The sequence below is a fragment of the Serratia sp. CY47280 genome (genome assembly GCF_052168655.1).
In the GTDB taxonomy this organism is placed as follows: Bacteria; Pseudomonadota; Gammaproteobacteria; order Enterobacterales; family Enterobacteriaceae; genus Serratia; species Serratia bockelmannii.
Map to the genome: position 1 here is coordinate 1 of NZ_JBJNMG010000010.1, position 55,795 is coordinate 55,795.

Here is a 55,795-nt window from a genome sequence, read left to right on the forward strand (position 1 = left end):
AAACGCCGTAGCGCCGATGGTAGTGTGGGGTCTCCCCATGCGAGAGTAGGACACTGCCAGGCATCAAATAAAGCCGAAAGCCCTGAACTGACGTTCAGGGCTTTTTGCTATGCGTAAAACGTAAAAAAGCGCAGCTACGCTGCGCCTTTCAACCACTCGACAATAAAATCGGCGATGCTTTCCGGCTGATTGAGATCCAACGGCTTAGCCGTGATGGATAGCGGTCGGTCGCTGGCTACCGCCACGACAAACTGATCCAGCATGTCTTCTAGCGGCCTACCGATCTCGGCCCGATAAAGCAGGATCTTGCTGACCGGCTCATGTTTGAACCCTTCCACCAGAATCAAGTCGACCTTATCGGCATCAAAACGCTCTGCCAGGTAGCGTAGATCCAAAGGTTGTTGCTCCGGCGTTTCGGTCATCAATGCCCAGCGGCGATCGCTGGCGACCAACGTTTGGTCGGCACCCGCTTTGCGCAGCTCATAGCTGTCTTTACCCGGTGTATCCACATCCATATCGTGGTGCGTATGCTTTATCAGCCCAACCCGCACCTGGCGCTGTTTCAGCAGCGGGATCAGCTGTTTGAGCAAGGTGGTTTTTCCCGTTCCGCTATAGGCACCGATGGCCAGCAAAGGGGGCAATGAACGATTCATTACTTTAGCTCTCGTGCTTGCTGCCAATTCCGGCAGTCTTCCGGCGTATTCAGGTTATGAAATGCCGCTTGTTGTCCGCAGAACGCCACGCGTTGTGCCCCAATTTGATGCAGGAACAGCATCAGCTTGCGTTCACCTCGGGCCAGATAGTCAGCCAGCTGCGGTGCTATTTGGCTATGCAATAACGCCAGCGTAGGGTGATCTCGTTCACCATCGCTGGCAAAGGCCGCCTGCGCCGCGCCTTTTTGCCGCCAGAGTTGTGCGACTAAGTCGGCGGGAAAGTCGGGGACATCACAGGGGACAAAGACCACCCATTCGCTGTGAGCCTGTGTGAGCCCGGCGAGCATCCCGGCCAACGGTCCGGCGAAGTCGGGCGTCAGATCGCCAATCACCGGCAAACCGCTCGCCTGGTAACGTGCCTGATTGCGATTGGCGCTGATGGCGACGGAGGCCACCTGCGGGCGTAACCGAGCCAATACGTGTTGATAGAGTGCGATCCCGCCAATCGACACTAGGCCTTTGTCTTCACCGCCCATGCGCGTGGCCCGTCCGCCGGCCAAAATGACGCCGCTGATTTCTTTATGCATCTCGTTTATCCCGCCTTGTCGATGCGCTGATTGTAGCGCTAAAGCCCGTGCGACATCAGGATTTACCTTTATTGACAAGCCGGTTCTTTCACTGCGTGGGTAAGCCTGTTACTTTGTGAGTTTATTCATGCTATTGGACGATATTGAGATGAAAACGCATCGCGTAAACGAGTTGATCGAGCTGTTGCACCCGGCCTGGCAGGAAGATCCCGATCTCAATTTGATGCAGTTTTTGCAAAAGCTGGCGAAGGAAGCGGGCTTCCAGGGCGAGTTGTCCGAATTGAGCGATGATATTCTTATTTACCACCTGAAAATGCGCGGTAGCGCCGGCACGGATCAGATCCCGGGTCTGAAGAAAGATTACGAAGAAGATTTTAAAACGGCGCTGTTGCGCGCTCGCGGCGTTATCAAGGACTGATCCTCGTGCGGTGCGAGAAAGCATAGCGCGTGAAATGCGCCATTAATGCTACTATTTCTCATTCCCGGCACCATGCTGTCAGCGATCAAACGAACGTTATGAATAACTCTGCTTTTAATTTCGACACCCTGTCGCCCGATTTGATTATGGACGCGCTAGAAGGGATTGGCCTGCGCGTTGATTCCGGCCTGACGGCGCTGAACAGCTATGAGAACCGCGTCTATCAGTTTATGGACGAAGATCGCCGACGCTACGTGGTGAAGTTTTACCGTCCGGAGCGCTGGAGTGCCGCACAAATCGGTGAGGAACATCAGTTCGCTCTGGATCTGGCCGGCGCGGAGATCCCGGCGGTGGCGCCGCTGGCGCTGCAAGGCACTACGCTGCATATGCACGGCGGTTTTTTCTTTACGCTGTTCCCCAGCGTGGGGGGCCGGCAATATGAGATAGACAATCTGGATCAGTTGGAATGGGTAGGCCGTTTTCTGGGGCGTATCCATCAGGTCGGCGGTGAGCGTTTGTTTGCTGAGCGGCCGACCATGGGGATTGAAGAGTATCTTATTGCCCCGCGTCAGGCGCTGGCCGATTGCGAGCTGTTGCCGGCAGCGCAGCGTGAAGCGTTCCTGCAGGCGACGGATAACCTGATTGCGGCGATCAAGCCGCACTGGCATCTGAACTGGCAGCCGCGTCGTTTGCACGGCGATTGCCATCCGGGCAATATTCTGTGGCGCGACGGCCCGCTGTTTGTCGATCTTGATGACGCGCGCAACGGCCCGGCGGTGCAGGATTTGTGGATGCTGCTGCACGGTGAACGTCGCGATCAACTGATGCAGCTGGATGTCTTGCTGGAGGCGTACGGCGAATTTGCCGAGTTCGATCAGCGCGAGCTGGCGTTGATTGAACCCCTGCGGGCGATGCGCATGGTGTATTACCTGGCCTGGGTCGCTCGCCGTTGGCAGGATCCGGCCTTCCCTAAGAGTTTTCCGTGGATGGCGGAGTCTGATTTCTGGTTGTCTCAGACTGCGGCCTTCACCGAACAGGTTAAGCTGTTGCAGGAGCCTCCTCTGCAGCTGACGCCAATGTATTGAAGCTTTAACACAATGGAGAGTTTAGTCTTATGAAAAAAATATGGTTGGCGCTCGTTGGCATGGTGATGGCATTCAGTGCCTCGGCGGCACAGTTTAGCGATGGCACTCAGTATGTGACCTTGGACAAGCCGGTGACCGGCGAGCCGCAGGTACTGGAGTTCTTCTCCTTCTACTGCCCGCACTGCTACCAATTTGAGCAGGTCTATCACGTGTCCGAAAACGTGAAAAAGGCGCTGCCTGCCGGCACCAAAATGACCAAGTACCACGTGGAGTTCCTGGGGCCACTGGGCAAACAGCTGACTCAGGCGTGGGCGGTGGCGATGGCGCTGGGCGTGGAAGATAAAGTAAGCCCGCTGATGTTTGAAGCGGTGCAGAAAACCCAGACCGTGCAAACGCCGGACGATATCCGTAACGTCTTCGTAAAAGCGGGCGTGACCGCCGCAGATTATGACGCAGCTTGGAACAGCTTCGTGGTGAAATCTCTGGTGGTTCAACAGGAGAAAGCCGCGGAAGATCTGCAGCTGCGCGGCGTGCCGGCGGTATTTGTGAACGGCAAATACATGGTTAAAAACGATGGCCTGGATACCAGCTCGATGGACGCTTACGTGAAGCAGTTCGCCGACGTGGTTAAATTCCTCAGCCAGCAGAAATAAGCCTGATTCAACATGAAAAACGCCGGCATTGCCGGCGTTTTTTTTATCCATATTGCCGCTTCAATTTATCCAGTAACCGGTCTTTTTCCTGCCACAGCGTATTCAGCCATAGCTGGAAGCGCCGCTTGAACAGCTTGTCGTTGAAGTAGTCCCCGTGCAGGGTTTCATCGATCGGCAACGTCTCAATTCTTACCACTATACGCGTCAGACGACCGCACAGCATGTCCAGAAAAGGCCGTTGGTTATTTTCCGGATAGAGCAGGGTAACGTTCAACACTTTGTCGAACTGATTGCCCAGCGCGCTAAGGGTAAACGCGATGCCGGCGGCTTTGGGCGCCAGCAAATTGCGGTAGGGTGAATTGCTTTTAATTTTCTTGGCTTCGGTGAAGCGCGAACCTTCGACGAAATTGACGATGGTGGTTGGGCGCTGGCGGAATTTTTCGCAGGAACGGCGCGTCGTTTCGATATCCTTGCCGCGTTTCTCCGGGTGCTTGAGCAAATAGGCACGGGAGTAACGTTTCATGAATGGCATATCCAGCGCCCAGCAGGCCAGGCCGACGAAAGGTACCCAGGCGAGCTGTTGCTTGAGGAAATACTTATTCATTGGAATATGATTTCTGAACAGCACGCACAACACGACAATGTCTGACCAACTTTCGTGATTGCTGATCAGCAGATACCAGTTTTTACGATCCAGCCCTTCCAGCCCTTCAATATCCCAACGCAATTGCCCGTTAATACGCAATAACAGCGCCAGCCCCTGACACCAACACCACATCATGAAATCGGCGAAAGCCGAGATATATCGCCAGACGGCGGGAATGGGCACCAGGAGTTTCACGATGCCGGCCAACGTGATGGGGATGGAACACAACACCGTCACCAGAATGGTGAGTATGACGGAAATGATAAAGATAACAGGCGTTAACAATCTTGGCATGGTTATGGGCTGACGGTTGTTGGGAACATCGTTGCATGCCAAAGCGCATGAACAAAAGCCTATTTTAACAGAGATCGTCGGGGTAAAGCGCCGCTAAAAATCACTGTTTTTCGTCTCATCGGATAACCATTTGCTGAGTTTTCGTGCAACTTTCCCAGCTTGTGCTAGGGTAATTGAGGCGCCGAATTTGATTAATAGTGCGATTAAAATCCGGCGAAAGTTATATCCACAAATTCAATAAAAGCCAGTAATAAAGCGTCGCCGGAATTCGTTCTTTTAACGCGGTGATTTAAATAGGAATTTTATTCGCCGTTATAACGATAATCACAGCGTTATAATTCGGTCTCTTTTCTATGCACAAAGTTATCCACAGGTAAGATCTTGCGGATCCTCGCGCACCATCACATCATTTTCGTCCGCAATGCACGCTAAGGTTCGTCTCCGGCGGCCAGCTATGGCATGCTTACCCCTATGTCCGATCACGATAAAGAAACGCTATGGCCCAGATTGCAGAAAATCCACTAATCCTGGTTGACGGTTCCTCCTACCTCTACCGCGCTTATCACGCCTTCCCGCCGCTGACCAACTCGGCGGGCGAGCCAACCGGCGCGATGTATGGCGTGCTGAATATGCTGCGCAGCCTGCTGCTGCAGTATCAACCGAGCCACGTTGCCGTGGTGTTTGATGCTAAAGGGAAGACCTTCCGCGACGATCTGTTCGCTGAATACAAGTCACACCGGCCACCGATGCCGGACGATTTGCGTGCGCAGATCGAGCCGCTGCACAGCATGGTCAAGGCGATGGGCCTGCCGCTGCTGGTGACGCCCGGCGTTGAGGCGGACGACGTCATCGGTACGCTGGCGCTGGAGGCCGAAAAGGCCGGCCACGCGGTGCTGATCAGCACCGGCGACAAAGACATGGCGCAGTTGGTGACGCCGAACGTCACCCTGATCAATACCATGAACAACACGATCCTCGGCCCGCAGGAAGTGTGCGATAAATATGGTATTCCGCCGGAGCTGATCATCGACTTCCTGGCGTTGATGGGCGATTCATCGGACAACATTCCCGGCGTGCCGGGCGTGGGCGAGAAAACCGCCCAGGCGTTGCTGCAGGGGATCGGTGGGCTGGATGCGCTGTACGGCAATCTGGAGAATATCGCCACGCTGAGCTTCCGCGGCGCCAAAACCATGGCGGCCAAGCTGGAACAGAACAAAGAGGTCGCGTATCTCTCCTATAAGCTGGCGACGATCAAAACCGACGTCGAGTTGGATCTGACCTGTGCGGACCTGACGGTCTCCGCGCCGGATGTCGACACGTTGCAACAGCTGTTCAAACAGTACGAGTTCAAACGCTGGCTGGCGGACGTGGAGGCCGGCGTCTGGCTGGAAAACAAGAAAGGCGCGGGCGCGAAAGCTGCCGGCGCCGCCAAATCGGCCATCGCTGCGGAAACGCCGAAAGCGCTGGCGGAGGCCAAGCTGTCTCAGGACGGTTATGTCACCATCCTGGACGAAACGACCTTTACCGACTGGCTGGCGCGGCTGAAAAAGGCCGACGTATTTGCCTTCGATACCGAAACCGATGGCCTGGATACGCTGACCGCCAACCTGATCGGCCTGTCCTTCGCGATCGCGCCGGGTGAAGCGGCTTATTTGCCGGTGGCACACGATTATCTGGATGCACCGCCACAGCTGGATCGCACCTACGTGCTGGAAGCGCTCAAGCCGCTGCTGGAGGACGAGAAGGCGCTCAAGGTCGGGCAAAACCTGAAGTTCGACATGAGCCTGCTGGCGCGCTACGGCATCGAGATGCGCGGTATCGCCTATGACACCATGTTGGAGTCCTATGTGCTGGACAGCGTCGGTGGCCGTCATGATATGGACAGCCTGGCCGATCGTTATCTGGGCCACAAAACCATCACCTTCGAAGAGATCGCCGGCAAGGGTAAAAACCAGCTGACGTTCAACCAGATCGCGCTGGAGCAGGCGGCGCCTTACGCCGCCGAAGACGCGGATGTCACGCTGCAGCTGCACCTGGCGATGTGGCCGCAGCTGAAACAGAGCGCGGAGCTGCTGACGGTATTCAATGAGATTGAAATGCCGCTGCTGCCGGTGCTGTCGCATATCGAACGCACCGGGGTGCTGATCGATCCGGCCATTTTGTCGGCCCACTCTCAGGAGCTGGCCAAGCGTTTGGCGGAACTGGAGGTGCAGGCCCATGAGCTGGCGGAAGAGCCGTTCAACCTGGCGTCGACCAAGCAGCTGCAGGCTATCTTGTACGAAAAACAAAAGCTGCCGGTGCTGAAGAAAACCCCGGGCGGGGCGCCGTCCACCAACGAAGAGGTGCTGGCCGAGCTGGCGCTCGACTACCCGCTGCCGAAGGTGATCCTGGAATACCGCGGCCTGGCGAAGCTGAAGACCACCTATACCGACAAGCTGCCGCTGATGATCAATCCGGTCAGCGGCCGGGTGCATACCTCGTACCATCAGGCGGTGACCGCTACCGGCCGTCTCTCCTCGAGCGATCCGAACCTGCAGAACATCCCGGTGCGCAACGATGAAGGGCGACGCATTCGCCAGGCCTTTATCGCGCCGGAAGGCTACCGCATCGTCGCGGCCGACTACTCGCAAATCGAGCTGCGCATCATGGCGCATTTGTCACAGGATGAAGGGCTGCTGAAGGCCTTCGCCGAAGGGAAAGACATTCACCGCGCCACGGCGTCGGAAGTTTTCGGCGTGCCGTTGGATAAAGTGACCGGCGAGCAGCGCCGCAGCGCCAAGGCGATTAACTTCGGCCTGATTTACGGCATGAGCGCCTTCGGCCTGGCGCGTCAGCTGGGGATCCCGCGTGGGGAAGCTCAGCGCTATATGGATCTCTACTTCGAGCGTTACCCAGGCGTGCTGGACTACATGGAGCGTACCCGCCAGCAGGCCTCAGAACAGGGCTATGTCAGCACGTTGGATGGTCGCCGTCTGTACCTGCCGGACGTCCGCTCCAGCAATGGCATGCGCCGCAAGGCGGCCGAGCGCGCCGCTATCAACGCCCCGATGCAGGGCACGGCAGCTGATATCATCAAGCGTGCGATGATTGAGGTCGACGCCTGGCTGCAAGGGCAGGAGAAGCCGTTGGTGCGCGCAATCATGCAGGTGCACGATGAATTGGTGTTTGAGGTGCACGAGTCGGTGCTCGAAGAAGCCAGCCAACGTATCCGCCAATTGATGGAAGGCAGCATGACCCTGGCGGTGCCGCTGAAGGTTGACGTGGGCGTCGGTATGAACTGGGATGAGGCGCACTGATCGTCGGGTTATCGCCGGATGCGCTAACTGGCGATAACCTAAGCACTTTTCGTAATTAAGCTACAAGATTCGGCGATAGTTTCCCCAACTTCGCCGTTCTTGCGCCGCAAATTGTGTAAGTAAACTACAAAAAATTCTTTTGCCCTGCGAAAAAATGATGTAGAGTTACAGGCGTAGGGTACAGAGGTAAGATGTTCTATCTTTCAGACCTTTTACTTCACGTAATCGGATTTGGCTGAATATTTAGCCGCCCCAGTCAGTATTGACTGGGGCGTTTTTTATTGTAAAAACAGCAGCAAACCATACGTTTTTCCTATCGCTCCGCACCGCTTTTCGTTCCTGCTTCCATCCTTTCGACTCGCGTAATCCGGCGAGATAAGCCAGCCCTGGCGATAAGTTTTTATGATGGCTTTATTTCAAAACTGTAATTAGATAACAAAAAATTTCGTCTGCGGCCGTTCGACGGGGATAAAAAAGCCGATGCGGTGAGGCATCGGCTCTGGCGTTAGGCCTGGGCTTATTCGCCGGCTTCGTCTTCCGGCAGCACTTCCGGCGGGATCTCGTTAAACCAGGTGTCCAGCTTCTGGCGCAGTTTGTCGACGCCGATCTTTTTCAGCGATGAGAAGGCTTCGACCTGGATATCCCCCATAAACGGCAGCACCGCTTCACGCACCATGTTGAGCTGCGCCTTGCGTGCGCCGGAGGCCAGCTTGTCGGCCTTGGTCAGCAGCACCAGCACCGGCGTGCCGACGTCGACCGCCCACTGGATCATCTGCTGGTCGAGATCTTTCAGCGGATGGCGAATATCCATCAGCACCACCAGGCCTTTCAGGCTGTTGCGCATCTGCAGATATTCGCCCAGCGCGCGCTGCCATTTGCGCTTCATCTCTTCCGGCACTTCGGCGTAGCCATAGCCCGGCAGGTCGACCAGGCGGATGCCGTCTTCCACTTCGAACAGGTTGATCAGCTGGGTGCGCCCCGGCGTTTTACTGGTGCGCGCCAGGCTTTTTTGGTTGGTCAGCGTATTCAGCGCGCTGGATTTACCGGCGTTGGAACGGCCGGCAAAGGCGACTTCAATTCCTGCATCCCCCGGCAGATGGCGAATATCGGGTGCGCTGGTGACGAAATGGGTCACATGATAGTTGTAGTTCTTGCTGGTCAAAATTTTTCGTCTCCGTGAGGATGGCTAACTGGTTGGCGATTATAACTGCATCAGCGGTAAAAATGGCGTGTTTCTCCGTTTTTAAGCGGCGGGACGCGATAAAACGGCAGTTATGCCGCGTGTGCGTTGTGAGACATTTGCCATTCGAATCGCGGGTAATGTCGCTTTATTCGAAAGTGATATTTTTGTTTTTGTTTTAAAAACAAAGCGTTGTTTTTTCGTTGTAGGGAAATGTCGTTCAAATTGGCGTCAGGTGCCTTGAGCCTTCGCAACAATAACGTAAAGTAGTCGTTAACGCAGGGTTGCGCAGGATTAGGGAACATCCGGGAAGGATGACAAATCTCAGGGAATGCACAGGGCGTGCAATGAGTGCCAGGATGAACGCAAAAGGAAGTGACCCTTTCGCACCGGAACAGGCGGCAGGCACATCGGATGGTGAAGTATCGGCAGTTTGGATGCCCGCAGGAAGCGCGCTCGGGAAGAGCGGATGCGAATGGATTGCGCCATGGACGATTTTCCTTTCAGGATGAAGGACGTAGTGGCAGGGAATGCGGTTATAGCAGAAGGAAAAACCGGGATGTTGCATGTACGCAAGGAGCGCGTAACAGGAATACCCTTCGCAAGAAGGTGCGAAATAGGCGGCAGGTTTAACCTGCCGCCTTTTTTCTTTGTCCGCTTTCTGCTAGATTCCGCCGCAATTCTATACTGAATCTACATACCTAAGAGCACACGCTATGAACCAGCCATCAAAAGCACCTCGCGGCAGCGCGGCGAAGTCAAAAACGAAAAAGAAAAGCCGTATGGAGCTCGATCAGGAAGCGCGTGAGCGCAAACGCTTGAAAAAGCGCCGCGGCCTCGCTTCCGGTTCGCGCACCCAGGTCGAGTCCGGCAGTCAGAAGAACAAATCGGCGGCAGAAGCCAAAGATCCACGTATCGGCAGTAAAGTGCCGGTTGCGCTGGTGGTCGACGAAACTAAAGTGAAGGCCAAACCGCAGCCGAAGCCGAAGGCCGAAGCGAAACCACGCCTGTCGCCGGAAGAAGAGTTGGCGAAGCTGGAAAATGACGAGCGCCTGAACGCGCTGCTGGATCGCATCGACGACGGCGAAACGCTGAACGCGGAAGAGCAGACCTATGTCGACAAAACGCTGGATCGCATCGATGTGCTGATGGACGTGTTGGGTATCGAACTGGGTGAAGACGACGACGAAGAAGAAGAGAAGCAGGAAGATATTCTGAAGCTGCTGAAAGGCGGCAATCCGAAAGACGCCTTTTAACGCGCCATGTGGCTAATCCCGATAATAGCCCTACTCTTGATGTGTTATCTGCTGTGGTTATTCGGTAAACTATGGCGGCTGTCTAAGCGCAAAGCGCGTTTTCGCAGTGCTTCCGTGGCCAGACAGCGCAGACAACCGCCTCTCTCCCGGCCCGGTAGAAAAAGATATCGGAAGGAGTGAGCATGTCAGAGCAGACGATTGTCTGGGATTTGGCCCTGATCCAAAAATATAACTACTCAGGGCCGCGTTATACCTCATACCCCACGGCGCTGGAGTTTAACCAGTGCTACGACGAAGCGGCGTTTCAACGCGCCGCTGCGCGCTATCCTGAGCGACCGCTGTCGCTGTACGTGCATATCCCCTTCTGCCATAAGCTGTGCTACTTCTGCGGCTGCAACAAGCTGGTGACGCGCCAGACGCACAAGGCCGACGAATACCTGAACGTTTTGGCGCAAGAGATCGCCAGCCGTGCGCCGCTGTTCGCCGGCCGTAAAGTCGGCCAGATGCACTGGGGCGGCGGTACGCCGACCTACCTGGATAAAGCGCAAATCAGCCGGCTGGTGGCGTTGCTGCGCGAACACTTTGATTTCCTGCCCGATGCGGAGATGTCGATCGAGGTCGATCCGCGCGAGATAGAGCTGGATGTGCTCGATCATTTACGTGCAGAAGGCTTTAACCGTCTGAGCATGGGGGTGCAGGATTTCAACAAGCAGGTGCAGCAGCTGGTCAATCGCGAGCAGGACGAAGCCTTTATTTTCGCCCTGATTGAGCGGGCCAAAGCGCTGGGCTTCCGCTCGACCAATATCGATCTGATCTACGGCCTGCCGAAACAGACGCCGGAAAGCTTCGCTTTCACGCTGCAGCGGGTGGCTGAACTGAATCCCGATCGCCTCAGCGTGTTCAACTACGCGCATATGCCGAACTTGTTCGCCGCCCAGCGCAAAATCAAAGACGCCGATCTGCCGGGCGCGCAGCAGAAGCTGGATATCCTCCAGCAGAGCATCGCGTTCCTGACCGACGCCGGCTATCAGTTCATCGGCATGGATCACTTTGCCCGCCCGGACGACGAGCTGGCGATCGCGCAGCGCGAAGGCAAGCTGCACCGCAATTTCCAGGGCTACACCACTCAGGGCGACAGCGATCTGCTGGGGCTGGGCGTGTCGGCCATCAGCATGCTCGGCGACAGCTATGCGCAGAACCAGAAAGAGCTGAAGCGTTACTATGACAGCGTGCAGGCGCAGGGCAACGCGCTGTGGCGCGGGCTGGCGCTGACGGACGACGATTGCCTGCGGCGCGATCTGATCAAAACGCTGATCTGTAACTTCCGATTGGCGTATCAGCCGCTTGAACGGCAATACGGCATCGATTTCACCGCTTACTTCGCCGAAGACCTGCAGCTGCTGGCGCCGTTTGAACGCGATGGGCTGGTGGAGCGCGACGAGCAAGGCATTCGCGTCACGCCGCGCGGGCGCTTGCTGATCCGCAATATCTGCATGTGCTTCGACCGCTATCTGCGGCAACAGGCGCGCAGCCAGCAGTTCTCTCGGGTGATCTGAGGATGAAAAAACAGCCGCTGATGCGGCTGTTTTTTTAACTGAAGAAGTTAATCAGCGCGGCGCACAACACCGCGGCGACCGCCGCCTGCGGGGTGTGGCTGGCGGCGGAGCCCAGCTCCGCGCCCTGAGAAATGAACACGATGAATGAGTCCAGCATCGTCAACCTCCAGAGTGTGCGACACGATCATACTGCGCCCGCTCCGGCTGTAAAGCCTGAGGTTGGCGTTTTTTTGTGCGCCGGACTGCGTTTTTCATCATCCACCCACGCTCCTATTCCATGCCCAGCTCTTTGAGCTTGCGGGTCAGGGTATTGCGCCCCCAGCCCAGCAGGCGTGCGGCTTCCTGTTTGTGCCCCTGGGTGTGGCGTAGGGCGGTGGTGAGCAGCGTACGCTCCATCTCCGGCTGCGCTTCCGACAGCAGGTTTTGATGACCGGAACGCAGCGCGCGATCGGCCCACTGAGCCAGCAGCGTGGCCCAGCTGTCCGGCAGGCTGTGGCTGGGGCTCTCCGGCGCGGCGGTTTCGAACAGTTCGCTCGGCAGATCCTGAATCAGCACCTCTTGCCCGGCGGCCATCACCGTCAGCCAGCGGCAGGTATTCTCCAGCTGGCGCACGTTGCCCGGCCAGGGCAGGCGGGTCAGCGCGGTTTCGGTTTCCGGATGCAGGTTCTTGGCCTCGACGCCTAACTCTTTGGCGGCGATCTGCAGGAAGTGGCGCGCCAGCCGCGGGATGTCTTCCCGGCGCTCGCGCAGCGGCGGCAGGTGTACGCGGATCACGTTCAGGCGATGGAACAGGTCTTCGCGGAACTTGCCTTCCTGTACCCGCAGCTCCAGGTTTTGGTGCGTGGCGGCGATGATGCGCACGTCGACCTTCACCGGCGCATAGCCGCCGACCCGGTAGAACTGGCCGTCCGCCAGCACCCGCAGCAGGCGCGTTTGCACGTCGAGCGGCATATCGCCGATCTCGTCGAGGAACAGCGTGCCGCCGTCGGCCTGTTCAAAGCGTCCCTGACGGATTTGGTTCGCACCGGTGAAGGCGCCTTTCTCGTGGCCAAACAGCTCCGACTCGATCAGGTCTTTGGGGATGGCTGCCATGTTCAGGGCGATGAACGGCGACTTGGCGCGCGGGCTGTGGCGGTGCAGCGCATGCGCCACCAGCTCTTTGCCGGTGCCGGATTCGCCGTTGATCAGCACGCTGATCGACGAACGCGAGAGCCGGCCGATGATGCGAAATACGTCCTGCATCGCCGGCGCTTCGCCGATGATGTCCGCCGCCGGATCGCTGGCCGGCTGGCTGCGCACCGGCTGCTGCTGCTCCTGATAATGGCTGATGGCGCGCTCGACCAGCGCCACTGCTTCGTCGATGTCGAACGGCTTCGGCAGGTAGTCGAAGGCCCCTTGCTGATAGGCGCTGACGGCGGCGTCCAAATCCGAATGCGCGGTCATGATGATCACCGGCAGCATTGGATGGCGCTGTTTGATCTGTTTGAGCAGCGCCAGACCGTCTATACCCGGCATGCGGATATCGGATAGCAGCACGTCGGGGGTTTGCGTGGCCAAGGCTTCCAGCACGTCATTGCCGCCTTCGAAGGTGGCGCAGCTCAGGCCCGCGCCGGTGAGCGCGCGCTCAAGCACCCAGCGGATGGAGCTATCGTCATCGACGATCCAGACTATCCCTCGTTGCATAGCAAACCTCACTGACGAATGGGCAGGTAGACCGAGAATTCGGTATGACCTGGCCAACTGTTGAATTCAATTTTTCCGCAATGCTGATCGATCAGATTGCGGGCGATGGATAATCCCAGGCCGGTACCGCCTTCACGGCCGCTGACCATCGGGTAGAACAGCGTGTCCTGCAGCTGCGCCGGCACGCCGGGGCCGTCGTCTTCGACGTCGATACGTGCCGCCAGGCGGTAGCGGGTACCGTGCAACGTAATCTGAAACGCGGTGCGGGTGCGCAGCGTGATGGTGCCGCCCGCCTCGCCCAGCGCCTGCAGCGCATTGCGGGTGATGTTCAGCAGCACCTGTTCTATCTGATCCGGGTCATGAGCCATTTCCGGCAGACTCGGATCGTAGTCGCGCACCAGCGTGACGTTATCCGGCATTTCCAGGGACACCAGTTGGCAGACGCGCTCCGCGACCTGATGAATGCTCTGGGTAATATGCTGGCCGGGCCGCTGCGGCCCGAGCAGACGATCCACCAGATTACGCAGCCGATCGGCCTGCTCAATGATCACCTTGGTGTATTCGGTCAGCGCCGGATCGGGCAGCGCTTTGGCCAGCAGCTGCGCTGCGCCGCGCAGGCCGCCCAGCGGGTTTTTAATTTCGTGCGCCAAACCGCGCACCAGATCGCGGGCTGCCACCTGTTGGGCATGTTGCAGCTGTTCCTGGCTCAGGCGGCGCTGATTGTCCATCGGCGCCAGCTCGACCAGGATATAGCCTTCCGGCAGCGCCTGAGCGGTCAGGGAAAGGATATGCGCGCGGCCGTCGACCACCAGGGTCACTTCGTTGTCCGTGAAGCCCTGCCCGGCGCGCAGGCTTTCACGCATCAGAGAGACGTTCAGCGAAAAATAACCGAGCAAATCGGGCAGCGGCGTGCCGAACAGCTTGCGGGAGCTTTGCGCCAGCAGCTGCTGTGCCGCCGGGTTGGCGTAGTGAACCGCCAGAGAGTCATCCAACAGCAGGATGCTGTTGATGAGTGAATTGAGGATCTGCCCAGCATCGGGCAGCTTGCCAGTTGCCATACAGCAGACTCCTGCACCTTTTTAGTGCATCTATCCTACTCCATCCGGGATCGGCGCGGTATGGAATAGTTTTGCAGAAAATACGGTGGAGAAAAAAACCCATCCGAAGATGGGCTGAAAGTTTCCACGGCAACAAAAAAGCGATAACAAAAATATGGGCGCCGTCCGCCTGCGCAGACGGCGCGGGTAGGGCTTAGACGCTGTAGTACAGTTCGAACTCAACCGGGTGTGGCGTCATACGAACGCGGTCCATCTCTTCTTTGCGCAGTTCGATGTAGGCATCGATCGCATCGTCGGTGAACACGCCGCCGCGGGTCAGGAACTCGCGGTCTTCGTTCAGTGCGGCCATCGCCTCGTCCAGCGAGCCGGCCACTTTTGGGATCTCGGCTTCTTCTTCCGGCGGCAGGTCGTACAGGTTTTTGTCCATGGCGTCGCCAGGGTGGATCTTGTTGATGATGCCGTCCAGGCCGGCCATCAGCAGCGCGGCGAAGCACAGGTATGGGTTAGCCGCCGGATCCGGGAAGCGGGCTTCGATGCGGCGCGCTTTCGGGCTGGCGACCACCGGAATACGGATGGATGCGGAGCGGTTACGGGCGGAGTAAGCCAGCATCACCGGCGCTTCGTAGCCCGGCACCAGACGTTTGTACGAGTTGGTGGTCGGGTTGGCCAGGGCATTGATCGCCTTGGCGTGCTTGATGATGCCGCCGATGTAGAACAGCGCGGTTTCAGACAGGCCGCCGTATTTGTCGCCGGCGAACAGGTTGGTGCCGTTCTTGGACAGCGACATGTGGCAGTGCATGCCGGAACCGTTGTCACCGAACATAGGCTTCGGCATGAAGGTCGCGGTTTTACCGAAGGCGTGCGCCACGTTATGCACCACGTATTTGTAGATCTGAATTTCGTCGGCTTTCTTGGTCATGGTGTTGAAGCGGGTTGCCACTTCGTTCTGACCGGCTGTCGCCACTTCGTGGTGGTGCGCTTCAACCACCAGGCCCATCTCTTCCATGGTCAAACACATGGTGGAACGCAGATCCTGCGAAGAGTCGACCGGTGGAACCGGGAAGTAACCGCCTTTCACCGCCGGACGGTGGCCTTTGTTGCCGCCGTCGTATTTTGTGCCGGAGTTCCAGGCGCCTTCGATGTCGTCGATGGCCACGTGGGAACCGCGGATGCTGCTGCCGAAGCGAATGTCGTCGAACAGGAAGAATTCAGGCTCTGGCCCGAACAGGACGGTGTCCGCGATGCCGGAGGAGCGCAGGAAATCTTCGGCGCGTTTGGAGATGGAACGCGGGTCGCGATCGTAGCCTTGCATGGTGCCCGGCTCGAGAATGTCGCAGCGAATGATCAGCGTTGGTTCTTCGAAGAACGGATCCAGAACCGCCGTGCTGGCATCCGGCATCAGTACCATGTCAGATTCGTTGATGCCCTTCCAACCACCGATAGAGGAGCCGTCAAACATTTTGCCTTCTTCGAAGAAGTCGGCGTTTACCTGATGAGCCGGGATAGTCACGTGCTGTTCCTTACCCTTGGTGTCAGTGAAACGCAGGTCTACGAATTTCACTTCATGCTCATTCAGCATCGTCAAAACGTGTTCAGCGGACATACTTAACTCTCCCGGTTTATCATTGTCGTCGTCGTGGAACGAATCTGTGGAACTGGCTTTTTTTCGCCTTGAAAAGACTAAAGCGAAAAGCGTGCCAACTTTTTAAAAAGGCTTTCATCGCCTTTCTGCGCGGGTTTTACCCAGCCACAGTATGCACCATCAGCGATAAATTGCACCGTCATGGTGCAATTGGGGTGAGCGTGGGCACCGAAATGGTGCAAAAGTGCAACGATTGCGGCTTTTTGCACCGTGAAAGGGATCACAAACTGACCGGTACGCGGTTGTTTATAAGAGATGGTTGTGATCTTGTTTAGTCCCTCGCTTAATACGTGTACAATAGCGCGCTATTTCTAATGCCCGAGGCAAAGCTGTGATCGAAAATTTGCGTAACATCGCCATTATTGCCCACGTTGACCATGGTAAAACCACCCTGGTTGACAAGCTGCTGCAACAATCCGGTACTTTCGGAGAGCGTGCGGAAGCCACCGAACGCGTAATGGACTCCAACGATTTGGAGAAAGAGCGTGGGATTACCATCCTCGCAAAAAACACCGCCATTAATTGGAATGGTTACCGTATCAACATCGTGGATACCCCAGGACACGCCGACTTCGGCGGTGAGGTAGAGCGCGTGATGTCGATGGTTGACTCGGTGCTGCTGGTTGTGGATGCAATGGATGGCCCTATGCCGCAAACCCGCTTCGTGACCAAGAAGGCCTTCGCCAACGGTCTGAAGCCGATCGTGGTCATCAACAAGGTTGACCGCCCTGGCGCGCGCCCTGACTGGGTTGTGGATCAGGTGTTCGACCTGTTCGTGAACCTCGACGCGACTGACGAGCAGCTCGACTTCCCGATCATCTACGCTTCTGCGCTGAACGGCATCGCCGGCGTCGACCACACCGACATGGCGGAAGACATGACCCCGCTGTATCAGGCGATCGTCGACCATGTGTCTGCGCCGCAGGTTGAGCTGGAAGCGCCATTCCAGATGCAGATCTCCCAGTTGGACTACAACAACTACCTGGGCGTTATCGGCATCGGCCGCATCAAGCGCGGTAAAGTGAAGCCGAACCAGCAGGTCACCATCATCGACAGCGAAGGTAAAACTCGCAACGGTAAAGTGGGTAAAGTGCTGGGTCACCTGGGTCTGGAGCGTATCGACAGCACCCTGGCGGAAGCGGGCGATATCATCGCCATCACCGGCCTGGGCGAGCTGAACATCTCCGACACCATCTGCGACACCAATGCCGTAGAAGCGCTGCCGGCGCTGTCCGTCGACGAACCGACCGTCACCATGTTCTTCAACGTCAACACCTCGCCGTTCTGCGGTAAAGAAGGTAAGTACGTGACGTCGCGTCAGATCCTTGACCGTCTGAACAAAGAGCTGGTGCACAACGTGGCGCTGCGCGTTGAAGAAACCGACGATGCGGACGCCTTCCGCGTCTCCGGCCGTGGCGAGCTGCACCTGTCGGTGCTGATCGAAAACATGCGCCGTGAAGGTTTCGAGCTGGCGGTTTCCCGTCCGAAAGTTATCTTCCGCGAAATCGATGGCCGCAAGCAGGAGCCATTCGAGAACGTGACGCTGGATATCGAAGAGCAGCATCAGGGTTCCGTGATGCAGGCGATGGGCGAGCGTAAAGCTGACCTGAAAAACATGGATCCGGACGGTAAGGGCCGCGTGCGTCTCGACTACGTGATCCCAAGCCGCGGTCTGATCGGCTTCCGTAACGAATTCATGACCATGACTTCGGGTACCGGTCTGCTGTACTCCACCTTCAGCCACTACGACGACGTGCGTCCGGGCGAAGTGGGCCAGCGTCAGAACGGCGTGCTGATTTCCAACGGCCAGGGCAAAGCGGTCGCGTTCGCGCTGTTCGGCCTGCAGGATCGCGGCAAGCTGTTCCTGGGCCACGGTGCGGAAGTGTATGAAGGCCAGATCATCGGTATTCACTCACGTTCCAACGACCTGACCGTAAACTGCCTGACCGGTAAGAAGCTGACCAACATGCGTGCTTCCGGTACTGACGAAGCGACTACCCTGGTTCCGGCGATCAAAATGACCCTGGAACAAGCTCTGGAGTTCATCGATGACGACGAACTGGTAGAAGTGACGCCAACCTCGATCCGTATCCGTAAGCGTCACCTGACGGAAAACGATCGTAAGCGTGCCAGCCGCGGTCCTAAAGACGCTTAATCGCTGATTGAGTGTCTCATGCTTAGGGCGCGGTTCTCGCGCCCTGAGTTTTTTCCTCTGTTGTTCCCCGTTTGTGCGGCGCGCTATGCGCTTTTCCGTTCGCTCCCTGTTCAGCTGTTCCTTTTCCCGCTACAGTGAAATCTCACCGGCCCATAGGAGAGGACTATGCTGTATATCTTTGATTTAGGTAATGTGATCGTCGATATCGATTTCAAGCGTGTGCTGGGCGTGTGGAGCAATTTGAGCGGCACGCCGTTGGCGGTGCTGTCCGATCGTTTCACCATGGGTGAGGTGTTCCAGAAGCATGAACGCGGTGAAATCAGCGATGAAGACTTCGCCGGCAAACTGTGCGATGAAATGGGCATCGCGCTCAGCTTTGAGCAGTTCGCCACCGGTTGGCAGGCGGTATTCGTCGCGCTGCGCCCGGAGGTGATCGACATCATGCAGCGCCTGCGCAACGAAGGTCACCGGGTGGTGGTGCTGTCGAACACCAACCGTTTGCACTGCAACTACTGGACGCAGCATTACCCTGAAGTGGCCGCCGCCGCCGATCATCTCTATTTGTCGCAAGATCTCGGCATGCGCAAACCGGAAGCCAACATCTACCAGCATGTGCTGGCCGCGGAAAACACCGCTGCCGCCGACGCGGTGTTCTTTGACGATCACCCGGCGAACGTCCTCGCCGCGCAGGCGCTGGGGATCAAGACGGTGCACGTCACCGATCGCGACGTGGTGCCGGCCTATTTTGCTCAATGAGCACAGGGCGCGTTAAGCTTAAGGCGTATCAACGGACATCAAGGAGTGACCATGTCGTTTTTCCGCCGCAAGAAGCTACCCTCTGCGATTAAGCCAAGCGTCACCTTCGGACGGCTGCTGTACCAACGCATCGACCACGATGGCCTGACGATGTTGGCGGGCCATCTCGCCTACGTTTCCCTGCTGTCGCTGGTGCCGCTGGTCACCGTGGTCTTCGCCCTGTTCGCCGCTTTCCCGATGTTTTCCGACATCAGCGAACAGCTGAAGAGCTTTATCTTTTCCAATTTCGTGCCGGCCGCCGGCAATGTGATCCAGAACTACTTGGAACAGTTCGTCGCCAATTCCAACAAGATGACCGCCGTCGGCACCTGCGGGCTGATCGTTACCGCGCTGCTGTTGATTTCCTCGGTGGACAGCGTGCTGAACACCATCTGGCGCAGCAAGAACAAGCGGCCGATCGTCTTCTCCTTTGCCGTGTACTGGATGGTGCTGACGCTGGGGCCGCTGCTGGTGGGCGCCAGCATGGCCATCAGTTCTTACCTGCTGTCGCTCAACTGGTTGGCGCAGACCGGCGTCAATGGCCTGGTGGATCAGGTGCTGCGCATCTTCCCGCTGATTTTGTCGTGCATCTCCTTCTGGCTGCTGTATTGCATCGTGCCGACGGTGCGCGTGCCGCCCAAAGATGCACTGATTGGCGCGGTGGTGGCCGGATTGCTGTTCGAACTGGGCAAGAAGGGATTCGCGCTGTACGTCACCATGTTCCCCTCCTATCAGCTGATTTACGGCGTGCTGGCGGTGATCCCGATTTTATTCCTGTGGGTCTACTGGAGCTGGTGTATCGTGTTACTCGGTGCGGAAATCACCGTGACCATCGGCGAATACCGCGACTACCGTCGGCAGAAGGCGGAGCAACAGGAACAAAAACCAGAAGGGCAGCAGGAATGATTGCGTTGATTCAACGGGTGTTAAACGCCAGCGTCACGGTGGGTGGCGAGACAGTAGGCAAGATTGGCCCCGGTTTGTTAGTGTTATTGGGCGTGGAGCAGGGCGATAACGAGCAAAAAGCGCAGCGCCTGTGCGAACGCGTGTTGGGATACCGCATTTTCGGCGACGAAAACGACAAGATGAATCTCAACGTCCAGCAGGCCGGGGGCAGCGTGCTGGTCGTTTCGCAGTTCACCCTGGCGGCGGACACCCAGAAGGGCATGCGGCCCAGCTTTTCGCGCGGCGCCGCGCCGCAGGAAGCCGATCGGTTGTATCAATATTTTGTAGGCCAATGCCGTGAACGCGGCGTAGAGACCCAGACCGGCGAGTTCGCCGCCGACATGCAGGTGGCGCTGGTCAACGATGGTCCGGTGACATTCTGGCTACAGGTCTAAGCATTCGGAGAACAGGCGTCTATGTATCACCTACGAGTACCCGTAACAGAGCAAGAACTGAAGGAGTATTACCAGTTTCGCTGGGAAATGCTGCGCAAGCCGCTGCACCAGCCGGTGGGTTCGGAAAAGGATGCCTATGACGCCATGGCCCATCACCAAATGGTGGTGGACGAGGCCGGTAAAATTGTCGCCATCGGGCGGCTGTATATCAATGCCGACAACGAGGCGGCGATCCGTTTTCTAGCGGTAGACCCGACGTTGCAGGATAAAGGGTTGGGAACGCTGGTGGCGATAACGCTGGAGTCCGTCGCACGGCAGGAAGGCGTGAAGCGGGTGGTGTGCAGCGCCCGTGAAGACGCGGTGGATTTCTTCGCCAAGCTGGGCTTCGTCAATCAGGGCGAGATCACCGCGCCGCAGACCACCCCGATCCGTCACTTTTTAATGATCAAACCGGTGGCGACGCTGGACGATATCCTGCATCGCCCTGATTGGTGCGGCCAATTGCAGCAGGCCTGGTATGAACACATTCCGCTGAGCGAAAAGATGGGCGTGCGCATCAGCCAATACACCGGCCAGCGCTTCGTCACCACCATGCCGGAGATCGGCAACCAGAATCCGCACCACACGCTGTTCGCCGGCAGCCTGTTCTCGCTGGCGACGCTGACCGCCTGGGGGCTGATTTGGCTGCTGCTGCGCGAGCGCCATCTCGGCGGCACCATCATTCTGGCGGACGCGCACATTCGCTACAGCAAACCGATTACCGGCAGGCCGCGTGCGGTGGCGGATCTGGGCTCGCTGAGCGGCGATTTGGCGCGTCTGGCGCGCGGCCGCCGCGCGCGCGTGCACGCCGAAGTGCATCTGTTCGGCGACGAGGATAAGGGCGCGGTATTCGAAGGCACCTACATGGTGTTGCCGGCCGAGCCGGATGTGCCGCTGGATCAGGGCGGCTCTGAAGCGCTGGAAGAGTAGGGTGGCGGCCCTGCCCTGAGAGCGGGCCGCGCAGCGCATTACGGCAGCTGTTGGTTCACCGCTTGGCCGTCGCCGGCGGTGGCCTGTAGATTGCCTTTCAATGAGGCCTTGAACGGCCCGTCGCTGTTCAGCAGCCCTTTCAACTGCAGCTCAAGGTTGCCGTCGCCCGTCAGCGGCACCGGCTGCCATCCCCATTGCTGCAAGGTATTGATCGGTACCGAACGGCCGTGCAGCATCAGTTGGAACGGCTTGCCCGGCAGCTGATCGACGGTCGCTTTGGCCTCCAGCAACCCATTGGGCATAAAGGCGCTGAGCTCGGTGACGGTGATCTGGTTGGCGTCGGCGTTCAGCGCCAGCGAAGGGCGCCGCACGTCGATTTTGTTGAAGGTGGCCTCGCTGCCGTTCAGGTTTAGCGAACCGAACCAAATGCCCCACTGGTGGTCGCGCGCCAGCAGCAGGTTGCTGCCGTAACCGTCCAGCGCAGTGATCTGGAACGGGAATGCCGGGTTGATATCGATGATCAGATTGCGGTTGGTGGTCAGCTTGGTGACGTACACCTCCGCCAGCCAGCCCGGCAGCGGTTTCAGCCACAGCTCGCGCCAGTCGATCGGCAGGGTGTACTCTAGCGCCGCCATGGCCACTTCATCCAGCTGCAGGCGTTTGCCGGCGCGCAGCCAGTTGCCGGAGGTGCGCAGCAGCCCGCCTTCCCAGCGGGTGGTGAATTGCTGAATGGCGATGCCGGCGGAAGAGAGCCGTAGGGTGGCGATCGGATCGATCAGGTGGAAACCGCCGTTGATTACGTCGCTGGCGTTGAAGTTGAGCGAGCCGTCTTCGCTGCGCCAGTCGCCTTTTTCGACGCTGACGTTTTGCAGCGACAAATCGAGATCGTTAACCGCCCATGCCTTGCCTTCCAGGCGCGCGTCGATAAGATCGAAACGCTTGAGGGTGACCGGCGGCAGAGTGGTAAAGCGCTGCATGAATTCCGCCAGCGTCAACGGGGTCTGCAGGCGCACGCCGCTCAGCCGCAGGCGATCCACCCGCCAGCTGCCGTCGGCGGCGCGGCTGGCCACGCCGGTCAGGTCGCCCTGCGCCAGATCGGCGCCGAAGTTGTTCAACAGCAGTTGGCCCTGCTTTTGCTCCCCCTGCACCAACACCTTCGAGGCGGGGATGCCGTTCAGCGTCATCGAACCGGCGCTGAACTGAAACTGGTTGTTGTCCCCCAGCAGATGGCCGGCCAGCGGGCGCCACGGCGTGATGCCGGCAGTGACCTGCTGCGCGTTGAGCTGCCACTCGTTATCGTTGGACTGCAGCGCCATGTTGCTCAACTGCAGCACGTCGGCCTGTACAGGCAACGCCGCCGCCTGTGGCTGCACGTTCAGCGTGCCGTCGCGCAGCGTGACGCTGTGAAAATAGCGCGGCTCGGTGATTTGGCGCAGGCTGAGGCCGAGATCGACGCGTTTGGCAACCAGCGCCTGCAGCTGGCCGCTGCGCGCCAGCTGCACGTCTTCCAGACCGATCTGGTCCGATTGGCTCCACGAATGGGTGATTTTTCCTATCGACAGGCGGTATTCGCTGTTGTCGCTGATCCAGGCACTCAAGCGGCCTGCCGCCCAGCGGGTTTGCCCGACCAGGTACAGCACCACCGCCGCCAGCACGATCAGCACTAGCAACGTCAGCAACAGCTTTCCGATAAATTTCATCGTCTACATCCGCATCGGTCAAAAAAGATACCCTGTTTATGCCGCAATTGGCCGGGCATCTCAAGGGCAATGGTCTGATAGACAATAAAAAACGGCCGCAAGCGGCCGTTTGAACGCCAATGGGCGGGTTACTTTTTCTCGTGTTCCTGCGGGAACACCAGGTTCAGCACGATGGCGGTAATGCCGCCGGCGGCGATACCGGAAGAGAGCAGGGTTTTCAGCCAGTCCGGCGCGAACTGCAGGATCAGCGGCTGCTGGGAGACGCCCATGCCGACGGCCAGCGACAGCGCCATGATCATGATGGCGCGGCGGTTCAGGCGCTCGCGTGACACGATGCGCACGCCGGAGGCGGCGATGGTGCCGAACATCACGATGGTCGCACCGCCCAGTACCGGCTCGGGGATGTGCTGCACGAAGCCGGCTACCGCCGGGAACAGCCCCAGCGCGATCAGCATCAGCGCCACCACAAAGCCGACATAGCGGCTGGCGACGCCGGTCAGCTGGATCACGCCGTTGTTCTGGCCGAAGCAGGAGTTGGGGAAGGTATTGAACACCGCCGACAGCATCGAGTTCAGGCCGTTGGCCAGTACGCCCCCTTTTAGACGCTTCATGTACAGCGGCCCGCTGACCGGCTGTTCGGAGACATCAGAGGTGGCGGTGATGTCGCCGATGGTTTCCAGCGAGGTGACCATAAAGATCAGCATCAGCGGCAGCAGCAAGTTCCAGTCGAAGCCCAGGCCGTAATAGAGCGGCGTGGGAATAGTGATCGCCGCCGTGGGTGCCGCCGGAGCGTCGGCGGGCAGCATGTCCATCGCCCAGGCCAACAGATAGCCGACCGCCATGGCGATCACCAATGAAGCGACGCGCAGGTAAGGGTTGCGCTGGCGGTTCAGCAGGATGATGACCGCCAGCACCGCGCCGGCCAGCAGCAGGTTTTTCGGTGAGCCGAAGCTGTGATCGTTCATCGCGGCATAACCGCCGCCGATCGAGGTCAAACCGACCTGAATCAGCGACAGGCCAATGATCATCACCACGATGCCGGAAACCAGCGGGGTGATGATGCGGCGTGCCAGATGCAGCACGCGCGACAGCAAAATTTCGGTGCAAGAAGCGACCATCAGGGTGCCGAACAGCGCGGCCATCATGGTCGGCACGTCGGCGCCGCCGTTTTTCAGCGCCAGACCGCCCATGATCAGCGGCGAAACGAAGTTGAAGCTGGTGCCCTGAATCGACAGTAGACCGGAACCCACCGGCCCCCAGGTTTTGATTTGCAGAATGGAAGCCAGGCCGGAGGCGAACAGCGACATGCTGATGATGTGCTGGGTATCCTGCGCCGGCAGGCCCAGCGCCTGGCAGATCAGCAGCGCCGGAGTGATCACCGCAACGAACATCGCCAACAGATGCTGGCCGGCGGCAAACAGCGTTTGCGGCAGCGGCGGGCGGTCTTCGAGGCGATAAATCAGTTCGCTGGCGCGGGATTCTGAGGCGGCTTGGCGTGTGGCATCAAGCTCGGAGGATGACATGCTCATGGTGTGGCGTTTCCAGATACGGCAAAGCAGGCATTTTAATGCGCCGCCCCGCAAAAGCAAACGGTTGCGCCTAAATATTATATTGTCAACTTTCCTGTTTATGTCGCATTTTCATTCATTTTTTCTTGTCATCTTAGCGTTTTTTACTTCTAATCCTGGACTCATCAAGTTTAAAAACTCAGTGGTTTTCTATAACTTATTATTTTTATTTGGATCTTTTCCCTTACATGGAGTACCTGGATGTTTCATCTTGATACTTATGGCACGTTAGTCGCCGCGACGCTGGTTTTGCTCCTCGGGGGCAAGTGCGTCAGAAGCATTCCTCTGCTGCGAAAATATACCATTCCTGCCCCCGTCGCCGGCGGTTTGCTGGTGGCCCTTCTGTTGTTAGCCCTGAAAAAGTTCGCCAACTGGGAAATCAGCTTTGACATGTCGCTGAAGGATCCGCTGATGCTGGCCTTCTTCGCCACTATCGGGCTGAACGCCAACCTGGCGCGGTTGCGCGCCGGCGGCAAGGCGCTGATGGTATTCCTGTTCGTGGTGCTGGGGCTGCTGTTGGTGCAGAACGCCATCGGCATCGGCATGGCGAAAATGCTGGGGTTGGATCCGTTGATGGGCCTGATCGCCGGGTCGATCACCCTGTCGGGCGGCCACGGCACCGGGGCGGCCTGGAGCAAGCTGTTCATCGAGCGCTACGGCTTTGAAAACGCGACGGAAGTCGCCATGGCCTGTGCCACCTTCGGCCTGGTGCTGGGCGGCCTGATCGGCGGTCCGGTGGCGCGCTATCTGGTCAAACATTCCTCTACGCCGGAAGGTACGCCGGAAGACAGCGTGCAGCCGAGCGGTTTCGAGAAGCCGGAAAGCGGCCGCCTGATCACCTCGCTGGTGATGATCGAAACCATCGCCATGATCGCTATCTGTCTGAGCCTGGGGCAGCTGATTGCCGGCTTGCTGAACGGTACGGTGTTTGAGCTGCCTAACTTCGTTTGCGTGCTGTTCGTCGGGGTGATCCTCAGCAACACGCTGGCCTTCACCGGTTTCTATACCGTGTTCGAACGGGCGGTATCGGTGCTGGGTAATGTCAGCCTGTCGCTGTTCCTGGCGATGGCGTTGATGAGCCTGCGCCTGTGGGAGCTGGCTTCGCTGGCGTTACCGATGCTGGCGATCCTGGCGGTGCAGACGCTGGTGATGGCGCTGTACGCGATCTTTGTTACCTACCGGGTGATGGGCAAGAACTACGACGCGGCGGTGCTGGCCGCCGGCCACTGTGGTTTCGGCATGGGCGCCACGCCGACGGCGATCGCCAACATGCAGGCGATCACCGATCGCTTCGGCCCGTCGCATCTGGCGTTTCTGGTGGTGCCGATGGTGGGAGCGTTCTTTATCGATATCGCCAACGCCATCGTTATCAAGCTGTATCTGCTGCTGCCGGTGTTCCCGGCGGTGGGGTAATATCGCGAGTCATCATGAGAAGGGCGCCTGCGGCGCCCTTTTTTATGCGTTGGAGTAGCGCGCCTTCTCCGGCAGCCAGCGTTCGATCAGCGCCTGGGCGTGTTCCGGGTAGTGCTGATGGAGATGGCGGGCGACGCGTTGCACTTCGGGGATCATCGCCTGGTCGCGCAACAGGTCCGCCACCTTGAATTCGGCGCTGCCGGTCTGGCGGGTGCCCAGCAGCTCGCCCGGGCCGCGGATCTCCAGATCGCGCTGGGCGATGACAAAGCCGTCGTTGCTGTCGCGCAGCACTTGCAGGCGCGTTTGCGCGGTTTTGCTCAGCGGCGTTTTGTACAGCAGCACGCAGTGTGAAGCCACCGCGCCGCGCCCTACGCGGCCGCGCAGCTGGTGCAGCTGCGCCAGGCCCAGCCGTTCCGGGTTTTCGATGATCATCAGGCTGGCGTTGGGCACGTCGACGCCGACCTCGATCACCGTGGTGGCGACCAACAGCTGCAGCTCGCCCTGTTTAAACGCCTGCATCACCGCCTGCTTTTCCTGCGCTTTCATGCGGCCGTGCACCAGCGCCACCTTCAGCTCCGGCAGCGCGGCTTTCAATTCTTCCCAGGTGGCTTCCGCCGCCTGCGCTTCCAGCAGCTCGGACTCTTCGATCAGCGTACATACCCAGTAAGCCTGCCGTCCTTCTTCCAGACAGGCGCTTTTCACCCGTTGAATGATGTCGGCGCGGCGGGTATCGGGAATGGCGACGGTGGTCACCGGCGTGCGGCCTGGCGGCAGCTCGTCGATGACCGAGGTATCGAGATCGGCATAGGCGGTCATCGCCAGCGTGCGCGGGATCGGCGTGGCGGTCATGATCAGCTGATGGGCGTGGAAGCCCTGTTCTTCGCCTTTCTCCCACAGCGCCAGCCGCTGATGCACCCCGAAGCGGTGCTGCTCATCGATAATCACCAGCGCCAGGCCGTTGAACTGCACCTGCTCCTGGAAGATGGCGTGGGTACCGACCACCATCGATACCTGGCCGCTGGCGATGGCTTCCTGCTGCGCGATGCGCGCCTTGCCTTTCTGTTTGCCCGCCAGCCAGCCGACCTGCAGCCCCAGCGGTTCGAACCACTGGCGGAAGTTGTTGGCATGCTGTTCGGCCAGCAGCTCAGTCGGCGCCATCAGCGCCACCTGCTTGCCGTGCGCGATGGCGCGCAGCGCCGCCAGCGCCGCCACCAGCGTTTTGCCGGAACCGACGTCGCCCTGCACCAGCCGCATCATCGGGAAGTCTTTTTGCATGTCGGCTTCGATGTCGGCCACCACGCGCGTTTGCGCGCCGGTCGGCGAGAACGGCAGCTGTGCGAGAAAACGGTTTTTCAGCCGATCGTCCGGCAGCAGCGGTTGCGCCTGATAACTCTGCGCGCCGGCGCGCACCGCCAGCATGCTGAGGTTATGCGCCAGCAGCTCTTCGAGGATCAGGCGTTTTTGCGCCGGGTGTTTGCCCAGTTCCAGATCCGCCAGCTGAATGTCCGGCGGCGGGCGATGCAGGGTGTGCAGCGCCTGCGGCAGGCTCATCAGGCCGCCGCTCAGCTCCGGCGGCAGCAGTTCGGCGATGGCGCAGGTATCCAGCAGCGCCAGCGCCTGGTCGGTCAGCTTGCGCAGCGTGGCCTGCCGCACCCCCTCGGTGGTGGGGTAGACCGGCGTCAGCGACTCCTGCAGCTCGACCTCGCTGGCTTCGCCCTGAATACGGTATTCCGGATGAATGATCTCCGCGCCGTGGTTGCCGCGTTTGATCTCGCCGTAGGCGGTCACGCGGCGGCCGGTGGCCAGGCTGTTCTTCATTGCGGCGTTGAAGTTGAAGAAGCGCATGGTGAGGATGCCGGTGCCGTCGCTGATCTGGCAGGTCAGCATGCGGCGGCGGCCGAAGCTGATGTCGCTGCGCAGCACTTCCCCTTCTACCGTGGCGTAGATGCCCGGCAGCAGATCGTTGATCGGATAGAGGCGGGTGCGGTCTTCGTAGCGCAGCGGCAGGTGCAGCAGCAGATCCTGAATGGTCTCGAGGCCAAGCTTGGCCAGTTTGCCCGCCTGGCTGGCGCCAACCCCGGAAAGCGTGGTGAGTGGGACAGCATCCAGCAGGCGGCCTTTCATTTGCGCACCGTCGCCTGCATGGCCGCCCACCATTCGGCGCTGGCGACCACCTGACCCTGTTCGTCGATCTGCGGACGCGGCAGCCCCTTGCGTTTGGCCACGTTGGCCAGCACCGGATAGCCGCCTTCGAACAGCAGACGCTGCTGCTCTTCTTCGTCCAGCATGCTGTTGTCGCGGCGGTACAGGCCGGCGTTTTGCCGCTGGCGCTGCGCCTCATACAGGATCAGCGCCGAAGCCACGGAGACGTTGAGCGATTGCACCATGCCGATCATCGGAATGACGATGTCTTGATCGGCGAGCGCCAGCGCTTCTTCGGTGATGCCGGTTTTTTCCTGGCCGAGCAGCACGCAGGTTGGCCGGGTGTAGTCCACCTCGCGGAAATCGACCGCGCGCGCAGACAGGTTGGTGGCCAGAATTTGCATGCCCTGCGCTTTCAGGTGGCCGACCGCGTCGCCGATGGTGGGATGGGTTTTAACGCTGACCCAGCTGTTGCTGCCGGCGGCGGAGGAAACCAGGGTGCGCATGCGGGTGGTGGGCCACACGGCGTGGACCTGATGCACGCCGACGGCGTCGGCGGTGCGGATAATGGCGGAGACGTTATGCGGCTTGTGCACTTGCTCCAGGCAGACCGTCAAATCCGGCTGCCGGGTCGCGAGCATTTCACAAATCCGCGCATAGCGTTCAGGACTCATAAGCGCTAGTTTCGGTTGCGGTTAACTTTGATCACATCCGGCATAATACGGATTTTACGCATAATGTTTGCCAAATGGATGCGATCGCGGGTGGTCAAGCGGATAAAGGCGCTATAAACCCGACCGTCTTTCTCTTCGGTGTTCAGGCTCTGAATATTGGACTCGGCCGCGTTGATCGCTGCCGTCAGGTTGGCCAGCGCGCCCTGGTGGTTAAACATATCCACCTTGATCTCGGCGATGAACTCCTGCTCGGTCTCTTTATCCCACTCGACCGCCATGAACTTCTCAGGCTCTTTCTGATAGCCGCGAATATTGCGGCAAGATTCATGGTGGATCACCAGCCCTTTGCCCGGGCTGACGTGAGCGATAATCGGGTCGCCCGGAATCGGACGGCAGCACTTGGCGAAGGTGATCAACACGCCGTCGGCGCCCTTGATGGCCAGGTTACGCACGCCGGAGGTGGTGCCCAGGCTGGACTGATCGCCCTGCAGATTCTTCGCCACCACCACGCTCATGGCGTTGCCGAGGCCGATTTCCGCCAGCAGATCGTCCAGCGTCGCCAGCTTCATGCGGTCCAGCTCGTGCTGAATGTTTTCCTGCGGGATTTCGGCCAGCTTGCGGCTACCGCCCAACGCATGGTTGAGCAGGCGGCGGCCGAGGCCGACGGAGTCGTCGCGCTTGAGGTTCTTCAACATCTGGCGAATTTTGGCACGTGCTTTCGAGCTGACCACGAAGTTCAGCCAGGCGGCGTTGGGCCGCGCGCCCGGTGCGGTGATGATCTCGACGGTCTGGCCGCTGGTCAGCGACTGTGACAGCGGGTATGGCTGACGATCGACGCGCGCGCCGACGCAGGCATGGCCGATATCGGTATGCACCGCATAGGCGAAGTCGACCGGCGTGGCGCCGGCGGGCAGCTCGACGATGCGGCCTTCCGGGGTGAAAACGTAAATCTCATCCGGGAACAGATCGGATTTGACGCTCTCGATAAATTCAAACGAACTGCCAGCGCTTTGCTGCAGCTCCAGCAGGCTTTGCATCCAGCGTTGGGCGCGGATCTGCGCCGTGGTGCCGGTTTCGCCCTGTTCTCTTTCCTTGTAAGCCCAGTGCGCGGCCACCCCCATCTCAGCCATCTGGTCCATGTCTTCGGTGCGGATCTGCACTTCGACCGGTACGCCGTGCGGGCCGATCAGCGAGGTATGGAGCGATTGATAGCCGTTGGCCTTGGGAATGGCGATGTAATCTTTCACCCGCCCCGGGCGCGGTTTATACAGGCTGTGCACCTGGCCGAGTACGCGGTAGCAGGTATCGACCTCTTTCACGATCACCCGGAACGCGTAGATATCCATGATGGAATGGAAACGCTGTTCTTTCAGGTGCATCTTGAGGTAGATGGAGTAGAGGTGTTTTTCCCTTCCGCTGACGCGGCAGGCGATGCCGGCCTCGGTCAGCCGCCCTTCGATCTCGGAGAGGATTTTTTGAATCATCTCTTTGCGGTTGCCGCGCGCGGCTTTCACCACTTCCTTGATCACGCGATAACGGTTTGGGTACAGCGCCTCGAAGCCCAGCTCTTCCAGCTCGGTTTTCAGGTGATGAATACCCAGACGGTGGGCGAGGGGGCTGTAGATTTCCAGGGTTTCACGCGCGATGCGCCGGCGTTTGTCGGGGCGCAGCGAACCGAGGGTGCGCATGTTGTGCGTACGGTCGGCCAGCTTGATCAGCACGACGCGGATATCCTGCACCATCGCCATGATCATCTTGCGGAAGTTTTCCGCCTGCGCTTCTTTCTTGTCCTGGAACTTCAGCTTGTCGAGCTTGGAGACGCCCTCAACCAGTTCGGCGACGCTCTTGCCGAACAGCTGTTCCATATCTTGATAGGTGGCTGGGGTGTCTTCGATGACGTCGTGCAGCAACGCCGCCATCAGCGTCTCGTGATCGAGACGCATTTCCGCCAGGATGCAGGCCACGGCGACCGGGTGAGTAATGTAGGGCTCACCGCTGGAGCGTGTCTGGCCCTCGTGCGCGTCGCGCGCGACGAGGTATGCCTGTTTGAGGCGCTTAATCTGCTCCTCGGGCAGGTAACGTTGAATCAGCAGATTCAGGCTTTCAAACAGGTACAAGGCGGACTCGCAGTCTAATTAACGACGACCTTCAGCAATCGCGGTAACCGCTTGAATCTCTGCGGCTTCCTGCTCTTGCTGTTCCTGGCGCTCACGCACGTCGAGGATCTGGCTGGTGATCAGGCCTTCTTCGATTTCGCGCAGGGCGATAACGGTGTACTTGTCGTTCTCTTCCGGAACCAGTGCATCTTTGCCGCCGGTCTGGATCTGACGCGCCCGACGAGCAGCGACCAACACCAGGTCAAAACGGTTACCAATTTTCTCTACAGCGTCTTGAACAGTTACGCGTGCCATATTTGTGCTACTCCACAGGTGACGAAAAGACTGGGCATGATACTGAAACTGCCTTCAGTCTGCCAATAGTTTGCTGATTAAAGCGTCATGCCGCAGCAACTGGCGGCCCAAACGCAGGCGTTCGGCGCGAATGATGGTCTTCAGATCGGACAGCGCCAGATCGAAATCATCGTTCACGATCAGGTAATCGTACTCCGCGTAATGCGTCATTTCCGCCACGGCCTGGGCCATGCGTTTGGCGATCACCTCTTCGGAATCCTGCCCGCGCCCGCGCAGGCGGCGGCCCAGTTCTTCCTTCGACGGCGGCAGAATGAAGATGCTGCGCGCCTGCGGCATTTTGGCGCGGATTTGCTGTGCGCCCTGCCAGTCGATATCCAGAAACACATCCACGCCGGTCGACAAGACTTGTTCGATGGCGGCGCGCGAAGTGCCGTAATAGTTGCCGAACACTTCGGCGTGCTCAAGAAACGCGTCCTGCTCGATCATCCGGCGGAATTCGTCTTTCGAGACGAAGAAATAATGCTCGCCGTGATTTTCACCCGGGCGACTGTCGCGCGTGGTGTGCGAAACCGAAACCTGCGTGTCGTACAGCGGTTGCGTCTTTAACAAAGCCTGAATCAGACTTGATTTACCTGCGCCACTGGGAGCAGAGACAATATAAAGCGTGCCTTGAGCCATGATGATGTTCGTTGATAACGGTTGATATGCCAATAACAGCGGATGTGTATTTTCTCCGCACAGTATACACGGCTAACGCGCCGGGTGCAGCGTTAGCTCGCATTTTGCCCGCGGCTTTGCGTGGAAAAAGCGTCGAAAGGGTGAATTTGCGCGCCGAAGGGCGACATTTTTGCAGTTTTGGCCTCGGCGGCGGCGCGTTGCCGCCCCGAGATCAGTGATCCGGATGCTGGTAGTTGAACACCGGCAGGCCGAGGCGGAAGCGCAGGGCGATCAGACGTGCGCTCAGGCCGGCGACCAACGTGAGGATCACCACCAGATTGTGCGGCAGGCTGAGGTGCTGCAGGCCGATATACAGCCAGGCGGCGCTGAAGGAGATGCCGGCGTAGATCTCTTTCTGGAAAACCAGCGGGATGCGGTTGCAGAACATATCGCGCAGCACCCCGCCGAAGACGCCGGTGATCACCGCGGCGATGGCGGCGATAATGGCGCTGTGCCCCATATCCAGGGCCACCTGTGCGCCGATGATGGAGAAGACGATCAGGCCGACGGCGTCGAGCACCAGGAACAGGCGGCGCAGATGGCGCATCAGGGGAGCCACCCAGGTGGTGACGATCGCCGCTATCGCGACGATGACGATGTATTCTGGATGTTTGACCCAGCCCAATGGAAAATGCCCGAGCAACATATCGCGCACCGACCCGCCGCCAATTGCGGTGACAGAGGCGATGATGATCACGCCGAACATGTCCATTTGGCGGCGGCCGGCCGCCAGCGCGCCGGTCATGGCTTCGGCGGTGATGCCGATGATATAAAGGATGCTCAGTAACATAAGGGGTTCACAGCGTACTTGCCTCAGAATGATGGCCGGCAGGGTAATCGCCGCCGAGGACGCGCGCCACTGAGTTTTTTTCACCGATGGTGTTTCGGATTAATATAGCTAATCCAAAATCCGTTTTTATTGCCGATAAACAGCTTTTATTAACATCTTGATGTTAATAAAAGCATTAGAAATTTAGCGCTGATTTCCATCGCTGACTATGCTTTTTGCAGCGAATTCTTCAACCGAGAAACCGAGACTGCTGATGAAAAACTCCTCGAAACTGGCCGCCGGCGCCGTGATGGCCGCCCTGCTGCTGAGCGGCTGCGTGGCGCCAGGCCACCAGGCAACGTCACCCGCCCCGGTTTGCCGCACCGGTGATCCGCTGGTGCAGACAACGCTCTACTTCGGCCTGAACCGCCCTGCGGGGCCGGCGATCACCGCCGCCGAGTGGCAAACCTTCGTCGATAGCCAGGTAACGCCGCGCTTTAAAGACGGGCTGACGGTCTTTGATGCCAAAGGGCAGTGGCTGGGCCACGACGGCAAACTGGCGCGCGAGAACAGCAAGGCGCTGCTGCTGATCCATGCGCCGGACAAAGAGAGCGAGGCGAATATCGAGGCGCTGCGCAGCGGCTATAAGCAGCAGTTTGCGCAGGATTCGGTGATGCGGGTGGATGCGCCGGTGTGCGTGGCGTTTTAAAGCGAACTCCCGGCCCTGCGGCCGGGAGTGGGGATTACAGCACCAGGCCCGCGATGGCCGCCGACAACAGGCTCACCAGCGTCGAGCCGTAAACCAGCTTCAGGCCAAAACGGGACACCACGTTGCCTTGCTGCTCGTTCAGTCCTTTGATGGCGCCGGCGACGATGCCGATGGAGGCGAAGTTGGCGAACGACACCAGGAACACCGACAGAATGCCCAGCCCGCGCGGCGACAGCTCCGCCGCGATCTTCTTCAGTTCAATCATCGCCACGAATTCGTTGGCTACCAGTTTGGTCGCCATGATGCTGCCCGCCTTCAGGGCTTCTTCCGCCGGGATGCCGATCAGCCAGGCCAACGGATAGAACACGTAGCCGAGGATCTGCTGGAAGCTGATGCCGAGCACCGCAGAGAACAGCGCATTGACGGCGGAGATCAGCGCGATAAAGCCGATCAGCATCGCCGCGATGATCATCGCAATCTTGAAGCCGGCCAGAATGTACTCGCCCAACATTTCGAAGAAGCTCTGATCTTCATGCAGTTTGTTCAGCTTCAGCTCCGGCTCGTCTTCAACCTGATACGGGTTGATGATCGACAGGATGATGAAGGTGCTGAACATATTAAGGATCAACGCCGCCACCACGTACTGCGCGTCGATCATCGACATGTAGGCGCCGACGATGGAGAGCGAAACCGTCGACATGGCGGTCGCGGCCATGGTGTACATGCGGCGCGGCGAGATATCGCCGATGATGCCTTTATAGGCGATAAAGTTCTCCGACTGCCCCAGCACCAGCGTGCTGACGGCGTTGAACGATTCCAGCTTGCCCATGCCGTTGACCTTGGACAGCAGGGTGCCGACCAGGCGGATGATCAGCGGCAGGATGCGGAAATGCTGCAAAATGCCGATCAGGGCGGAAATAAAGATGATAGGGCACAAAACGCCGAGGAAGATGAACGCCAGACCATCCTTGCTCATGCCGCCGAACACGAACTCCGATCCTTGGGCTGCGTAGGCGAGCAGGGTGTCGAAGAAGCCGGCGACGTGTTTGATCACGCTGAGCCCGCTGGCGGAGTGCAGGAAGAAATAGGCCAGCGCGCCTTCGATCACCAACAGCTGGATGATATAGCGCAGGCGGATTTTCTTGCGATTATTGCTGACCAGCAGCGCCAGGGCGATGATCACCACCAGGGCCATAATAAATTGCAGAATTTGTGGCATAAACGGTCCGTACGGTTCACGGGCAGGAAAAAAACACATTTAGCCACAGCATCGCCATCCTTTCATTACCTTGCGTGATAATTAGAACAAAATACTTATGGCATGCGGGATATCTTGCCGATTGTCATCCGCACGCGCTGCTCGGCAGTTTTTCATAAGCCCCCGGTGAGCCGTCTCCCCAGAGGCCTGCCGGCTCGCAACTTGATGTAATCCCCGTTACTTATGTGCAAACGCCTGGAATCTGGTTCGCAATCGGCGATTTTTCCCGACGTAAAGCGTGGTTTTCTTGGCTGAGGAAGAGAAACATGTTTGGAACAGGCGCCGTGACCGGCGCGCATTTTCTCGGACAAGGAGGCGAACGATGAATACCGGCACTTTGCTCAGGGCGCTGGCCAACGGCGTTAATCCCGACACCGGCGAGCTGTTGAAACCGGCTTCAGCGGCCTGCGCACCGGAGGCTATCCGGCTGCTGTTCGCGTTAGCCAACGAGTTTGACGGTGAATCCGAACGGCAGAAAAAAGCCAGGCTGACGCCGGGGGAGAAACGGCAGAAGAATCTGGTCGAGGGCCGACCTGCCAATGCCTACTTCCCCTGGCCGGAAGAGGAAAAACTGCGGCTGCGCGAGAGCCATGCGGCCGGGGCGACGCTGGAAGCGCTGAGCGATGAGTTCGAGCGCTCAACCTGGAGCATTGCGGTGCAGCTGCAGAAAATGGGGTTGATCGGTGAGGAGCAGGCGGCCGCCTATCGCTGATTTGCAGCCATAAAAAAGCCCGCGTGGCGCGGGCTTGATGACATAAGGGGCAGGATCACTCGATATTCTGGATCTGCTCGCGCATTTGCTCGATCAGCACTTTCAGCTCGATGGCGGAAGCAGTGACGTCGGCATTGATCGACTTGGAGGCCAGGGTGTTCGATTCGCGGTTGAACTCCTGCATCATAAAGTCGAGGCGGCGGCCGACGGCTTCTTTCTTTTTCAGGATGTTGTGCGTCTCTTTCACGTGCGCTTCCAGACGGTCCAGCTCTTCGGCGACGTCGATACGCTGCGCCATCAGCACCAGCTCTTGCTCCAGGCGGGTGTTTTCCAGCTGTACCTGCGCCTCTTCCAGCTTGCTGACCAGGCGCTCGCGCTGCCATTGCAGGATGTTCGGCATCTGGGCGCGCACTTTGACCACTTCGGCGCTGACGCCGTCGAGGCGTTGTTCGATCAGCGTCTTCAGCGCGGCGCCTTCGCTCTCGCGTGCGACGATAAAGTCATCCAGCGCGCCGTCCAGCGCCTGCATCAGCTCGACGCTGATGGCGTCCAGATCCTGCTCCTGCGCGGACATCACGCCCGGCCAGCGCAGCACGTCGATCGGGTTGATTTCCCCTTCGTCGCTCTGCATTTTCACCCAGTTGGCGGCTTCGACCAGCTGTTTGGCCAGTTTTTCGTTCAGGATCAGCGAGCTTTGCGCGCTTGGATCCAGTTCGAAACGCAGGTTGCATTCGACTTTGCCGCGGGTCAGGCGGCCACGGATACGTTCACGGATCACCGGCTCCAGGCTGCGGAATTGCTCCGGCAGACGGATGTAGGTTTCTAAGTAGCGCTGGTTAACGGAACGCAGCTCCCAGGCTGCGCTGCCCCATTCACCCTTGATTTCACGCCGGGCGTAGGCGGTCATGCTGCGGATCATTGATGCGTACCCGTAATAGGAAAAGATGGGGCGATTATAGCGTCGCGACTGCGGGCAGGATAGGCATTACGTCACGAAGCCCGTATAATGCGCAGCCAATAGTTGATTTGAAGCCGGAGAGAGCCCATGCGTCCTGCAGGCAGAGCACCACAGCAAGTTCGCCCCCTGACACTGACCCGTCACTATACCAAACACGCTGAAGGCTCAGTGCTGGTTGAGTTTGGCGATACCAAAGTCTTGTGCACCGCCACGGTAGAAGAGGGCGTTCCGCGCTTCCTGAAAGGCCAGGGGCAAGGTTGGATCACCGCCGAGTACGGCATGCTGCCGCGCTCCACCCACAGCCGCAACGCACGTGAAGCCGCCAAAGGCAAACAAGGTGGCCGCACGCTGGAGATCCAGCGCCTGATCGCGCGCTCGCTGCGCGCCGCGGTGGATCTGAAAAAGCTCGGTGAATTCACCATCACCCTCGACTGCGACGTACTGCAGGCCGACGGCGGTACCCGCACCGCCTCCATCTCCGGCGCCTGCGTGGCGCTGGCCGATGCGCTGAACACCCTGGTGGCCAACGGCAAGCTGAAAGCCAACCCGATGAAGGGCATGGTAGCGGCGGTTTCCGTCGGCATCGTCAACGGCGAAGCGCTGTGCGATCTGGAGTATGTGGAAGATTCCGCGGCGGAAACCGACATGAACGTGGTGATGATGGAAGACGGCCGCATGATTGAAGTGCAGGGCACCGCCGAAGGCGAGCCGTTCAGCCACGATGAGCTGTTGGCGCTATTGGCGCTGGCCCGAGGGGGCATCGAAACCATCTTCCAGGCGCAGAAAGCGGCGCTGGCGGACTGATTTTTTAAGGCGACTGAGAAGTCGCCTTTTTTATGCCCGACGATCGGGCGGCAGTAATGACAAGACCCAAGCAGATTCAGACGAGGAGAAGCAGTAATGAAAGCCTATCAGCGCCAGTTTATCGAGTTCGCGCTTAACAAGCAGGTATTGAAATTCGGCGAGTTCACCCTGAAATCCGGCCGCACCAGCCCGTATTTCTTCAACGCCGGCCTGTTTAATACCGGGCGCGATCTTGCGCTGTTGGGGCGCTTCTACGCCGAAGCCCTGATGGACTCCGGCATCGATTTCGATCTGCTGTTTGGCCCGGCCTATAAAGGCATTCCTATCGCCACCACCACGGCGGTTGCGCTGGCGGAACACCATGAGCGCGACGTGCCTTACTGCTTTAACCGCAAGGAAGCCAAGACCCACGGCGAGGGTGGTTCGCTGGTCGGCAGCCCGCTGCAGGGGCGTGTGATGCTGGTGGATGATGTGATCACCGCCGGCACCGCGATCCGCGAGTCGATGGAAATCATCGGCGCCAGCGGCGCTTCGCTGGCGGGGGTGCTGATCTCCCTCGACCGTCAGGAACGCGGCCGCGCGGATATCTCCGCCATTCAGGAAGTGGAACGCGACTATCACTGCAAGGTGATTTCGATCGTGACGCTGAAGGACCTGATCGCTTATCTGGAAGAGAAACCGGAAATGGCGGACCACCTGGCGGCGGTGCGCGCTTACCGCGAGCAGTACGGGGTATAAATAAAAACGCCGGGCATGCCCGGCGTTTTCGTTATTGCAGCTGTGCCGCCAATAGCGGCCAGCGGGCGTCGAATTCCTGCGTTGGACGATAGCGGAATTCCGAACGCACATAGCGCGACAACATGCCTTCGCAGAAGGCCAGCAGTTGGCTGGCCAACAGCGTTTCATCGACGATGAAGCCTTTGCCTTCGCGCAATTTGCGCTCTTTCAGCACCTGACGCAGCTGCGCCTCGATACGTTCGAACAGCTGGTTGATGCGGCCCTGCAGGCGATCCTGTTCAAACATCAGCGCGTGGCCGGTCATGATGCGCGTCAGCCCTGGGTTACGTTCCGCAAAGCCCAGAATCAGCAGTAAAATCAGGCGCAGACGATTAAACGTCTCTTTCTCGTCCTGCAAGATCAGGTTGATGCGGGTGATCAGGCTGTCTTCGATAAACTCGATCAGACTGTCGAACATCCGTGTCTTGCTGGGGAAATGCCGGTACAGCGCAGCTTCAGAAACACCCACGTTTGCGGCGAGCTTGGCGGTGGTAATGCGCTGGCTGCCGTCGCTGGATTCCAGCATCTGGGCTAACGCCTGCAATATTTCCTCGCGCCGATTCCTTTTCGTATTTTCTTTTTCTGCCATGTCTGATTAGACCCTTGCTAAAACTTAACTGACGGAAACCCGGGCACCGGCCGCTGCAGAGCAGGCTCTGTGCGGCTTATGTGATAGCTTTTTTACGATACTGGGGTCAGCGGCCTTAACGGCCTTTTTCCGCGCTGCCTGGTGTGCGCTGCAATTGTCGCGGTAAAACCTTGCCGCAGAGACATCCTTCTCCCCGGAAAGGCAAGGTTCAGGCGACGTTTCCCTGCCGGCCATCGTGCATTGGGTGGCGCTTAGTGGCGCCCCGAGTGGCCGAAGCCGCCTTCGCCGCGCTCGCTACTGTCGAACTCTTCCACCAGGTTGAATTCGGCCTGCACCACCGGCACGAAGACCATCTGCGCGATGCGTTCGCCCGGCTCGATGGTGAAGTGCTTCTGGCCGCGGTTCCAAACGGACACCATCAGCTGGCCCTGGTAATCGGAGTCGATCAGGCCGACCAGGTTGCCCAGCACGACGCCGTGCTTATGGCCCAGGCCGGAGCGCGGCAGGATCACTGCCGCCAGGCCGGCGTCGGCGATGTGGATCGCGAGGCCGGTGGGCAGCAGCGTGGTTTCACCCGGCGCCAGCTCTACCGCGCTGTCCAGGCAGGCGCGCAGGTCGAGACCGGCGGAGCCCGGCGTGGCGTAGGTCGGTAGCGGGAAATCCTGACCGATACGCGGGTCGAGGATCTTAACGTCGATTTTTTTCATCATAACGGCTGACTATCTCGTCTATTAAACGTTGGCCAAGGAGTGCCTTGTCGCTCAGCGCCAGGCGCTTTTCTCCATCCTGCCAAAAAAGGTGCAGGGCATTGGTGTCGCTGTTGAACCCGTGCTCTGCAAGCGATACATCGTTAGCGCAAATCAAATCCAGCTTCTTACGCGCCAGTTTTTGCCGCGCGTATTCTTCCACATTCTGGGTTTCGGCGGCAAACCCCACGACAAACGGTCGATTTTTGGTCATCGCGGCCACGCCGGCGACGATATCGGGGTTTTTTACCATCTTGAGGACGATTTCATCACCCTGTTTTTTTATTTTTTCATCGGCGATCTGCTCGGGGCGGTAGTCGGCCACGGCGGCGCAGGAGATGAAAATCTGCTGCTGCGCCGCGCGCTGTTGCACCGCCTGCTCCATCTCCAGCGCGCTGGTGACGTCCACTCGGGTGACCGATGGCGGCGTCGGCAGGCTGACCGGCCCGGCGATCAGCGTCACCTGCGCGCCGCGGGCGGCGGCGGCGCGGGCGATGGCGAAGCCCATTTTGCCGGAGCTGTGATTGCTGATGAAACGTACCGGATCCAGCGCTTCACGCGTTGGGCCGGCGGTGATCATAACCTGCAAATGTTGCAGATCCTGCGGGGCGGAGAAATGCGCGTTCGCCAGGTCGACGATGTCCAGCGGATCCAGCATGCGGCCCGGGCCGACGTCGCCGCAGGCCTGGCTGCCGCTGTCCGGCCCCCAGAGCAGCATGCCGCGCGTCTGCAGCGTTTGCAGGTTGGCCTGCGTGGCGGCGGCGCGATACATCTGCTGGTTCATGGCGGGGGAGGCGGCGATAGGGGCGTCGGTCGCCAGGCAGACGGTAGTCAGCAGATCGTTGGCCATGCCGGCGGCGACGCGCGCCAGCAGATCGGCGGTCGCCGGCGCCAGAATCACCAGATCCGCCCACTTGCCCAGTTCGATGTGGCCCATGGCGGCTTCGGCGGCGGGATCCAACAGATCGTCGGACACCGGGTAGCCGGAAACGGCCTGCAGCGTCAGTGGCGTAATGAACGCCTTGGCGGCGTGGGTCATCACCACGCGCACTTCTGCACCCCTGTCGCGCAGGCGGCGCACCAGCTCTGGGCATTTGTAGGCGGCGATGCCGCCGCTGATGCCAAGCACAATATGTTTGCCGGAAAGTCCCGTCATCATCATTGTCCGATTGAAAGCCGAAAGATGCGCCATTTTAGCATATCCGCCGTTCAGGTGAGTGATTCCGCAATGGCTGCAGGGCGTTACATTGTGCTTTGCGAAACACTTCGCAATGTTATCAAACACCTGTCGAACGCGCCGGGCAGCACATGGCATGCTGTAGCCCTTTCAGGGAGGAACACGATGAGCAACCCGATTGTGGCGTGCTGGCCGGGCGCGCTGGCGCCGCGTGAAAAGCTGTTGATGCAGGGGGCGGCGGCGCTGTCCGACGCAGAGCTGTTGGCCATTTTCTTGCGCACCGGATTGCCCGGCGTGCACGTGATGCAGCTGGCGGAGCAGCTGCTGCGCCGGTTCGGCTCGCTTTATCACCTGATGTCGGCCGATCATCAGGCTTTTTGTAGCCAAAAAGGCCTGGGGGATGCCAGCTATACGCAGCTGCAGGCGATTGCCGAGCTGGCGCTGCGCTTCTTTTCCAGCCATTTGTCGCAGGAAAACGCCATGCTCAATCCGCGCGTCACCCAGCATTATCTGCAAAGCCTGCTGGCCCATCGTGAGCGAGAGGTCTTTTTGGTATTGTTTTTAGACAATCAGCACCGGGTTATTCGCCATCAGGAGATGTTTGCTGGTACCATCAGCAGCGTCGTCGTCTACCCGAGAGAAATTGTGCGTGAAGCGTTGAAGGCTAATGCCGCCGCGCTGATTCTCGCGCATAATCACCCCTCGGGTAAGGCTGAACCCAGTCATGCCGACCGTTTGATAACGGAACAGGTGGTGAAAGCCTGCCAGTTATTGGAGATCCGAGTGCTCGATCATTTGGTGATCGGTCGGGGTGAATGCGTCTCTTTTGCCGAGCGCGGATGGCTTTAAGCGATTTTTTCGCGATCCTTGTGGGATCTTTAGCTGTTCGGGACTTGAGCACTTACGCTTCAGAGCGTATACTACGCCACCTTTGAGAATCTTGGGTTTGGCGCAAGAGCCTATCTCAGCAGGTTTCTGACCTGATGTGTGGTTTCTACCTGATGACGAGAGTCTCCTCAGTATGAAGTTTGCTGAGATGGGCTCTAAAAGCCTGACGAGGCGGCCATACCCTATACGAAGCTCGAGCTGATTTGATTTTTGGAGAATAGACATGTCCCGAGTCTGCCAAGTTACTGGCAAGCGCCCGGTGAGCGGTAACAACCGTTCCCACGCAATGAACGCGACCAAACGCCGTTTTCTGCCTAACCTGCACTCACACCGTTTTTGGGTTGAGGCTGAGAAGCGCTTTGTAACTCTGCGTGTATCTGCTAAAGGTATGCGTGTTATCGATAAGAAGGGTATTGAGACGGTTCTGGCCGATCTGCGTGCCCGTGGTGAGAAGTATTAAGGAACTGAATCATGGCTAAAGGTGTTCGCGAGAAGATCAAGCTGGTTTCTTCTGCTGGTACTGGTCACTTCTATACCACCACGAAGAACAAGCGTACTAAGCCGGAAAAATTGGAACTGAAGAAATTCGATCCAGTTGTCCGTCAGCACGTAGTATACAAAGAAGCTAAAATTAAATAATTTTAGTGGATTAATGAAAAACCCGGCCTTGGCCGGGTTTTTTGTTTTATAAAGGGTAGAAAACGTCGGAGGGGAAGCCAGATGCCTGAATTACCGGAAGTTGAGACGAGCAGACGCGGTATAGAGCCTTATCTTGTCGGCCACAGCATTCAGTATGCGGTGGTGCGCAACGCGCGCCTGCGCTGGCCGGTTTCCGAGCAGATCCTGACGCTGAGCGATAGGCCGGTGCTCAGCGTGCAGCGCCGTGCCAAATACCTGCTGATCGAGCTGGAGAACGGTTGGATTATCGTGCACCTGGGCATGTCGGGCAGCCTGCGCATGCTGCGCGAGGAGAACGAAGATGAAGCGGGCAAACACGACCACGTCGATTTGGTGATCAGCAACGGCATGATCCTGCGCTATACCGATCCGCGCCGTTTCGGCGCCTGGCTGTGGTGCGAAGACCTGGCGACCAGCAGCGTGTTGGCGCATCTGGGGCCGGAACCGCTGAGTGAAGCGTTCAACGGCGACTACCTGTATGAAAAATCACGCAATAAGCGCACGCTGATCAAACCGTGGCTGATGGATAACAAGCTGGTGGTCGGCGTCGGTAACATTTACGCCAGTGAATCGCTGTTCAGCGCCGGGATCCTGCCCGATCGTCCGGCGGGATCGTTGAGCAAAGCCGAAGCGGAACGGCTGGTGAAGACCATCAAGGCGGTGTTGCAGCGCTCCATCGAGCAGGGCGGTACGACATTGCGCGACTTTTTGCAGTCGGACGGCAAACCGGGGTATTTCGCGCAGGAGTTGCAGGTTTACGGGCGGGCGGGAGAACCTTGCCGCGCGTGCGGCACGCCGATCGAATCCGCCAAGCACGGGCAGCGCAGCACCTTCTTTTGCCGGCGCTGCCAGCGCTGAGCATCACTCGGCGGCGAGCTTCGCCATCAGCGCCTGCGTAACCACGTCAGGCAGGAAAGGCGCGATATCGCCGCCGTGACGCGCGACCTCTTTCACCAGTGAAGAGGAGATGAACGACCACTCTTCGGAAGGCATCAGGAACACGCTTTCCAGCGTCGGCATCAAATGGCGGTTCATGTTCGCCAGCTGCAATTCGTACTCAAAGTCAGACACCGCCCGCAGGCCGCGCACCAGGATATTGGCATTCTGGTGAGCGGCAAAGTGCGCCATCAGCTCGCTGAAACCCAGCACTTCCACATTGTCCAGATGCGAGGTGACCTGCGTCGCCAGCGCCACGCGCTCATCCAGGCTGAACAGCGGCTTTTTGCTCGGGCTGGCGGCGATGGCCAGAATCACGTGATCGAACATCAGCGACGCGCGCGTCACTAAATCCAGGTGGCCGTTGGTCATGGGATCGAAGGTCCCGGGATAGATGGCTTTGCTGGTCATGATTCACTTCTCTGAGTAGTTGCGGCCCAATGCCCATAATGCGGCATATTTATTGAAGGTATATTGCGCGTTGACCACCGCTAACAGCAACCCCTGTTTACCGTCAAGGAAACCGGCCCGCAGCAGCCAGGTTTTGACGAAGGCACCGAGCGTGTGGGTCAGGATGGACAGATAGCCGCAACGCTTGCCGGCCCGGTGGCGTTGCGTGGCCCACTCTTCGGCATAGCGCAGCTGTTTGCGCTGGAAGGCGAAGAAGTCGCGGCAGGTCAGGTGCAGCATATCGCCGCTGAGGGGGATCACTTTGGCGTCGCCGATGTTCAGCGATTCGTGCACCAGATCGTCGTTATAGCGATAGCGTTGGTTGGCGTACAGGCGGTTGACGCGGTCGGGATACCAGCCGCTGTGGCGCATGAAACGGCCAAGGAACAGGTTGCGCCGCGCACAGCTGTAGACGGCGCCGTCGTCCGGTGCGTTCAACACCCGCTCGATGGATTGCCGCAGCTCGGGGGTGACGCGTTCGTCGGCGTCGATCATCAAAACGTAGTCATGACTGGCGTAGCTTTGCGCCAGCTGACGCTGCTTGCCGAATCCTTGCCAGTCGGTGTGCGTGAAGACTTTGGCGCCCAGACTTTCGGCGACGGCGACGCTGTCGTCCTCGCTGCCGGAGTCCAGCACGATGATTTCATCGGCCCAGGCGACAGAGCGCAGGCAGTCCGGCAACAGCCCGGCTTCGTTTTTGGCGATCATCACCACCGACAGGCTTTTGCGGCTGCTCATTCAGTGACTCCGGGGCGGCAGGTGCGGTTCCAGCAGCTGCAGCAGGCGCTGCAACGCTCCCTGATTCTGATACAGCACTTCCACCGCATGGCGGCCGTAGTAGCGACGGTAATCTTCGTCGGTCAACAGGGTTTCCACTTCCTTCACCAGCGAATCCACGTCGGTCACGGTGATCAGGCCTTCGGCCTGCGAGAGCTTGGCGCAGATGTCTTTAAAGTTGAAGGTATGTGGGCCCATCAGCACCGGGATGGCGTGCGCGGCGGCTTCCAGCGGGTTGTGCCCGCCGCGTTCCACCAGGCTGCCGCCGACAAAGGCCAGATCGGCGATGCCGTACAGCAGCATCAGTTCGCCCATGGTATCGCCGATCACCACCTGGGTGCTGCCGGACGGGATTTCGCCGCTGCTGCGCAGGGTGTAGCTGAAGCCGGCCTTCTGCACCAGCTCTTTGGCGGTCGGGAAGCGCTCCGGGTGACGCGGCACCAGGATCAGCAGCAGGTCGGGGTGTTTTTCCAGCAGTTTGCGGTGCGCTTCCAGCAGGATGGTTTCTTCACCGTCATGGGTGCTGGTGGCGATCCACACCGGGCGGCGCGGCGCCCATTGGCGGCGCAATGTAACGGCGCGGGCGGCCAGCTCTGGGGTGACGGAGATATCGAATTTCAGGCTGCCGGTTACGGCCAGCTGCGAGCGTTTCAGGCCCAGTTCGATAAACCGATCGCCGTCTTCCTGGTTCTGTGCGGCGATCAGCGTAATGCGGCGCAGCATATCGCGCATGAATCCGCCAATTTTCTTGTAGCCAGCGGCGGAGCGAGCCGACAGGCGCGCATTGGCGATCACCAGGGGGATTTGCCGCTGATGCAGTGCGTTGATCAGGTTAGGCCATAGCTCGGTTTCCATGATGATCACCAGCTTGGGATTCACCTGGTCGAGGAAGCGGTTCATGGAACCGGGCAGATCGTAGGGCAGATAGACATGATGCACGTCTTTGCCGAAAGCGGACTGGACGCGTTCTGAACCTGTCGGGGTCATTGTGGTCACAGTTATCGGCAAAGCGGGGTAACGATGGCGCAGCGCCCGCACCAGCGGGATGGCCGCCAGCGTTTCGCCGACGGAGACGGAATGCAGCATAATGCCGCCCGGCACGACTTTCCCGGCGCAGAAGCCATAGCGTTCCGCCCAGCGTTTACGGTAGGCTGGAGCTTTGCGGCTGCGCAGCAGTAAGCGGAGCCAGATCAGGGGTTGGATGAGGTAGAGTAGTACCTGATATAAACGCAGCAACATTCTATCAATTTCATTTATATGGGTTATTCGGAATAGTACCATAACTGGAAGGGAAAGGCGCTAATTTGGTAACCTTGGGTGTCAGTTTCAGACAACCGGCGAGCGATTTCGCCGATAGGCTCGGAATGAAGAATATTTTAATTATTCGCCGCGACAACATCGGCGATCTTGTTTGCACTACGCCCTTGATTGAAGGGGTGAAAATTGCCTATCCAGACGCAAAAGTTTATCTGCTGATCAATAAAGTCAGCCAGGACGTTGTTAAAAACAACCCTCATCTCGAGAAAGTCTTTGTCTATAAAAAGGCCAAGCACAAGGCGAAAAATGAAACGACGTTGGGCGTTTATTTCGAACGTCTGATGATCTTCCTGAAGCTGCGCAAAATAAAGTTCGATGCGGTCATTCTGGCCAACCCGGTGCCTTGCAAATACAGCCTGCGTTTAGCAAAAATGGCCGGCGCCACCCATATCATCGGTGCCGATCTGGGCACGAAAGAGATTCAGCGCCCGTTCCGCAAGGACGATTTCCGCGGCCTCCATCAGGTCGAACACACCTACAGCTATTTATCGGCGATCACCGATCAAGCCATTCCGATCCCGCCGGTGCGGGTATTCCTGACGCCGGAAGAGCGGCAATTGGCGGTGCAGCGGCTGCAGGAGCGTCTACCGTCGGTCGAACGGGTATGCGCCGTGCATATCAGCAGCCGCAGCCCGAAAAGACGCTGGCCGGTTGAACGCTATGCCGAAATCATCAACCGTCTGACCGCCGATCCCCACACCGGCGTGCTGATCTTCTGGTCGCCGCAGGGCACGCTGGCGCCGGACGACATCGGCGATCGGCAGCGCGCCGAACAGCTGCTGGCGCTGTGCCAAAACGAACGCGTCGCGCTTTATCCGACGGCGTCAGTGCGCGAGCTGTTGGGCGGGTTTGATTTATGCGACCGGGTGCTGTGCAGCGACGGCGGGCAGATGCATCTTGCCGCCGCGTTGAATAAGGACATGGTGGTGTTCTTTGGCGATACCGATAAAACGTCCTGGCATCCATGGACTGGCCGCCATCATATTTTGCAGAGTGAGTCGGGGCACTGTGAAGATGTTTCTGTCGATGAGGTTTGGCAGAAAATGCAGGCACTCAGCTAACGAAGAAAATAAGGCAGGTATCACCTGCCTTATTTATTTTTTTATTATTTTTCTTTCAGCTCAATATATTGACGGCAAATAGGGTCCAGCCCATAGCTCAGCAATTGCTGTTGATTTATCTGTGGCGGATTGGCGTAAATTTCCGCCATTTTTTCTGCCAGCGACGCTTCGTTTAATTCCGCCAACGCGTTAGCCATGCCGGCTTTTTCCAGAATTTCCGCAGGGCCGCCCGGACAGCGGGTGCTGACCACCGGCGTGCCGCACAACAGCGATTCTACCAGCACGTTGCCAAACCCTTCACTGTCGGAGCTGAGCACCAGCAGCGAGGCATGGCGAATAAATGGGTAGGGATTGGCCTGGAAACCGAGGAATAGCACGCGCTCTGCGATGCCCAAGTCTGCCGCCAGACGTTTGACCTCGGCGACGCGGGTGTCATCCCCGGTGCCGATCAAAGCCAGCGGCGCCTGAATGCCGGAGAGCGCATAGGCTTTCAGCAGGCGGTCATGCCGCTTGGTGGCGTGAAAGCGGCCGACGTGCACCAGATACTCCTGGCCGGCCAGTTCGCAAGGCGCCGCCGCCTGTTGCCGGATGGCGTCGATATCGAACGGATTGTTGATGACCGCCAGGCGGCGCGGGCGGATCGGCAAGTTCCGATGCAGATCGTCGCCGACCGCCTGTGAAACGGCGACGATATTTCTCCCCTGGTAAACGTTGGCGATTTTACGTTGCTTGAGCCAGCGATCCAGGCCCTTGCGATGGCCGAGGTAGGAAGTGGAGAGAATGCCGTGAATGCAGAACCACAGGCGATCCGAAGCCAGCCGCTTGCTGCGGCTGACGATGCGATCGGTTTTGTGCAGGTTGGAGAACACCAGATCGAACGCGCCGTGTTGGCGCTCGTGTTCGGCTATCGCCCGATCCAGCGCGGCGGCGCGGCGTGAGAGCTCGGTCAGCTTGCGCCAGGGGGCACGGCTGCGATCGGCCACCACCTGATAATCAATGCCCGGCGGGATAGGGTAATTGCAGACGTCGCGCAGCGAGATCAGACTAACTTTATGCCCCTGTTGCTGCATGCCCTGGCACAGGGTCAACACCACTTTTTCCGCGCCGCCTCCCGGCAGGCCATCGATGATCATCAGAATACGCATAGCTAATCCAGTAACCGGTTATAGAGGGAAATGAGCTGTTCGGACAGATGCGCCGGCGTGGCCGTCATAATGCGCAATCTCGCCGCTTCGCCCATGGATGATCCCAGTGCCTGGCGCGGCAGCGCCCGAATGGCCTCCGTGATGGCCGGTACGTCGAGCGCGTCCGTCACAAAGCCGTTCTGGCCAGGGGTGATAAACTCGGCGCCGCCGCAGGTGGTGCTGGTGACAACCGGCAGGCCGCAGGACATGGCTTCCAGAATCACATTCGGGAACGGATCGTACAGCGTCGGCAGCAGCAGCGCATCCGCGGCCTGATAGAACGGCAAGGTCTGTTTCTGCACGCCCATAAAGTGAATGCGATCGCCGCAGCCCAGCGACTGCGCCAGCGCCCGGTAGCGTTTTTCGGCCTTGTCTTTGCCGACCACCAGGAGGTGGCTGTCGGTCACCGCCACGGCGCGGATGGCGGCGGCCAGCCCTTTGCGCTCGAAACCGGAGCCGACGAAGACCAGGCAGTGCGCCTGTTGCGGGATCTGATATTGCTCGCGCAGACGCCGGCGCTGGGCCTCGTCGGCGGGCGGGAACTTTTGGTTGTCGATGGCGTTATAGATCACCGTGATTTTGTCGGCGGGCACGCCAAAGTCGGCGATGATTTCCTGCTTGATCATCTCGGCGTTGCAGATGACGGCTTTCAGCTCCGGCGCGGCGTACATGGCGCGTTCGGCGCACATCACATAGCGGTGATAGCGGTTGGAGAACAGCCACTTGCGGCGCCACTCCGGCAGCAGACGCGCGCGTTGCAGCAGCCAGCGGCGGTGTACGCCGTCGCCGGCGCGGTAGATGTCGCAGCCGGGAATGCGTTCGTGGCTTTGCACCAGATCGAAGCGCTCTTTCTGCCACAGCGCCCTGGCCGCCACGGCGAAGCCCCGTTCGCGGCTGATGCGGCCGAGCTTTAACGGATTGCACAGGTGAATGTGCCAGTTGGGATTGGCGTCACCTTGCCATTCGCGGGTGATGACGTTCAGATCGAGATCCTGTTGTTCCAGCGCTTCCAGGGCGCGGGAAACGAAACGTTCGGCTCCGCCGTCCGGGCGGTATTTTTGGCGAACGATCGCCAAACGAAATGCTTTCATGCCAGCGTGCTCCGCGCGGCTGCAATCACCGCGTCTGTAGGAATAAGGTCGAGATACCGTTCGTCGGTGCCGGTATCAATGGCGTCCGGATCGGGCAGTTCGCCGAAGTCGCCGGCCCAGATCACGGCGCCGGTAGCCTGCCACGGCCGCCAGAAAGTCAGCTTGGAAGGGCCGAACAGCGCCACGCACGGCGTTTGCAGCGCGGCGGCCATGTGCATCGGCACTGAATCCACGCCGATAAACAGCTTGGCGTGATCAATCAGGGCGGCCAGTTGGCGCAGCGTCAGCTGGCCGGCCAACGAGATTACGCCCTGCGGCGGGCAGAGCGCCAAAATGCGCTCTACCATGGCTTGTTCTCTGGCGTCGGGGCCGGAGGTGATCACCAACTGGTGTCCGTCGGCCTGCAAGGCGGTGAGGGTGGCGGCCATTTTCTCTTCGCTCCAGCATTTGAAGAACCAGCGCGAGGTGGGCTGCACCACAATATAACTGCCGGCGACGCCCTGTTTCTGCAACCGTTGCTCACAGGTCTGCCAATCCTGCGGATCGTAACTCATGGTGACATGCTCATTGAGCGTGGGCAGGTTCAGCGGCGCCAGCAACGAGAGATTTTGTTCGACGGTATGCAGGTGGGCGTGATTGTCCACCGGCACCAGCTGCGTGTGACAGTGGCGCCACAGGAAGCCGCGGCGTTTGGGGAAATCGAAGCCCAAACGGATGCGCGCGCCGGTCAGGCGCGTGATGATGGCGCTGCGCCACTGATCGGCCAGATTGACCACCAGATCGTAGCGCTGCGCCTTCAGGCGGCGCAGCAGCGCCAGCTCGTGCCCCAGATGCGCGCGGACGCCCTGTTTCTTCCATTGGCGGTCGATGGCGAACAGCGTCGACAATTCCGGATTACTGGCCAGCATCTCCTGCGTTTCCTGATACAGCAGCACATCGATCTGCGCCTGCGGGTAGTTTTGCCGCAGGCTGCTGATGACCGGCGTGACCAGCAGCATATCGCCGTGATGGCGCAGTTTTATGATCAAAATACGCTGTACGGATGGGGCGGAAGTTAGTGCTGGCGCGTCGTTCATCATGAGTCGCTTTCTGGGAAACCAATCTTTGATTCTAAATGACCCGATCGCATGTGGCTACTGTTGCACGGTTTTCTTGCCAGGCCGCAAAAAAATCGCCGAGCCGGGGACGAATGCGCTTCAACGTTGTCCAAACCAGGCAGCAAAGTCGTTTGCCCTGGCGAAACGGCCTGCGTAACATAGTGCATTCTGTTGATATCAGGCTCGATATTCATGACTAAACCGGCGTTTCTCATCACCATTGATACCGAAGGCGATAATCTGTGGCAAAACCACGATCGCATCGCGACCGAAAACACACGTTTCTTGCCGCGCTTTCAGGCGCTGTGCGAGAAATACGCCTTCAAGCCGGTTTATCTCACCAACTATGAAATGGCGATGGACCCGGCCTACGTCGAGTTCGCGCGCGACGTGATCGCCCGCGACGCCGGCGAGGTCGGCATGCACCTGCACGCCTGGAACAGCCCGCCGTTGACGCCGCTGACCGACGATGACTGGCGCCACAAGCCTTATTTGATCGAGTATCCCGCCGATCAGATCCGCGCCAAGGTCGATCACATGACCAAGCTGCTGGAAGATGCCTTCCAGACCAAAATGCTTAGCCATCGCGCCGGCCGTTGGGCGTTCAACGAATACTATGCCTCACTGCTGCTGGAATACGGCTATCAGGTGGACTGTTCTGTGACGCCGCGGGTCAACTGGCAGTTTTCGCCGGGTAACCCGCAGGGCAACGGTGGTACCGATTACAGCCGGTTCCCGTCGCAGGCCTATTTCATCGATCCGCAGAACATCGCCAAGCCGGGCGCTTCGGCGCTGCTGGAAGTGCCGATGAGCATCCAGTACAAGCATTCGGCGCTGATGAATGCGTTCAAGCAGGGCTATGATCGGCTGCGCGGCAAGCGCCGTTCGCCGTCCGTCAACTGGCTGCGGCCGAGTGGCGGCAACGTGGCCAAGATGATCAGCGTGGCCGAGACGTCGCTGGCGCAGGGGCATGACTACGTCGAGTTTATGCTGCACTCCTCCGAGTTTATGCCGGGCGGCAGCCCGACGTTCAAAACTGAACAGGATATCGAAGTGCTGTACCGCGATCTGGAGCAGCTGTTTGACTGGCTGCAGCAGCGCACGGTGGGCATGACGCTGGCCGAGTATTATCAACTTAAAGCGAACTAAGCACGCACATGTCGAAGAAATGGAAAATCAAGGTTGCCGACTGGTTCTTGCGGCGCTATACGGCGAAGTACGGCCGTTTTCAGGACAAGGCGACGTTCGACGGCGCCCAGCAGTTTGACAATATCGTCATCTATTCCACCACGGCGTTGGGCGACTTCATGTTCAACACGCCGGCATTGAGGGCGATGCGGGAACGCTACCCCAACGCGCACATCACGCTGGTGGTGCACAAGAAAAACCGCGAGCTGGTGGAAAACGGCCGCTATTACGATCGCGTGGTGTATTGGGACAGCAAGATCAAGACGATACGCCCGTTGCTGAAATCGCTGCGTGAACATCAGCCGGATTTGGCGCTGATCCTGCACTCCCATCTGCCTTATGACATCATCAGCGCCGTACTGGCCGGGGCGAAGTACATTATCCGCGATAACTACAGCTCGGGCATTTGCGGGCTGGAGCCTTGGCTGACCAACTATGTCTTCCATTATTACGGCCACTTCGTGCGCCGCAAGCTGGAGCTGATTTCCATTTTGGGTTGCCGCAGCGACGATCCGACGATGGAAATTCCCGTGGATTATCAGCGCGGCGTCAAAAGCAGCGACCACCCCACCATCGGGTTTCAATTGGGGGCATCTACGGAGTCGCGTTGCTGGCCGGTTTCACACTATGCGCGGCTGGCCGATGAGCTGGTGGCGAAGCACCCCAATGTACGCATCGTGCTGATTGGCGCACCGTTTGACGACGGCAAGGCCAAACAGTTTATGAGCTTGATCGGCCCGCAAACGCAGGCCTGCGTGGATAACCAGATCGGCAAAACGGGGCTGCAAGGCTTGCTGACGTTGCTCGACAGTTTCCATGTTCTTGTCACCGGCGACACCGGGCCGCTGCATCTGGCGGTGGCGTTGAAGGTGAAAACCATCAGCCTGTTCGTGACCGCCGATTCACGCTCCACCGGGCCGATTCAGGATCCTGAACTGCACCGCATCATTCAGGTGTCGCGCACCGGCTATACGATGCCGTTGGAGGCGGAAAGCCCGATGGGGGTTATCCAGCCGCAGCGGATTTATGACGAGTTGGTCGCGCACGTGCCTTTAGCGCGCTAAAGGCGAGACGACGCATCGGCCGCCCGGCCGATGCGGTTAGTGCGGCCTGCGCCCGCGCAGCTTCGAAAGAAAGGTATCCACTCGCGCATAGCGCATCTGACGGACTTTTTTGCCCGGCACGTCGCTGTTGCGGCAGATATCGGCGGCGCGGCGCAGGATATGCAGCGTTGCCGGCGCGTAATGGTAATAGCCGTACACCGCCTTCGACATGCTTTTCACCTCGGAAAAGCAGTTAGCCAGCATCAGGGCGGCCAACCGGCGCAGCGGCTCATCCCCGGGATGCTGCGCCACAAAACGCAGCATCTTCTCCATGGCGAACAGCAGATCTTCAATATCTTTGGATTTGATATTGCGGGTGATGCCCTGGCTGTTGTCCCGATAGAAGTAGAGCTCGCAGTCAAGATGGGCGATGCGGCGAGTTTTGAAATACTGAAAAGGCGTGAAAATCACGTCTTCATAGCGCCTGCCGTCTTCGAACGCTTCCCCTGCCAGCAGCGTGCGTTTATATACCCGGCTCCAGAGATGCCACATTGAGCGCGCGAACAGCGGTTGCAGGCAGCTCAGCCCCAACGATGAAAAGTCGTAGGCTACGGGCTGCGTCGCGCGGTTCTCGGATTTCGGCGGTTGTTCGGTGAACTTCTGATAATTAAAATCGATCAGGTCATACTCACCGGCGATCAGCAGGGGATTCAGGATCGCCAGATAGTCGTCGCTTAGCAGATCGTCGCCGTCGAGAAAGGTGACGTAGCGCCCGGTGGCTTGCTGCAGGCCGACATTGCGGGCGTGCGCAATACCGCCGTTGGCCTGAGAAATAAAAGCCACCTGCGGATGCTGCCGCTGCGCCAGATACCGGCTGACCAGCGCCCCCGACGCATCGGTAGAGCCATCGTCGATGATCACCACCTCAATATCATCAGAAATCTGCGTAAATAACGAATCCAGCGCAGCGATGATGAACGCTTCGTTATTATAAAACGGCACGATAACGCTGAGCAGCGGTGGCTGAATGTTCACGCGGCCTGCTCCTGTGTGGAAGTCTGTCTCGCCACGGAGAGCACTCCAGCGATCAGCGCCAGACAGAACATGGCGGTGCCTTCCGTGCTGAAGAAGATGACGTCGCTCAGCCCGTAAACGAACAGGCTGGCGCTCACGCTCAGCAACAGCGCGTTGCGCTGCGGCCGGAACGAAGAGAAGAACAGGCAGACATAGAGTGCCAGCAGCAGCAGTACGCCCCAGACACCCTTGAGCGAATAGGTTTCCAGCAGCTCGTTGTGCAGGTGGACGTTGATATAGGGCATAACGCCAGACAGGCGAGGTTGCTGTGCGACCATCGCACGGATCTCTTCGCCGCGCTGTTCGGCGGATTGGCCCCAGGGGGCTTGTGAGCCGGTACGCCATGCCAGCGTTTGCATCGACAGCCGTGAAATGATCGAGTTTTCAGTCTGTGGCTGATCCATCAGACGCATATCGGTCTCAAAGGCCTGAATGCGTTCTTCTATCTGGGGTTTAAACACCAGGCCGCAGGCTACGAGCAGCAGCGGTACCGAGGCCATCAACGCGAGCTTGTGTTTTCTGGAAACCAGTTGCTTGGTGGCCAGCAGCGACAGACAAATCGCCACCGGGTAGACCAGCATCGCCGCGCGGGTGCCGGTGAGCACCAGCGCAGAGAAGGACAGCAGGAATGCCGCAATGTACAACACCAGACGGTAGCGGGTGCGCAGCATCAGGATGGCTTGCATCATGACCAGATCGATGGCGGTCATCAGGTAGGCGGCGACCGTGGCGCGATCGAAGTTGAGCTCTACGCGCGGGATATCCAGACGCAGCCCTTGATAGAGCGAATAACCGTTGATCGCCAGACCGGTGACGAGAGCCACAACGATCAACAGGCGCTGCACGCACAACCGCTCATTGAGCGCAATCAGCAAGATGAAAGCGGTCGCGAGCTGCAGTTTGCCGGTCGACATATAAGAGCGATAGATATTGATGTAGTCACCCGGCTGTTTGAAGTGATGCATCCAGAGGATGGTTCCCATACCGACGCTGAACATCAACGCGGGCAGCAGCAGATTTCTAACGTTGCTGAAGTAGTAGCGCGGATACAGGCAAACGGCGATAAAGGCGATGTAGCTGGAAACGTAAAACAGATTGCGTCCGGTCGCGGAACCGAAAGGGATGGTGCAAAAAGCGATGGCGCACCCCAGATAGATCAGATAGCTGAAGGCAGGGTGCGGCGTTCTGTATTTTAGCATCGGGCGTGTTTTCCGGCTCACGTGTTGATTAAACGATAAAGGATCGCAGCGTGTCGTCGAATTCAACTTTGAACTGAGCATAGTTGAAATGTTCCGCAGGATAGCGCTGCGCATTTCGGCTCAGAGTCTGGTAGGTTTCTCGCTCCAGCAATTTCTCAACGGCATCCGCACAGTCGATATGCGACAGCAGCTTGGGCGCTACCAGGCTGTCGGTCAACGGATCGTAGACCTCATGCGGGAAGTCGACCTCGATATCGGTGAGCTGCCGGTGCTGTTCGATGGTGACCGACGGCGTCAGGCCAATGCCGCAGACCCCGTCTTTCACCGCTTCCGGCTGGCCGTCGACCTGCGGGAAGATGACCGGCACGCCGAAATAGAGCGATTCCATGCAGGACAAGCCGAACGGCTCGGTGATCGGCGTGCTCATGTAGATGTGCGTGCGATTGAAGAAACCGGCGACGTCATCCTGATAACCGCTGAAAGTGATGCGGTCGCCGAGCTGAAGCCGATCCGCCAGCGCCTCGAACGCCGCGCGATCCGGCCCTTTGCCGGCCACTTCCAGCGTGACGTCATGCCCGCGCCGCAGCAGCTCCTGCATCATCAATAAGGAAACGCTGATGCCTTTCAGGCTGACCAGGCGTGAGGCCGTGCCGATCCGGACCGGCTGCGACAGCGTTTTCGGTGTGTTGTCGATCCCTGCCGGCGTCTTGATGCGGTTGATCACCACGTGATTGGGGCAAGGCAGATTAAAGCGCAGCTCCATCACTCGCTTCGACGCGTGTGAGGCGGAAATGACGCCGTCCAGCATGGCGAAGAAACGCAGCGTCTTTTTATTCTTGGGGTAACGCCAGGAGCAGCCATGATCGTAGTAAACCAGCTTGCCGCGCTTGGGTTTGGCCGCCAGCCCCGGCACCAGGTCCCAGACGATCACCACGTCGGCGTTGGCCCGCTCGATTTTCCACTTCAGCAAAAATTTGCGCAGGAACTGCGGGCAGCGCAGCGGCAGCGCATTGATCAGGCGGTTGGCGAAGGTGACGGGCTGATGCGCAGGCAACTGGCGGCGGATCTCTTCGCCAATGTCGCCGCTGATGCACAGGACCTGGTTGCTGTCGTCGGTGGTATCGTTGATGTACTGCAGGAACAGGCGCTCGACGCCGCCCATTTTACCCAGGTTGATAATGTGCAGTTTTTTCATGCTATAACCTTTTGCAACGCCTGCCATGCCGTATCGGCGTCAATTGTCGCCATGCTTTTTTCCGGCGAAATCAGCGAGTGCTGATTTTGCCCGTAGCCGCCGATCAGGCCGGGATCGGTTGGCCCGAACAGCGTGATGTTCGGTTTGTCGAGCGCGGCGGTCAGATGACTGAGTCCGGTGTCGACCGAGACCACGCCCTTGGCGCCGGCCAGCACGTCGGCCACCTG

General features: G+C 58.9%; 55 protein-coding genes (1 of these 55 cut by a window edge). 24 read left to right on the forward strand and 31 right to left on the reverse strand.

From position 1 onward, the window contains the following. Window positions 1-134: 134 nt before the first annotated feature. Window positions 135-653: a molybdopterin-guanine dinucleotide biosynthesis protein MobB gene (gene mobB / locus ACJ8J4_RS23700; RefSeq protein ID WP_025304725.1), complete on the reverse strand. Its 519-nt coding sequence runs from the start codon at window positions 651-653 to the stop codon at window positions 135-137. Next, window positions 653-1,240, reverse strand: coding sequence for a molybdenum cofactor guanylyltransferase MobA (mobA, locus tag ACJ8J4_RS23705; RefSeq protein WP_025304724.1), 588 nt, complete (start codon window positions 1,238-1,240; stop codon window positions 653-655). Before mobA ends, mobB begins: the two co-directional genes overlap by 1 nt. A 148-nt stretch (window positions 1,241-1,388) precedes the next feature. On the opposite strand from mobA, the gene ACJ8J4_RS23710 reads away from it, so the two are divergent. The 3 genes from ACJ8J4_RS23710 (at window position 1,389) to dsbA (ending at window position 3,396) form a co-directional block, all read left to right on the forward strand. Then, entirely contained in the window at window positions 1,389-1,658 is a 270-nt protein-coding gene (locus ACJ8J4_RS23710) for a YihD family protein (protein WP_004931268.1), read from the forward strand. Window positions 1,659-1,756: 98 nt separating this feature from the next. Further along, window positions 1,757-2,743, forward strand: a complete 987-nt coding sequence (locus tag ACJ8J4_RS23715) for a serine/threonine protein kinase (RefSeq protein ID WP_049209084.1) — start codon at window positions 1,757-1,759, stop codon at window positions 2,741-2,743. Between the two features lie 29 nt (window positions 2,744-2,772). Then, a complete protein-coding gene (gene dsbA, locus ACJ8J4_RS23720) occupies window positions 2,773-3,396 on the forward strand; it encodes a thiol:disulfide interchange protein DsbA (RefSeq protein ID WP_025304721.1) in 624 nt (207 codons plus the stop codon). A gap of 43 nt (window positions 3,397-3,439) precedes the next feature. Here dsbA and ACJ8J4_RS23725 read toward each other — a convergent pair whose 3' ends face one another. Further along, complete coding sequence (locus tag ACJ8J4_RS23725) at window positions 3,440-4,336, reverse strand: acyltransferase (protein ID WP_025304720.1); 897 nt, start codon at window positions 4,334-4,336, stop codon at window positions 3,440-3,442. A 497-nt stretch (window positions 4,337-4,833) separates the two neighbouring features. On the opposite strand from ACJ8J4_RS23725, the gene polA reads away from it, so the two are divergent. Then, on the forward strand, window positions 4,834-7,632 hold the full coding sequence (polA, locus tag ACJ8J4_RS23730; RefSeq protein ID WP_038630023.1) for a DNA polymerase I: 2,799 nt from the start codon (window positions 4,834-4,836) through the stop codon (window positions 7,630-7,632). A 191-nt stretch (window positions 7,633-7,823) separates the two neighbouring features. Next, complete coding sequence (locus ACJ8J4_RS23735) at window positions 7,824-7,871, forward strand: spot 42 RNA, inhibition of DNA synthesis (RefSeq protein ID WP_071892919.1); 48 nt, start codon at window positions 7,824-7,826, stop codon at window positions 7,869-7,871. A 278-nt stretch (window positions 7,872-8,149) separates the two neighbouring features. Here ACJ8J4_RS23735 and yihA read toward each other — a convergent pair whose 3' ends face one another. Beyond that, window positions 8,150-8,794 carry a ribosome biogenesis GTP-binding protein YihA/YsxC gene (gene yihA, locus ACJ8J4_RS23740; protein WP_019452177.1) on the reverse strand — a complete coding sequence of 215 codons (645 nt, stop codon included), beginning with the start codon at window positions 8,792-8,794 and terminating at the stop codon, window positions 8,150-8,152. A gap of 734 nt (window positions 8,795-9,528) precedes the next feature. Between yihA and yihI the strand changes: the two genes are divergently transcribed. Beyond that, entirely contained in the window at window positions 9,529-10,068 is a 540-nt protein-coding gene (gene yihI, locus ACJ8J4_RS23745) for a Der GTPase-activating protein YihI (RefSeq protein WP_072008264.1), read from the forward strand. A 182-nt stretch (window positions 10,069-10,250) separates the two neighbouring features. Then, window positions 10,251-11,624, forward strand: coding sequence for an oxygen-independent coproporphyrinogen III oxidase (gene hemN / locus ACJ8J4_RS23750; protein ID WP_049209085.1), 1,374 nt, complete (start codon window positions 10,251-10,253; stop codon window positions 11,622-11,624). A gap of 34 nt (window positions 11,625-11,658) precedes the next feature. Here the strand turns inward: hemN and ACJ8J4_RS23755 are convergent, their stop codons facing one another. From ACJ8J4_RS23755 to glnA, 4 genes are all read right to left on the reverse strand, one after another. Continuing rightward, window positions 11,659-11,781, reverse strand: a complete 123-nt coding sequence (locus tag ACJ8J4_RS23755) for a YshB family small membrane protein (RefSeq protein WP_015379453.1) — start codon at window positions 11,779-11,781, stop codon at window positions 11,659-11,661. Window positions 11,782-11,894: 113 nt separating this feature from the next. Continuing rightward, window positions 11,895-13,307 carry a nitrogen regulation protein NR(I) gene (glnG, locus tag ACJ8J4_RS23760; protein WP_025304716.1) on the reverse strand — a complete coding sequence of 471 codons (1,413 nt, stop codon included), beginning with the start codon at window positions 13,305-13,307 and terminating at the stop codon, window positions 11,895-11,897. Between the two features lie 8 nt (window positions 13,308-13,315). Further along, complete coding sequence (gene glnL, locus ACJ8J4_RS23765) at window positions 13,316-14,365, reverse strand: nitrogen regulation protein NR(II) (RefSeq protein WP_004931246.1); 1,050 nt, start codon at window positions 14,363-14,365, stop codon at window positions 13,316-13,318. A gap of 193 nt (window positions 14,366-14,558) precedes the next feature. Further along, entirely contained in the window at window positions 14,559-15,968 is a 1,410-nt protein-coding gene (gene glnA / locus ACJ8J4_RS23770) for a glutamate--ammonia ligase (RefSeq protein ID WP_025304715.1), read from the reverse strand. A gap of 370 nt (window positions 15,969-16,338) precedes the next feature. On the opposite strand from glnA, the gene typA reads away from it, so the two are divergent. The 5 genes from typA (at window position 16,339) to fabY (ending at window position 21,266) form a co-directional block, all read left to right on the forward strand. Then, window positions 16,339-18,162, forward strand: coding sequence for a ribosome-dependent GTPase TypA (gene typA / locus ACJ8J4_RS23775; RefSeq protein WP_004931243.1), 1,824 nt, complete (start codon window positions 16,339-16,341; stop codon window positions 18,160-18,162). Window positions 18,163-18,327: 165 nt separating this feature from the next. Further along, window positions 18,328-18,918 (forward strand): glucose-1-phosphatase, encoded by a 591-nt coding sequence (gene yihX / locus ACJ8J4_RS23780; RefSeq protein WP_264383766.1) that lies wholly within the window; start codon window positions 18,328-18,330, stop codon window positions 18,916-18,918. Window positions 18,919-18,969: 51 nt separating this feature from the next. Further along, window positions 18,970-19,863 carry a virulence factor BrkB family protein gene (locus ACJ8J4_RS23785; RefSeq protein ID WP_025304713.1) on the forward strand — a complete coding sequence of 298 codons (894 nt, stop codon included), beginning with the start codon at window positions 18,970-18,972 and terminating at the stop codon, window positions 19,861-19,863. After that, window positions 19,860-20,297, forward strand: coding sequence for a D-aminoacyl-tRNA deacylase (gene dtd, locus ACJ8J4_RS23790; RefSeq protein WP_025304712.1), 438 nt, complete (start codon window positions 19,860-19,862; stop codon window positions 20,295-20,297). The genes ACJ8J4_RS23785 and dtd overlap by 4 nt, the downstream gene beginning before the upstream one ends. Before the next feature lie 21 nt (window positions 20,298-20,318). Next, window positions 20,319-21,266 (forward strand): fatty acid biosynthesis protein FabY, encoded by a 948-nt coding sequence (gene fabY, locus ACJ8J4_RS23795; RefSeq protein WP_025304711.1) that lies wholly within the window; start codon window positions 20,319-20,321, stop codon window positions 21,264-21,266. A 38-nt stretch (window positions 21,267-21,304) separates the two neighbouring features. Here fabY and ACJ8J4_RS23800 read toward each other — a convergent pair whose 3' ends face one another. Together ACJ8J4_RS23800 and ACJ8J4_RS23805 are read right to left on the reverse strand one after the other, a co-directional pair. Beyond that, window positions 21,305-22,966 carry an AsmA family protein gene (locus tag ACJ8J4_RS23800; RefSeq protein ID WP_197836516.1) on the reverse strand — a complete coding sequence of 554 codons (1,662 nt, stop codon included), beginning with the start codon at window positions 22,964-22,966 and terminating at the stop codon, window positions 21,305-21,307. A gap of 128 nt (window positions 22,967-23,094) precedes the next feature. Next, a complete protein-coding gene (locus ACJ8J4_RS23805; RefSeq protein ID WP_025304709.1) occupies window positions 23,095-24,495 on the reverse strand; it encodes a nucleobase:cation symporter-2 family protein in 1,401 nt (466 codons plus the stop codon). Window positions 24,496-24,735: 240 nt separating this feature from the next. Between ACJ8J4_RS23805 and gltS the strand changes: the two genes are divergently transcribed. Beyond that, complete coding sequence (gene gltS, locus ACJ8J4_RS23810) at window positions 24,736-25,947, forward strand: sodium/glutamate symporter (RefSeq protein ID WP_025304708.1); 1,212 nt, start codon at window positions 24,736-24,738, stop codon at window positions 25,945-25,947. Window positions 25,948-25,989: 42 nt separating this feature from the next. On the opposite strand, the gene recG is transcribed toward gltS, so the two are convergent. From recG to ACJ8J4_RS23840, 6 genes are all read right to left on the reverse strand, one after another. After that, window positions 25,990-28,071 carry an ATP-dependent DNA helicase RecG gene (recG, locus tag ACJ8J4_RS23815; RefSeq protein WP_043141057.1) on the reverse strand — a complete coding sequence of 694 codons (2,082 nt, stop codon included), beginning with the start codon at window positions 28,069-28,071 and terminating at the stop codon, window positions 25,990-25,992. Continuing rightward, window positions 28,068-28,763, reverse strand: coding sequence for a tRNA (guanosine(18)-2'-O)-methyltransferase TrmH (trmH, locus tag ACJ8J4_RS23820; protein ID WP_033639122.1), 696 nt, complete (start codon window positions 28,761-28,763; stop codon window positions 28,068-28,070). The genes recG and trmH overlap by 4 nt, the downstream gene beginning before the upstream one ends. A gap of 5 nt (window positions 28,764-28,768) precedes the next feature. Beyond that, window positions 28,769-30,880: a bifunctional GTP diphosphokinase/guanosine-3',5'-bis pyrophosphate 3'-pyrophosphohydrolase gene (gene spoT, locus ACJ8J4_RS23825; protein ID WP_015379445.1), complete on the reverse strand. Its 2,112-nt coding sequence runs from the start codon at window positions 30,878-30,880 to the stop codon at window positions 28,769-28,771. 18 nt (window positions 30,881-30,898) lie between these two features. After that, window positions 30,899-31,174, reverse strand: a complete 276-nt coding sequence (gene rpoZ / locus ACJ8J4_RS23830) for a DNA-directed RNA polymerase subunit omega (protein ID WP_004931221.1) — start codon at window positions 31,172-31,174, stop codon at window positions 30,899-30,901. A gap of 54 nt (window positions 31,175-31,228) precedes the next feature. Further along, window positions 31,229-31,852, reverse strand: a complete 624-nt coding sequence (gene gmk / locus ACJ8J4_RS23835; RefSeq protein ID WP_033636481.1) for a guanylate kinase — start codon at window positions 31,850-31,852, stop codon at window positions 31,229-31,231. 211 nt (window positions 31,853-32,063) lie between these two features. Then, on the reverse strand, window positions 32,064-32,681 hold the full coding sequence (locus ACJ8J4_RS23840) for a trimeric intracellular cation channel family protein (protein WP_025304704.1): 618 nt from the start codon (window positions 32,679-32,681) through the stop codon (window positions 32,064-32,066). A 253-nt stretch (window positions 32,682-32,934) separates the two neighbouring features. Between ACJ8J4_RS23840 and ACJ8J4_RS23845 the strand changes: the two genes are divergently transcribed. After that, entirely contained in the window at window positions 32,935-33,369 is a 435-nt protein-coding gene (locus ACJ8J4_RS23845) for a DUF3574 domain-containing protein (RefSeq protein ID WP_089196364.1), read from the forward strand. Between the two features lie 34 nt (window positions 33,370-33,403). Here the strand turns inward: ACJ8J4_RS23845 and ACJ8J4_RS23850 are convergent, their stop codons facing one another. Further along, on the reverse strand, window positions 33,404-34,588 hold the full coding sequence (locus ACJ8J4_RS23850; RefSeq protein WP_004931212.1) for a NupC/NupG family nucleoside CNT transporter: 1,185 nt from the start codon (window positions 34,586-34,588) through the stop codon (window positions 33,404-33,406). Between the two features lie 361 nt (window positions 34,589-34,949). Here ACJ8J4_RS23850 and ACJ8J4_RS23855 point away from each other — a divergent pair, with 361 nt between their 5' ends. Continuing rightward, entirely contained in the window at window positions 34,950-35,339 is a 390-nt protein-coding gene (locus tag ACJ8J4_RS23855) for a hypothetical protein (protein WP_089196363.1), read from the forward strand. A gap of 55 nt (window positions 35,340-35,394) precedes the next feature. On the opposite strand, the gene ACJ8J4_RS23860 is transcribed toward ACJ8J4_RS23855, so the two are convergent. Continuing rightward, window positions 35,395-36,258, reverse strand: coding sequence for a YicC/YloC family endoribonuclease (locus ACJ8J4_RS23860; protein ID WP_025304701.1), 864 nt, complete (start codon window positions 36,256-36,258; stop codon window positions 35,395-35,397). Between the two features lie 126 nt (window positions 36,259-36,384). Between ACJ8J4_RS23860 and rph the strand changes: the two genes are divergently transcribed. Together rph and pyrE are read left to right on the forward strand one after the other, a co-directional pair. Then, complete coding sequence (gene rph / locus ACJ8J4_RS23865; protein WP_025160305.1) at window positions 36,385-37,101, forward strand: ribonuclease PH; 717 nt, start codon at window positions 36,385-36,387, stop codon at window positions 37,099-37,101. Window positions 37,102-37,197: 96 nt separating this feature from the next. Further along, window positions 37,198-37,839: an orotate phosphoribosyltransferase gene (gene pyrE / locus ACJ8J4_RS23870; RefSeq protein ID WP_004931204.1), complete on the forward strand. Its 642-nt coding sequence runs from the start codon at window positions 37,198-37,200 to the stop codon at window positions 37,837-37,839. A 31-nt stretch (window positions 37,840-37,870) separates the two neighbouring features. On the opposite strand, the gene slmA is transcribed toward pyrE, so the two are convergent. The 3 genes from slmA to coaBC form a co-directional block, all read right to left on the reverse strand. Further along, the gene (gene slmA / locus ACJ8J4_RS23875) at window positions 37,871-38,467 is read right to left on the reverse strand and encodes a nucleoid occlusion factor SlmA (RefSeq protein ID WP_025304700.1); all 597 of its coding nucleotides are present in this window, start codon (window positions 38,465-38,467) and stop codon (window positions 37,871-37,873) included. Between the two features lie 251 nt (window positions 38,468-38,718). Then, a complete protein-coding gene (gene dut, locus ACJ8J4_RS23880) occupies window positions 38,719-39,177 on the reverse strand; it encodes a dUTP diphosphatase (protein WP_016929680.1) in 459 nt (152 codons plus the stop codon). Beyond that, window positions 39,155-40,372 (reverse strand): bifunctional phosphopantothenoylcysteine decarboxylase/phosphopantothenate--cysteine ligase CoaBC, encoded by a 1,218-nt coding sequence (gene coaBC / locus ACJ8J4_RS23885; protein ID WP_043141094.1) that lies wholly within the window; start codon window positions 40,370-40,372, stop codon window positions 39,155-39,157. The genes dut and coaBC overlap by 23 nt, the downstream gene beginning before the upstream one ends. A 183-nt stretch (window positions 40,373-40,555) precedes the next feature. Here coaBC and radC point away from each other — a divergent pair, with 183 nt between their 5' ends. The 4 genes from radC (at window position 40,556) to mutM (ending at window position 42,814) form a co-directional block, all read left to right on the forward strand. Next, a complete protein-coding gene (gene radC / locus ACJ8J4_RS23890) occupies window positions 40,556-41,239 on the forward strand; it encodes a RadC family protein (protein WP_025304698.1) in 684 nt (227 codons plus the stop codon). Window positions 41,240-41,501: 262 nt separating this feature from the next. Continuing rightward, on the forward strand, window positions 41,502-41,738 hold the full coding sequence (gene rpmB / locus ACJ8J4_RS23895) for a 50S ribosomal protein L28 (protein ID WP_004931195.1): 237 nt from the start codon (window positions 41,502-41,504) through the stop codon (window positions 41,736-41,738). A gap of 11 nt (window positions 41,739-41,749) precedes the next feature. Continuing rightward, window positions 41,750-41,917 (forward strand): 50S ribosomal protein L33, encoded by a 168-nt coding sequence (gene rpmG / locus ACJ8J4_RS23900; RefSeq protein WP_002442576.1) that lies wholly within the window; start codon window positions 41,750-41,752, stop codon window positions 41,915-41,917. Between the two features lie 81 nt (window positions 41,918-41,998). Continuing rightward, complete coding sequence (gene mutM, locus ACJ8J4_RS23905; RefSeq protein WP_025304697.1) at window positions 41,999-42,814, forward strand: bifunctional DNA-formamidopyrimidine glycosylase/DNA-(apurinic or apyrimidinic site) lyase; 816 nt, start codon at window positions 41,999-42,001, stop codon at window positions 42,812-42,814. A gap of 3 nt (window positions 42,815-42,817) precedes the next feature. On the opposite strand, the gene coaD is transcribed toward mutM, so the two are convergent. The 3 genes from coaD to waaA are packed head-to-tail and all read right to left on the reverse strand — an operon-like array spanning window position 42,818 to window position 45,358. Further along, window positions 42,818-43,303, reverse strand: coding sequence for a pantetheine-phosphate adenylyltransferase (coaD, locus tag ACJ8J4_RS23910; protein WP_004931181.1), 486 nt, complete (start codon window positions 43,301-43,303; stop codon window positions 42,818-42,820). A 3-nt stretch (window positions 43,304-43,306) separates the two neighbouring features. After that, the gene (locus tag ACJ8J4_RS23915) at window positions 43,307-44,080 is read right to left on the reverse strand and encodes a glycosyltransferase family 2 protein (protein ID WP_025304696.1); all 774 of its coding nucleotides are present in this window, start codon (window positions 44,078-44,080) and stop codon (window positions 43,307-43,309) included. Beyond that, window positions 44,081-45,358, reverse strand: coding sequence for a lipid IV(A) 3-deoxy-D-manno-octulosonic acid transferase (gene waaA, locus ACJ8J4_RS23920; RefSeq protein WP_025304695.1), 1,278 nt, complete (start codon window positions 45,356-45,358; stop codon window positions 44,081-44,083). A gap of 125 nt (window positions 45,359-45,483) precedes the next feature. On the opposite strand from waaA, the gene ACJ8J4_RS23925 reads away from it, so the two are divergent. Next, complete coding sequence (locus ACJ8J4_RS23925) at window positions 45,484-46,497, forward strand: glycosyltransferase family 9 protein (protein ID WP_043141040.1); 1,014 nt, start codon at window positions 45,484-45,486, stop codon at window positions 46,495-46,497. 44 nt (window positions 46,498-46,541) lie between these two features. Here the strand turns inward: ACJ8J4_RS23925 and ACJ8J4_RS23930 are convergent, their stop codons facing one another. The 3 genes from ACJ8J4_RS23930 to rfaQ are packed head-to-tail and all read right to left on the reverse strand — an operon-like array spanning window position 46,542 to window position 49,851. Then, window positions 46,542-47,642: a glycosyltransferase gene (locus ACJ8J4_RS23930; protein WP_197823193.1), complete on the reverse strand. Its 1,101-nt coding sequence runs from the start codon at window positions 47,640-47,642 to the stop codon at window positions 46,542-46,544. 2 nt (window positions 47,643-47,644) lie between these two features. Next, window positions 47,645-48,772, reverse strand: a complete 1,128-nt coding sequence (locus ACJ8J4_RS23935) for a glycosyltransferase family 4 protein (protein WP_025304692.1) — start codon at window positions 48,770-48,772, stop codon at window positions 47,645-47,647. Then, entirely contained in the window at window positions 48,769-49,851 is a 1,083-nt protein-coding gene (rfaQ, locus tag ACJ8J4_RS23940; protein ID WP_043141032.1) for a putative lipopolysaccharide heptosyltransferase III, read from the reverse strand. The genes ACJ8J4_RS23935 and rfaQ overlap by 4 nt, the downstream gene beginning before the upstream one ends. A gap of 210 nt (window positions 49,852-50,061) precedes the next feature. On the opposite strand from rfaQ, the gene ACJ8J4_RS23945 reads away from it, so the two are divergent. Then, a complete protein-coding gene (locus tag ACJ8J4_RS23945) occupies window positions 50,062-51,018 on the forward strand; it encodes a polysaccharide deacetylase family protein (protein ID WP_025304690.1) in 957 nt (318 codons plus the stop codon). A gap of 8 nt (window positions 51,019-51,026) precedes the next feature. After that, on the forward strand, window positions 51,027-52,121 hold the full coding sequence (locus ACJ8J4_RS23950; RefSeq protein ID WP_025304689.1) for a glycosyltransferase family 9 protein: 1,095 nt from the start codon (window positions 51,027-51,029) through the stop codon (window positions 52,119-52,121). A 36-nt stretch (window positions 52,122-52,157) separates the two neighbouring features. Here the strand turns inward: ACJ8J4_RS23950 and ACJ8J4_RS23955 are convergent, their stop codons facing one another. The 4 genes in view from ACJ8J4_RS23955 to rfaC are tightly spaced (at most 28 nt apart) and all read right to left on the reverse strand, a layout consistent with a single transcriptional unit that may run on beyond the window. After that, window positions 52,158-53,135, reverse strand: coding sequence for a glycosyltransferase (locus ACJ8J4_RS23955; protein ID WP_043141028.1), 978 nt, complete (start codon window positions 53,133-53,135; stop codon window positions 52,158-52,160). Beyond that, window positions 53,132-54,373 (reverse strand): O-antigen ligase family protein, encoded by a 1,242-nt coding sequence (locus ACJ8J4_RS23960; protein WP_043141024.1) that lies wholly within the window; start codon window positions 54,371-54,373, stop codon window positions 53,132-53,134. Before ACJ8J4_RS23960 ends, ACJ8J4_RS23955 begins: the two co-directional genes overlap by 4 nt. A 28-nt stretch (window positions 54,374-54,401) precedes the next feature. Further along, window positions 54,402-55,568 (reverse strand): glycosyltransferase family 4 protein, encoded by a 1,167-nt coding sequence (locus tag ACJ8J4_RS23965; protein WP_043141021.1) that lies wholly within the window; start codon window positions 55,566-55,568, stop codon window positions 54,402-54,404. After that, a protein-coding gene (rfaC, locus tag ACJ8J4_RS23970; RefSeq protein ID WP_025304685.1) for a lipopolysaccharide heptosyltransferase RfaC crosses the window boundary here: on the reverse strand, window positions 55,565-55,795 show its final stretch. The gene runs 735 nt beyond the window's last position; the window shows 231 of its 966 coding nt (coding positions 736-966); its start codon lies off the right edge, out of view — the gene reads right to left on this strand; the stop codon is at window positions 55,565-55,567. Before rfaC ends, ACJ8J4_RS23965 begins: the two co-directional genes overlap by 4 nt.

Excerpts from the sequence above, each read along its gene's own strand:
- ACJ8J4_RS23840 (WP_025304704.1), bottom strand. The coding sequence starts at position 32,681 with ATGTTACTGAGCATCCTTTATATCATCGGCATCACCGCCGAAGCCATG.
- dut (WP_016929680.1), bottom strand. The coding sequence starts at position 39,177 with ATGATGAAAAAAATCGACGTTAAGATCCTCGACCCGCGTATCGGTCAG.
- ACJ8J4_RS23965 (WP_043141021.1), bottom strand. The coding sequence starts at position 55,568 with ATGAAAAAACTGCACATTATCAACCTGGGTAAAATGGGCGGCGTCGAG.
- rfaQ (WP_043141032.1), bottom strand. The coding sequence starts at position 49,851 with ATGATGAACGACGCGCCAGCACTAACTTCCGCCCCATCCGTACAGCGT.
- ACJ8J4_RS23725 (WP_025304720.1), bottom strand. The coding sequence starts at position 4,336 with ATGCCAAGATTGTTAACGCCTGTTATCTTTATCATTTCCGTCATACTC.
- ACJ8J4_RS23915 (WP_025304696.1), bottom strand. The coding sequence starts at position 44,080 with ATGAGCAGCCGCAAAAGCCTGTCGGTGGTGATGATCGCCAAAAACGAA.
- ACJ8J4_RS23805 (WP_025304709.1), bottom strand. The coding sequence starts at position 24,495 with ATGAGCATGTCATCCTCCGAGCTTGATGCCACACGCCAAGCCGCCTCA.
- mutM (WP_025304697.1), top strand. The coding sequence starts at position 41,999 with ATGCCTGAATTACCGGAAGTTGAGACGAGCAGACGCGGTATAGAGCCT.
- coaBC (WP_043141094.1), bottom strand. The coding sequence starts at position 40,372 with ATGATGACGGGACTTTCCGGCAAACATATTGTGCTTGGCATCAGCGGC.
- glnA (WP_025304715.1), bottom strand. The coding sequence starts at position 15,968 with ATGTCCGCTGAACACGTTTTGACGATGCTGAATGAGCATGAAGTGAAA.
- gltS (WP_025304708.1), top strand. The coding sequence starts at position 24,736 with ATGTTTCATCTTGATACTTATGGCACGTTAGTCGCCGCGACGCTGGTT.
- pyrE (WP_004931204.1), top strand. The coding sequence starts at position 37,198 with ATGAAAGCCTATCAGCGCCAGTTTATCGAGTTCGCGCTTAACAAGCAG.
- ACJ8J4_RS23850 (WP_004931212.1), bottom strand. The coding sequence starts at position 34,588 with ATGCCACAAATTCTGCAATTTATTATGGCCCTGGTGGTGATCATCGCC.
- rpmB (WP_004931195.1), top strand. The coding sequence starts at position 41,502 with ATGTCCCGAGTCTGCCAAGTTACTGGCAAGCGCCCGGTGAGCGGTAAC.
- ACJ8J4_RS23950 (WP_025304689.1), top strand. The coding sequence starts at position 51,027 with ATGTCGAAGAAATGGAAAATCAAGGTTGCCGACTGGTTCTTGCGGCGC.
- ACJ8J4_RS23845 (WP_089196364.1), top strand. The coding sequence starts at position 32,935 with ATGAAAAACTCCTCGAAACTGGCCGCCGGCGCCGTGATGGCCGCCCTG.
- fabY (WP_025304711.1), top strand. The coding sequence starts at position 20,319 with ATGTATCACCTACGAGTACCCGTAACAGAGCAAGAACTGAAGGAGTAT.
- ACJ8J4_RS23960 (WP_043141024.1), bottom strand. The coding sequence starts at position 54,373 with ATGCTAAAATACAGAACGCCGCACCCTGCCTTCAGCTATCTGATCTAT.
- ACJ8J4_RS23710 (WP_004931268.1), top strand. The coding sequence starts at position 1,389 with ATGAAAACGCATCGCGTAAACGAGTTGATCGAGCTGTTGCACCCGGCC.
- rpoZ (WP_004931221.1), bottom strand. The coding sequence starts at position 31,174 with ATGGCACGCGTAACTGTTCAAGACGCTGTAGAGAAAATTGGTAACCGT.
- coaD (WP_004931181.1), bottom strand. The coding sequence starts at position 43,303 with ATGACCAGCAAAGCCATCTATCCCGGGACCTTCGATCCCATGACCAAC.
- ACJ8J4_RS23785 (WP_025304713.1), top strand. The coding sequence starts at position 18,970 with ATGTCGTTTTTCCGCCGCAAGAAGCTACCCTCTGCGATTAAGCCAAGC.
- dtd (WP_025304712.1), top strand. The coding sequence starts at position 19,860 with ATGATTGCGTTGATTCAACGGGTGTTAAACGCCAGCGTCACGGTGGGT.
- hemN (WP_049209085.1), top strand. The coding sequence starts at position 10,251 with ATGTCAGAGCAGACGATTGTCTGGGATTTGGCCCTGATCCAAAAATAT.
- ACJ8J4_RS23945 (WP_025304690.1), top strand. The coding sequence starts at position 50,062 with ATGACTAAACCGGCGTTTCTCATCACCATTGATACCGAAGGCGATAAT.
- ACJ8J4_RS23930 (WP_197823193.1), bottom strand. The coding sequence starts at position 47,642 with ATGCGTATTCTGATGATCATCGATGGCCTGCCGGGAGGCGGCGCGGAA.
- dsbA (WP_025304721.1), top strand. The coding sequence starts at position 2,773 with ATGAAAAAAATATGGTTGGCGCTCGTTGGCATGGTGATGGCATTCAGT.
- slmA (WP_025304700.1), bottom strand. The coding sequence starts at position 38,467 with ATGGCAGAAAAAGAAAATACGAAAAGGAATCGGCGCGAGGAAATATTG.
- radC (WP_025304698.1), top strand. The coding sequence starts at position 40,556 with ATGAGCAACCCGATTGTGGCGTGCTGGCCGGGCGCGCTGGCGCCGCGT.
- ACJ8J4_RS23715 (WP_049209084.1), top strand. The coding sequence starts at position 1,757 with ATGAATAACTCTGCTTTTAATTTCGACACCCTGTCGCCCGATTTGATT.
- ACJ8J4_RS23860 (WP_025304701.1), bottom strand. The coding sequence starts at position 36,258 with ATGATCCGCAGCATGACCGCCTACGCCCGGCGTGAAATCAAGGGTGAA.
- polA (WP_038630023.1), top strand. The coding sequence starts at position 4,834 with ATGGCCCAGATTGCAGAAAATCCACTAATCCTGGTTGACGGTTCCTCC.
- yihX (WP_264383766.1), top strand. The coding sequence starts at position 18,328 with ATGCTGTATATCTTTGATTTAGGTAATGTGATCGTCGATATCGATTTC.
- ACJ8J4_RS23800 (WP_197836516.1), bottom strand. The coding sequence starts at position 22,966 with ATGAAATTTATCGGAAAGCTGTTGCTGACGTTGCTAGTGCTGATCGTG.
- ACJ8J4_RS23855 (WP_089196363.1), top strand. The coding sequence starts at position 34,950 with ATGAATACCGGCACTTTGCTCAGGGCGCTGGCCAACGGCGTTAATCCC.
- rpmG (WP_002442576.1), top strand. The coding sequence starts at position 41,750 with ATGGCTAAAGGTGTTCGCGAGAAGATCAAGCTGGTTTCTTCTGCTGGT.
- ACJ8J4_RS23935 (WP_025304692.1), bottom strand. The coding sequence starts at position 48,772 with ATGAAAGCATTTCGTTTGGCGATCGTTCGCCAAAAATACCGCCCGGAC.
- waaA (WP_025304695.1), bottom strand. The coding sequence starts at position 45,358 with ATGTTGCTGCGTTTATATCAGGTACTACTCTACCTCATCCAACCCCTG.
- ACJ8J4_RS23925 (WP_043141040.1), top strand. The coding sequence starts at position 45,484 with ATGAAGAATATTTTAATTATTCGCCGCGACAACATCGGCGATCTTGTT.
- mobB (WP_025304725.1), bottom strand. The coding sequence starts at position 653 with ATGAATCGTTCATTGCCCCCTTTGCTGGCCATCGGTGCCTATAGCGGA.
- rph (WP_025160305.1), top strand. The coding sequence starts at position 36,385 with ATGCGTCCTGCAGGCAGAGCACCACAGCAAGTTCGCCCCCTGACACTG.
- glnL (WP_004931246.1), bottom strand. The coding sequence starts at position 14,365 with ATGGCAACTGGCAAGCTGCCCGATGCTGGGCAGATCCTCAATTCACTC.
- gmk (WP_033636481.1), bottom strand. The coding sequence starts at position 31,852 with ATGGCTCAAGGCACGCTTTATATTGTCTCTGCTCCCAGTGGCGCAGGT.
- trmH (WP_033639122.1), bottom strand. The coding sequence starts at position 28,763 with ATGAGTCCTGAACGCTATGCGCGGATTTGTGAAATGCTCGCGACCCGG.
- yihI (WP_072008264.1), top strand. The coding sequence starts at position 9,529 with ATGAACCAGCCATCAAAAGCACCTCGCGGCAGCGCGGCGAAGTCAAAA.
- ACJ8J4_RS23755 (WP_015379453.1), bottom strand. The coding sequence starts at position 11,781 with ATGCTGGACTCATTCATCGTGTTCATTTCTCAGGGCGCGGAGCTGGGC.
- glnG (WP_025304716.1), bottom strand. The coding sequence starts at position 13,307 with ATGCAACGAGGGATAGTCTGGATCGTCGATGACGATAGCTCCATCCGC.
- mobA (WP_025304724.1), bottom strand. The coding sequence starts at position 1,240 with ATGCATAAAGAAATCAGCGGCGTCATTTTGGCCGGCGGACGGGCCACG.
- recG (WP_043141057.1), bottom strand. The coding sequence starts at position 28,071 with ATGAAAGGCCGCCTGCTGGATGCTGTCCCACTCACCACGCTTTCCGGG.